This window comes from Pseudomonas sp. LAM2023 (assembly GCF_016620375.1).
GTDB lineage: Bacteria > Pseudomonadota > Gammaproteobacteria > Pseudomonadales > Pseudomonadaceae > Aquipseudomonas > Aquipseudomonas anuradhapurensis.
Genome location: NZ_JAENHV010000009.1, coordinates 167,675 through 225,345 on the forward strand (window position 1 = coordinate 167,675; position 57,671 = coordinate 225,345).

45 protein-coding genes and 1 riboswitch (2 of these 46 running past the window's edge) are annotated in these 57,671 nt (G+C 65.5%); of the genes, 24 read left to right on the forward strand and 21 right to left on the reverse strand.

Annotated features, from left to right (window positions below):
- Positions 1 to 124: the start of a TorF family putative porin gene (locus JKP78_RS00870; protein ID WP_186685704.1), read on the reverse strand. Its footprint begins 596 nt before the window's first position; the window shows 124 of its 720 coding nt (coding positions 1-124); it begins with the start codon at positions 122 to 124; its stop codon lies off the left edge, out of view.
- Between the two features lie 81 nt (positions 125 to 205).
- Entirely contained in the window at positions 206 to 457 is a 252-nt protein-coding gene (locus JKP78_RS00875; protein ID WP_186685706.1) for a hypothetical protein, read from the reverse strand.
- Positions 458 to 586: 129 nt separating this feature from the next.
- Here JKP78_RS00875 and JKP78_RS00880 point away from each other — a divergent pair, with 129 nt between their 5' ends.
- The 3 genes from JKP78_RS00880 to JKP78_RS00890 all read left to right on the forward strand — a co-directional run bounded on the left by JKP78_RS00880 (position 587) and on the right by JKP78_RS00890 (position 3,771).
- Positions 587 to 1,246: a hypothetical protein gene (locus JKP78_RS00880; protein ID WP_200625851.1), complete on the forward strand. Its 660-nt coding sequence runs from the start codon at positions 587 to 589 to the stop codon at positions 1,244 to 1,246.
- A 171-nt stretch (positions 1,247 to 1,417) separates the two neighbouring features.
- Entirely contained in the window at positions 1,418 to 2,881 is a 1,464-nt protein-coding gene (locus JKP78_RS00885; RefSeq protein WP_186685710.1) for a DUF3300 domain-containing protein, read from the forward strand.
- Entirely contained in the window at positions 2,878 to 3,771 is an 894-nt protein-coding gene (locus tag JKP78_RS00890; protein ID WP_170030176.1) for a DUF2950 domain-containing protein, read from the forward strand. Before JKP78_RS00885 ends, JKP78_RS00890 begins: the two co-directional genes overlap by 4 nt.
- A gap of 254 nt (positions 3,772 to 4,025) precedes the next feature.
- On the opposite strand, the gene JKP78_RS00895 is transcribed toward JKP78_RS00890, so the two are convergent.
- Complete coding sequence (locus JKP78_RS00895) at positions 4,026 to 4,880, reverse strand: LysR family transcriptional regulator (protein ID WP_200625852.1); 855 nt, start codon at positions 4,878 to 4,880, stop codon at positions 4,026 to 4,028.
- 93 nt (positions 4,881 to 4,973) lie between these two features.
- Here JKP78_RS00895 and JKP78_RS00900 point away from each other — a divergent pair, with 93 nt between their 5' ends.
- A complete protein-coding gene (locus JKP78_RS00900; protein ID WP_186685712.1) occupies positions 4,974 to 5,429 on the forward strand; it encodes a multidrug/biocide efflux PACE transporter in 456 nt (151 codons plus the stop codon).
- 79 nt (positions 5,430 to 5,508) lie between these two features.
- Here the strand turns inward: JKP78_RS00900 and JKP78_RS00905 are convergent, their stop codons facing one another.
- Positions 5,509 to 6,549 (reverse strand): branched-chain amino acid aminotransferase, encoded by a 1,041-nt coding sequence (locus tag JKP78_RS00905; protein WP_267912363.1) that lies wholly within the window; start codon positions 6,547 to 6,549, stop codon positions 5,509 to 5,511.
- Positions 6,550 to 6,700: 151 nt separating this feature from the next.
- A riboswitch (cobalamin riboswitch) is annotated at positions 6,701 to 6,913 on the forward strand.
- Between the two features lie 100 nt (positions 6,914 to 7,013).
- Here JKP78_RS00905 and cobW point away from each other — a divergent pair.
- The 4 genes from cobW to JKP78_RS00925 all read left to right on the forward strand — a co-directional run bounded on the left by cobW (position 7,014) and on the right by JKP78_RS00925 (position 13,538).
- Entirely contained in the window at positions 7,014 to 8,081 is a 1,068-nt protein-coding gene (gene cobW / locus JKP78_RS00910; RefSeq protein WP_186676679.1) for a cobalamin biosynthesis protein CobW, read from the forward strand.
- 3 nt (positions 8,082 to 8,084) lie between these two features.
- Positions 8,085 to 11,846, forward strand: a complete 3,762-nt coding sequence (gene cobN, locus JKP78_RS00915) for a cobaltochelatase subunit CobN (RefSeq protein ID WP_200625853.1) — start codon at positions 8,085 to 8,087, stop codon at positions 11,844 to 11,846.
- A 1-nt stretch (position 11,847) separates the two neighbouring features.
- The gene (locus tag JKP78_RS00920) at positions 11,848 to 12,870 is read left to right on the forward strand and encodes an ATP-binding protein (protein ID WP_186685717.1); all 1,023 of its coding nucleotides are present in this window, start codon (positions 11,848 to 11,850) and stop codon (positions 12,868 to 12,870) included.
- Between the two features lie 101 nt (positions 12,871 to 12,971).
- Entirely contained in the window at positions 12,972 to 13,538 is a 567-nt protein-coding gene (locus JKP78_RS00925) for a vWA domain-containing protein (RefSeq protein ID WP_186685719.1), read from the forward strand.
- A 108-nt stretch (positions 13,539 to 13,646) separates the two neighbouring features.
- On the opposite strand, the gene JKP78_RS00930 is transcribed toward JKP78_RS00925, so the two are convergent.
- Positions 13,647 to 13,913, reverse strand: coding sequence for a hypothetical protein (locus tag JKP78_RS00930; protein ID WP_186676691.1), 267 nt, complete (start codon positions 13,911 to 13,913; stop codon positions 13,647 to 13,649).
- Positions 13,914 to 14,255: 342 nt separating this feature from the next.
- Between JKP78_RS00930 and JKP78_RS00935 the strand changes: the two genes are divergently transcribed.
- Positions 14,256 to 15,581, forward strand: coding sequence for a sigma-54 dependent transcriptional regulator (locus tag JKP78_RS00935; protein ID WP_200625854.1), 1,326 nt, complete (start codon positions 14,256 to 14,258; stop codon positions 15,579 to 15,581).
- Between the two features lie 52 nt (positions 15,582 to 15,633).
- Here JKP78_RS00935 and JKP78_RS00940 read toward each other — a convergent pair whose 3' ends face one another.
- Complete coding sequence (locus JKP78_RS00940; RefSeq protein ID WP_186685723.1) at positions 15,634 to 17,634, reverse strand: peptidase U32 family protein; 2,001 nt, start codon at positions 17,632 to 17,634, stop codon at positions 15,634 to 15,636.
- 249 nt (positions 17,635 to 17,883) lie between these two features.
- A complete protein-coding gene (locus JKP78_RS00945) occupies positions 17,884 to 18,264 on the reverse strand; it encodes a RidA family protein (RefSeq protein WP_186676698.1) in 381 nt (126 codons plus the stop codon).
- Between the two features lie 137 nt (positions 18,265 to 18,401).
- Between JKP78_RS00945 and JKP78_RS00950 the strand changes: the two genes are divergently transcribed.
- Complete coding sequence (locus JKP78_RS00950; protein ID WP_200625855.1) at positions 18,402 to 19,094, forward strand: tRNA (adenine(22)-N(1))-methyltransferase; 693 nt, start codon at positions 18,402 to 18,404, stop codon at positions 19,092 to 19,094.
- Between the two features lies 1 nt (position 19,095).
- On the opposite strand, the gene JKP78_RS00955 is transcribed toward JKP78_RS00950, so the two are convergent.
- The gene (locus tag JKP78_RS00955; RefSeq protein WP_186676700.1) at positions 19,096 to 19,356 is read right to left on the reverse strand and encodes a DUF2790 domain-containing protein; all 261 of its coding nucleotides are present in this window, start codon (positions 19,354 to 19,356) and stop codon (positions 19,096 to 19,098) included.
- Positions 19,357 to 19,475: 119 nt separating this feature from the next.
- On the opposite strand from JKP78_RS00955, the gene JKP78_RS00960 reads away from it, so the two are divergent.
- The gene (locus JKP78_RS00960; RefSeq protein WP_170030162.1) at positions 19,476 to 20,408 is read left to right on the forward strand and encodes a LysR family transcriptional regulator; all 933 of its coding nucleotides are present in this window, start codon (positions 19,476 to 19,478) and stop codon (positions 20,406 to 20,408) included.
- A gap of 158 nt (positions 20,409 to 20,566) precedes the next feature.
- On the opposite strand, the gene JKP78_RS00965 is transcribed toward JKP78_RS00960, so the two are convergent.
- Entirely contained in the window at positions 20,567 to 21,718 is a 1,152-nt protein-coding gene (locus JKP78_RS00965; RefSeq protein ID WP_186685728.1) for an acyl-CoA dehydrogenase family protein, read from the reverse strand.
- A gap of 16 nt (positions 21,719 to 21,734) precedes the next feature.
- Positions 21,735 to 22,805, reverse strand: coding sequence for an enoyl-CoA hydratase/isomerase family protein (locus JKP78_RS00970; protein WP_200625856.1), 1,071 nt, complete (start codon positions 22,803 to 22,805; stop codon positions 21,735 to 21,737).
- 360 nt (positions 22,806 to 23,165) lie between these two features.
- On the opposite strand from JKP78_RS00970, the gene JKP78_RS00975 reads away from it, so the two are divergent.
- From JKP78_RS00975 to qhpG, 4 genes are read left to right on the forward strand one after another with little or no spacing between them, the layout of a single operon-like run.
- Complete coding sequence (locus tag JKP78_RS00975) at positions 23,166 to 25,076, forward strand: sigma-54-dependent Fis family transcriptional regulator (protein WP_186685732.1); 1,911 nt, start codon at positions 23,166 to 23,168, stop codon at positions 25,074 to 25,076.
- Position 25,077: 1 nt separating this feature from the next.
- Positions 25,078 to 26,811, forward strand: coding sequence for an ABC transporter ATP-binding protein (locus JKP78_RS00980; RefSeq protein WP_200625857.1), 1,734 nt, complete (start codon positions 25,078 to 25,080; stop codon positions 26,809 to 26,811).
- On the forward strand, positions 26,801 to 27,478 hold the full coding sequence (gene qhpE, locus JKP78_RS00985; protein ID WP_200625858.1) for a subtilisin-like serine protease QhpE: 678 nt from the start codon (positions 26,801 to 26,803) through the stop codon (positions 27,476 to 27,478). The genes JKP78_RS00980 and qhpE overlap by 11 nt, the downstream gene beginning before the upstream one ends.
- Positions 27,471 to 28,763 carry a flavin-dependent monooxygenase QhpG gene (qhpG, locus tag JKP78_RS00990; protein WP_200625859.1) on the forward strand — a complete coding sequence of 431 codons (1,293 nt, stop codon included), beginning with the start codon at positions 27,471 to 27,473 and terminating at the stop codon, positions 28,761 to 28,763. Before qhpE ends, qhpG begins: the two co-directional genes overlap by 8 nt.
- A gap of 126 nt (positions 28,764 to 28,889) precedes the next feature.
- On the opposite strand, the gene JKP78_RS00995 is transcribed toward qhpG, so the two are convergent.
- Positions 28,890 to 30,383 carry an aldehyde dehydrogenase family protein gene (locus JKP78_RS00995; RefSeq protein WP_200625860.1) on the reverse strand — a complete coding sequence of 498 codons (1,494 nt, stop codon included), beginning with the start codon at positions 30,381 to 30,383 and terminating at the stop codon, positions 28,890 to 28,892.
- Positions 30,384 to 30,808: 425 nt separating this feature from the next.
- Between JKP78_RS00995 and peaA the strand changes: the two genes are divergently transcribed.
- The 5 genes from peaA (at position 30,809) to JKP78_RS01020 (ending at position 37,145) form a co-directional block, all read left to right on the forward strand.
- Complete coding sequence (gene peaA / locus JKP78_RS01000) at positions 30,809 to 32,374, forward strand: quinohemoprotein amine dehydrogenase subunit alpha (RefSeq protein ID WP_200625861.1); 1,566 nt, start codon at positions 30,809 to 30,811, stop codon at positions 32,372 to 32,374.
- A 49-nt stretch (positions 32,375 to 32,423) separates the two neighbouring features.
- Positions 32,424 to 33,854: a quinohemoprotein amine dehydrogenase maturation protein gene (gene peaB / locus JKP78_RS01005; RefSeq protein ID WP_200625862.1), complete on the forward strand. Its 1,431-nt coding sequence runs from the start codon at positions 32,424 to 32,426 to the stop codon at positions 33,852 to 33,854.
- 1 nt (position 33,855) lies between these two features.
- Positions 33,856 to 34,179 (forward strand): quinohemoprotein amine dehydrogenase subunit gamma, encoded by a 324-nt coding sequence (gene qhpC, locus JKP78_RS01010; protein ID WP_186676745.1) that lies wholly within the window; start codon positions 33,856 to 33,858, stop codon positions 34,177 to 34,179.
- Positions 34,180 to 34,211: 32 nt separating this feature from the next.
- Positions 34,212 to 35,333: a quinohemoprotein amine dehydrogenase subunit beta gene (peaD, locus tag JKP78_RS01015; RefSeq protein WP_186676755.1), complete on the forward strand. Its 1,122-nt coding sequence runs from the start codon at positions 34,212 to 34,214 to the stop codon at positions 35,331 to 35,333.
- Positions 35,334 to 35,471: 138 nt separating this feature from the next.
- Positions 35,472 to 37,145, forward strand: a complete 1,674-nt coding sequence (locus JKP78_RS01020) for a fatty acid CoA ligase family protein (RefSeq protein WP_200625863.1) — start codon at positions 35,472 to 35,474, stop codon at positions 37,143 to 37,145.
- 368 nt (positions 37,146 to 37,513) lie between these two features.
- Here the strand turns inward: JKP78_RS01020 and mobA are convergent, their stop codons facing one another.
- The 3 genes from mobA to JKP78_RS01035 all read right to left on the reverse strand — a co-directional run bounded on the left by mobA (position 37,514) and on the right by JKP78_RS01035 (position 42,466).
- Positions 37,514 to 38,089 carry a molybdenum cofactor guanylyltransferase MobA gene (gene mobA, locus JKP78_RS01025; protein WP_186685746.1) on the reverse strand — a complete coding sequence of 192 codons (576 nt, stop codon included), beginning with the start codon at positions 38,087 to 38,089 and terminating at the stop codon, positions 37,514 to 37,516.
- 61 nt (positions 38,090 to 38,150) lie between these two features.
- Entirely contained in the window at positions 38,151 to 41,279 is a 3,129-nt protein-coding gene (locus JKP78_RS01030) for an efflux RND transporter permease subunit (protein ID WP_200625864.1), read from the reverse strand.
- An 11-nt stretch (positions 41,280 to 41,290) separates the two neighbouring features.
- Positions 41,291 to 42,466, reverse strand: a complete 1,176-nt coding sequence (locus JKP78_RS01035; RefSeq protein WP_186685750.1) for an efflux RND transporter periplasmic adaptor subunit — start codon at positions 42,464 to 42,466, stop codon at positions 41,291 to 41,293.
- 272 nt (positions 42,467 to 42,738) lie between these two features.
- Here JKP78_RS01035 and JKP78_RS01040 point away from each other — a divergent pair, with 272 nt between their 5' ends.
- On the forward strand, positions 42,739 to 43,440 hold the full coding sequence (locus JKP78_RS01040; RefSeq protein ID WP_186685752.1) for a response regulator transcription factor: 702 nt from the start codon (positions 42,739 to 42,741) through the stop codon (positions 43,438 to 43,440).
- Positions 43,441 to 43,446: 6 nt separating this feature from the next.
- A complete protein-coding gene (locus tag JKP78_RS01045) occupies positions 43,447 to 44,745 on the forward strand; it encodes an ATP-binding protein (protein WP_186685754.1) in 1,299 nt (432 codons plus the stop codon).
- 116 nt (positions 44,746 to 44,861) lie between these two features.
- Here the strand turns inward: JKP78_RS01045 and JKP78_RS01050 are convergent, their stop codons facing one another.
- The 4 genes from JKP78_RS01050 to nfrB form a co-directional block, all read right to left on the reverse strand.
- Complete coding sequence (locus JKP78_RS01050; RefSeq protein WP_200625865.1) at positions 44,862 to 45,953, reverse strand: GGDEF domain-containing protein; 1,092 nt, start codon at positions 45,951 to 45,953, stop codon at positions 44,862 to 44,864.
- Between the two features lie 142 nt (positions 45,954 to 46,095).
- Entirely contained in the window at positions 46,096 to 46,935 is an 840-nt protein-coding gene (locus JKP78_RS01055; protein WP_186685757.1) for a DUF4434 family protein, read from the reverse strand.
- On the reverse strand, positions 46,935 to 49,940 hold the full coding sequence (locus JKP78_RS01060) for a phage receptor (RefSeq protein ID WP_200625866.1): 3,006 nt from the start codon (positions 49,938 to 49,940) through the stop codon (positions 46,935 to 46,937). The genes JKP78_RS01055 and JKP78_RS01060 overlap by 1 nt, the downstream gene beginning before the upstream one ends.
- Positions 49,937 to 52,111 (reverse strand): cyclic di-3',5'-guanylate-activated glycosyltransferase NfrB, encoded by a 2,175-nt coding sequence (gene nfrB / locus JKP78_RS01065; protein ID WP_186685759.1) that lies wholly within the window; start codon positions 52,109 to 52,111, stop codon positions 49,937 to 49,939. Before nfrB ends, JKP78_RS01060 begins: the two co-directional genes overlap by 4 nt.
- Positions 52,112 to 52,303: 192 nt before the next feature.
- On the opposite strand from nfrB, the gene JKP78_RS01070 reads away from it, so the two are divergent.
- Positions 52,304 to 52,735: a PACE efflux transporter gene (locus JKP78_RS01070; RefSeq protein WP_170030132.1), complete on the forward strand. Its 432-nt coding sequence runs from the start codon at positions 52,304 to 52,306 to the stop codon at positions 52,733 to 52,735.
- 184 nt (positions 52,736 to 52,919) lie between these two features.
- Positions 52,920 to 54,482, forward strand: a complete 1,563-nt coding sequence (gene ilvA / locus JKP78_RS01075) for a threonine ammonia-lyase, biosynthetic (RefSeq protein WP_186685760.1) — start codon at positions 52,920 to 52,922, stop codon at positions 54,480 to 54,482.
- Between the two features lie 130 nt (positions 54,483 to 54,612).
- On the opposite strand, the gene JKP78_RS01080 is transcribed toward ilvA, so the two are convergent.
- The 3 genes from JKP78_RS01080 to JKP78_RS01090 all read right to left on the reverse strand — a co-directional run.
- Positions 54,613 to 55,797, reverse strand: a complete 1,185-nt coding sequence (locus JKP78_RS01080) for a hypothetical protein (protein WP_200625867.1) — start codon at positions 55,795 to 55,797, stop codon at positions 54,613 to 54,615.
- A gap of 63 nt (positions 55,798 to 55,860) precedes the next feature.
- Positions 55,861 to 56,328 (reverse strand): VOC family protein, encoded by a 468-nt coding sequence (locus JKP78_RS01085; protein ID WP_200625868.1) that lies wholly within the window; start codon positions 56,326 to 56,328, stop codon positions 55,861 to 55,863.
- 111 nt (positions 56,329 to 56,439) lie between these two features.
- On the reverse strand, positions 56,440 to 57,671 hold the 3' portion of the coding sequence (locus JKP78_RS01090; protein ID WP_170030128.1) for an NADP-dependent glyceraldehyde-3-phosphate dehydrogenase. It continues 388 nt past the right edge of the window; only the last 1,232 of its 1,620 coding nucleotides appear in the window; its start codon lies off the right edge, out of view — the gene reads right to left on this strand; its stop codon occupies positions 56,440 to 56,442.

Sequence of the window (57,671 nt, forward strand, 5' to 3'; positions counted from 1 at the left end):
TGCTGCGTGAGGGGCTGGTGCCGAGGGTGAAGTCGAAATCGCCCAGTTCGCGTTTGATCTGTTGGGCCAGCAGCACAGGGCAGAACAGCAGTGCCGCACCCAACAACAGAAGGGGCCTGGTCATGGTCTCCATCCTGGAAGGCTTGTGCTTGAGCGGTAAAGCATACCGGTGCGGGAGGACGGAGGGAACCTCTGGCGGGCCTGTTCAGCCGTTGCGCGAACCGTCGCTGTCGGTGGCTTCGGTCACCACAGGCAGGCTGCCGGCACGCTGGATCACCCGCCGTTGCTGCTCGTAATCGTCCAGCGACAGGCCACGCCGTTGCAGCGCCTCGAGTTGCAGCTGGCGGGTTTCTTCGGCGCTGTAGGGGCGCAGTTCGGGGTGGTTGGCACAGCCGCTGGCGCTGGCGATCGCAACAGTGGCAAGGGTGGCGGACAGCAGGCGGGCCAGGGTGTTCATCGGGTAGCTCCAGGAACGGTGTGGTGAAGGTCAAGTCGATGGAGCCAGGGTATTCGGCCAGGCCATTGGGCAGAAATTGCCGTTCTTGATAGTGACTATCGATGGTTCCTGCAGAACCGGGAGGGCGTGATGGGGCAAGACGAGCAACCGCGCAAATGGGGAGTGCTGGAGCCGATTGACCGTATTACCGAAGTGATCTTCGGGCTGTTGATGGCCATGACCTTCATCGGCTCGCTGAGCGTAGCCACGGCGGGGCGCGAAGATGCCCGGCTGATGCTGATTGCCGCGTTCGGCTGCAACCTGGCCTGGGGCCTGGCCGATGCAGTCATCTACCTGCTGCGCACCTGGACCGAGCGCACCCGCAGCCGTACGCTGCTGGCCCGCATGCAGGCCGGCGAGGGCCGCCAGGCGCGCAGGCTGATTGCCGCTGCGTTGCCGGCGCGCATCAGCCTGGCGTTGGATGAGGACGGGCTTGAAGTGCTGCGCGAGCGTATGCTGCGGGATGCCGCCCGCCCGATACCGGCCCGCCTGGGGCTGGACGATTTCAAGGCCGCCCTGGCCACGTTCCTGCTGGTGGTGGTGGCGACGTTCCCGGTGGTGATCCCGTTCTTGCTGATCGATACCACTGCCACGGCCATCCGCGTATCTCACCTGGTGGCCCTGGCCATGCTGTACCTGGCAGGCTGGCTGCTGGCGCGGTATTCCGGTGGTCGCACCCAGTTGACCGGAGTGGTCCTGGCGGCTGTCGGGGCGGCGTTGATCCTGGCGATCATTGCCCTGGGGGGTTGAGGTGCCTTCTCCAAGGACCTGGATGGGCACTGCATCACCCGCGAAGAGGCCGGTAACGAGCTGCTGCAGCTGGCAACTTTGGTGCATGAAAAGTTTGCGCCTGTGCATCTGGCCAAAAGCATGGCCGTTGCTACCCTTAACCCACGCGGTCCGGCCTCGTGGAGAGAAGCGATGCGCAAGCCATTGTCAATGGTGTTGTCGGTGCTGCTGTATCTGAGCGCAATGCCTGGCCCGGTGTCGGCAGAAGACGTACCCGCCCCGGACCCGGCACCGCAAGCCGAGACGGTGGTGGCCAAGGACCCGGTGTTCAGCCAGGAACAACTGGACCAGATGCTCGCGCCCATTGCCCTGTACCCCGATGCCTTGCTGGCCCAGGTGCTGATGGCCGCCACCTACCCTGGGCAGGTCAGCGAAGCGGTGAGCTGGTCCAAGGCCAACCCCAAGGCCTCTGGTGACGCGGCCGTCAAGCAGGTGGCGAACCAGCCCTGGGACCCCAGCGTACAAGCGTTGGTGGCCTTCCCCCAGGTTTTGGCCACCTTGGGCCAGGACCCGGTGTGGGTGCAGCGGCTGGGCGATGCCTTCCTCGCGCAGCCCGACGATGTCATGGGCGGCGTGCAGCGCCTGCGTCACCAGGCCCAGGCGGCGGGTAACCTGCAGAGCAACCAGTACCAGAACGTGACCGTGCAGGCCGCCCCGGCACCAGCGCCGGCCGCCAGCAGTGGCACAACCCAGGTGGTCGCGGCCAGCAGCCCGCCCACCACCATCGTCATCGAGCCGGCCGACCCGCAAGTGGTGTACGTGCCCAGCTATAACCCAACCACTGCTTATGGCAGCTGGGCCTACCCAGCCTCGCCGCCGCCGTATTACCCGCCGCCGCCCATGTACTACCCCGGTTCCGCGCTGGTTGCCGGCCTGGCCTTTGGTACCGGCGTGGCGATCGTCGCCTCGTTGTGGGGGGACTGCGACTGGGACAACCACGACATCGATATCGACGTCGACCGCTACAACAACATCAATGCCAACAACCGCATCAGCAACACCCAGAACAAATGGCAGCACAACGCCGCCAACCGCGACGGCGTGCCGTACCGCGATGCCCGCAGCCGGCAGCAATATGGTCGCCAGCTCGACGGTGCCAGCCAGCGTACCGCCTTCCGTGGTGATGACGCCCAGCGCGCCCAGGCCCGCGACAAGGCCCGAGCGTCCATGGACCGGGCTGGTATCGAACGGCCGGCCACCAGCAATCGCCAGGCGCGCCAGCAGATGCGCGAGGCGCAAGCAGGCAATACGGTGGGCAACCGCCTGCAAACGCGTGCCAACGACACCAGGGCAGCCGAGCGCCGTCAGGACGCTCGCAGCACTCAGGCGCGCCTGCAGAACAACCAGGTGACCCCGCGCAGGCAGGGTGAAGGCCAGGCGCGGCAACTCGCGCAGAACCGGCCCGGCAGCAGTGCCGGTCGGGCCCGCAACAATGCCTTTGATGGCGTGCGAGCGCCGTCGCGCACCAGCATGCAGGCCAGCCGTGGTCGCACCAGCCAGTCGTTCGCCCAGCGGCCAGGCGCGTCGCGTGCCGCCGGGCACACGATCTTCCGGCCCAGTGCGCCTGTACGCCGCGGGGGAGGTGGCCGTCGATGAACCGTCTATCGATAGCGGCGCTGCTAATCGCAGCGGGTCTGCTTTGGCCAACCGTGGCTGCGGCGCAGGAAGCCTTCGCCACGCCAGAAAAGGCCGTGGACGCCTTCGTTGCGGCGCTGGGCGAGGAGAAACCCGATGAAGCCCGTCTGGCCCAGCTGCTGGGCGATGACTGGCGTATCTACATACCGCGCGGCGGTGTGCAACGCAGTGACGTGGACACGTTCCTGGAGCAGTATCGCGCGCAGCACAGCATCGACAGGTCGGGGGATGGCAAGGCCATCCTCGCGGTGGGCAGTGAACACTGGACGCTGCCCATCCCGCTAACTCAAGGTAGCCAGGGCTGGCGCTTCGACCTCAAGGCCGGCAGTGCCGAAATCCGCGCCCGGCGTATTGGCCGCAACGAGTTGGGGGCCATGCAATCACTATTGGCCTACCACGACGCGCAGATGGACTACGCCACTCAGGACCGTAACGGTGACGGCGCGCTGGAATATGCGCAGAAGATCTTCAGCGAACCTGGCAAGCATGACGGGTTGTACTGGGATGATGACGGCGACGGGCAAGTCAGCCCACTGGGCCCGCTGTTTGGCCAGGACGTGGTCGGCGACGCGTGGTATGGCTACCACTTCCGCATCCTCGACGCACAAGGCCCATCCGCCCCCGGCGGTGCCTACAGCTACCTGATCGGCAAGCACATGAGCCGCGGCTTTGCCATGGTCGCCTGGCCGGCGAAGTACGACGACAGCGGGGTGATGAGCTTCATGATCAGCCATGACGGCGAGGTGTTCGAGAAGGACCTCGGGCCGCAAGGTGACCACCTGGCCAGGCAGATGAAGCGCTTCGACCCGGATGACAGCTGGAAGGTGGTGGAGGTGCCGGCGGAGGATTGAGGGGGCGAGTCCCGTGAGGGTTCAGGGCGCGGTTCGCGATTCCAGGTCCATGTCGACCGGCCAGTTCACCTTCGGGGCCAAACGCAGAGCGAATTCACGCCAAAGCACGTCGTCGTGGTCTCTGGGTTCGCCGGGTGGCGGCAGGGCTGAAGGGCGAGCAACAAGCTTCCTAAAACATCGTAGGAATCTTCGGTTTAGCGCTCTTGTGCGAGCGGGCTGCCCAGCAGCTTCGGCTGGCTGCCGGCGCGATCCGCCTACTGCCTCAACATCTGCCGCACCAGCCACTGCCCAGCAGGCCCCAGCGTCTGCCTGCCTGACCAGACCACATCCATGGCGACACGCCGTGGGTAACCGGCCACCTGCAGCTCCAGCAACCCGTTGCCAAACCGCGCCACCAGCGCCCTGGGCAGTTCGGCCCAGCCGAATCCGCGCACGGCGAACTCCAGCAGGGTGAGGTAGTCCGGCGCCGACCAGGCCTGGCCGCGGCCTTGATGCGGGCTGGGGGCATAGGTCCTGATGTACAGCTGGCGCGTGCTTTCAAGGTGCTGCATTTGCAACGGAGCCCGGTTCGCCAACGGGTGATCGCTGGCCACGTACACACCGAACTCCGCCTGCTCCGGCAAGCGGGCGACGGCCACGTCTGCGGGGTATCCAGGTTGCGCGGCAAGGATGCCGATCTGCGCCAGGCCCTGCTGGATCAGCTCGATGACATCGGCATCTTCGGACGGGCCGCAGCGCAGTTCGGTATGCGGATAACGCTCGGCAAAGCGGGCCATCAGCGCGCCCTGGAAGGTGACGCTGTAACTGTCCGACATCACCACCGACACCAATGCCTCGACCTTTTCCGCCAGCCGTACCGCCAAGGCATCAAGCTGGGCGCTGGCATCGAGAATCGCCTCGACATGGCTCAACACTTGCCGGCCCGCTTGGTTCAAGGTGGGGTGGCGACCGCTGCGGTCGAACAATGGGCAGCCGATATCAGCCTCGAAATTGGCGATGGCGATGCTGATGGTGGACTGGCTTTTACGCAGCTTGCGCGCTGCCGCGGAGAACGAGCCCAGCGATGCGGCTTCGACAAAGGCGAGCAGAGCTTCGGGTGAGTAGCGCATGGTATTGATAAAACCGATGGTAGCTATGTCGCGAGTATCAGTTTTAACAAAGAAAATGGGAAGCACGACTCAAGCAATATGATGGGCTTTGCCATGAAAAACGTTTCCTTCATTGAACGCCTGGTTCATGCCGTTGGTTATGAAGTGTTCGCCGTGCTGCTGTGTGCGCCGCTGTTGTCCTGGATCATGGGCAAGTCGCTGGCAACGACAGGGATGCTGGCGGTGCTGCTGTCGCTGATCGCGATGCTGTGGAACATGGTCTACAACGCGCTGGTCGATCGCCATGTACGGCTTGAGCGGATCCACTGGACGGCCCGCGCACGGTTCGTGCACGGCCTGGGTTTCGAGGCGGGGCTGGTGGTCTGGTGCCTGCCGCTGGCGGCGTGGATGCTGGATATCTCCCTGGTGCAGGCGTTCATGGTGGAGCTGGGCTTCTTCGTGATCATCCTGCCTTACACCGTGCTGTACAACTGGGCGTTCGACAGGGCACGGCACCTGTTCCTGCAGCGCCGTGCTGCACCAGTCACCAGCCCGACACGCACCCTGTAGGCGCGCGCAAGTTCCTTGAATGCCAAAAAACGGGGCATGCCATCGCTGGCATGCCCCGTTTTCATTCCGCCAAGGCGCCTCAGGCGACTTTGACGATCCAGCCTGCCGGTGCTTCGATATCACCGCTCTGGATGCCGGTCAGCTCGTTGTAGAGCTTCTGGGTAACCGGGCCGACCTTTTCCAAGTCATGGAACACGTGCAGCTTGCCGTTGTACTCGATGCCGCCGATCGGGGTAATCACCGCAGCAGTACCGCAGGCGCCGGCTTCGACGAAACGGTCCAGCTTGTTGATTTCGACATCGCCTTCGATCACGGTCAGGCCCAGGCGCGATTGCGCCAGTTCCATCAGCGACAGGCGGGTGATGCCTGGCAGCACCGAGGCCGATTTCGGCGTGACGAACTCGTTGTTGGCGGTGATGCCGAAGAAGTTGGCCGAACCGACTTCCTCGATCTTGGTGTGGGTCAGCGGGTCGAGGTAGATCGCGTCGGCGAAATTGGCCTTCTTCGCTTCGGCACCCGGCTGCAGGCTGGCGGCGTAGTTGCCACCGACCTTGGCCGCGCCCGTGCCTTGCGGGGCCGCGCGGTCGAAGCTGGAAATCTGGAAGTTGTGCGGCTTCATGCCACCCTTGAAGTACGAGCCCACCGGGATGGCGAAGATCGAGAAGATGAACTCGGGGGCGGTGCGCACGCCAATGTTGTCACCGGTGCCGATCACGAACGGGCGCAGGTAGAGGGCGCCTTTGCCATGTGGCGGGACGAACTTCTCGTTGGCCTTGACCACTTGCTTGCACGCCTCGATGAACACATCGGTCGGCACCTGCGGCATCAGCAGGCGGGCGCAGCTGCGTTGCATGCGTGCGGCGTTCTGGTCCGGGCGGAACAGGTTGATCGAACCGTCCTTGCAGCGGTAGGCCTTGAGGCCTTCGAAGCATTGCTGGCCGTAGTGCAGGGCCGTGGAGCCTTCACTGATGTGCAGCACGTTGTCTTCGGTCAGGGTGCCTTTGTCCCACTCGCCATTGCGCCATACGGACAGGTAGCGTTTGTCGGTCTTGATGTAGTCGAAACCCAGCTTGTCCCAATTAATGCTTTCGTTGCTCATGACACCCTCATTGTCTTGCAAGTGCCCAATCACTCGGGCTGCTGTTATATGCGCACCACGCCACCATAATACATCCGCGGCAGATCGGGAACGGCCAGTCACGAAACTCCCAGGCGCTGAACATATCGAGGCAAGCCCCAGCGGCAATGGTTGACCACCCGCCAACCACTGCGTAGCCTTGCCACTTCGAGGTTCTTCGGCCAGGCCGAAGCTAAGACGGGAACGCGGTACAAGCCGCGGCTGCCCCCGCAACTGTAAGCACCGACAACGGATCGACACAGCCACTGCGCCCGCGCGCGGGAAGGCGTCATCCCGCCAGCCTGCCGCATTGGCGAGCAACTGGAACGGTGCGAGCCAGGAGACCTGCCTCGGCACGTTTTCGACTTTCAACCGGGCGGGGTGATCCGGTGGCGAACAAGCCCGGCCGGCCTGGCCTGCGGCTGTCGTCCTGCATGCCCGCGCCAATCTGCCAAGGGCAATGCGACATGAAAACACTGGCCAAGCTCCCCGTCACCATCGTCACCGGCTTCCTCGGCTCGGGCAAGACCACCTTGCTGCGGCACATGCTCGACAACGCCCAGGGCCGCCGCATCGCGGTAATCGTCAACGAGTTCGGCGAACTGGGCATCGACGGTGAAATCCTCAAGCAGTGCAGCATCGGTTGCACCGAGGAAGAAGCCAGCGGTCGGGTCTACGAACTGGCCAACGGCTGCCTGTGCTGCACCGTGCAGGAAGAGTTCTTCCCGGTGATGCGCGAGTTGGTGGCACGCCGTGGCGACTTGGACCATATCCTCATCGAAACCAGCGGCCTGGCGCTGCCCAAACCGCTGGTGCAAGCCTTCCAGTGGCCGGAAATCCGCAATGCTTGCACAGTCGACGCGGTGATCACTGTGGTCGACAGCCCTGCGGTGGCCGCCGGCACCTTCGCCGCCTACCCGGACCAGGTCGATGCCCAGCGCAAGCTCGACCCCAACCTGGACCACGAGTCGCCACTGCACGAACTGTTCGCCGACCAGTTGGCCAGCGCCGACCTGGTGGTGCTGAACAAGGCCGACCTGATCGACGCCGAAGGCCTGGCCAAGGTCCGCACCGAGGTGGCCGAAGAACTGCCTCCGGCGGTCAAGGTTGTCGAGGCCAGCAGCGGCAAGCTGCCGCTGGAGGTGCTGCTGGGTGTGGGCGCCGAGTCCGAGGCGCACATCGATGGCCGCCGTACCCACCATGATTCCCACCATGACGGTGATGACCATGACGATCATGACCACGACGCCTTCGACTCCATCTCCATCGACCTGCCCGAAGCCGACGAAAGCCTGCTGCTCGATGCCCTGACCCAGCTGGTGGTGGAGTTCGGCATCCTGCGCGCCAAAGGCTTCGCTGCCATCCCCGGCAAACCGATGCGCCTGCTGGTGCAAGGCGTGGGTACCCGTTTCGACAAGCACTTCGACCGCGCCTGGCGCGCCGACGAGCCGCGCATCACCCGCCTGGTGCTGATTGGCCAGGACCTCGACGCCGCCCAGCTGGAAGCGCGCCTGCGCCAGGCACTGGGCGCCTGACCCATGCACCTGCTGCGGACCCAGCCCGGCGGCTTCGTGCCGGATGACAGCATTGCCGACCTCGGCCAGACGCCCGCCGAGCTGGTGATTCTCTGCAGCGGCGATTCGCACCTGGCATTGCTCGCCGATACCGCCGAGCAATTGCCCGAGGATTACCCCAGCCTGCGCCTGGCCAACCCGATGCAGGTACAGAACCATGCCTCGGTCGACCTGTACGTCGACCAGGTACTGCGCCATGCGAAGGTCATCCTGGTGTCGCTGCACGGTGGCGTCGGTTACTGGCGCTATGGCGTCGAGCAACTGGTCGAACTGGCCGGCCGTGGCGTGCAACTGATCCTGGTGCCGGGCGACGACCGCCCGGACCCGGAGCTGACCAGCCTGGGCAGTGTCAGCGGCGAGCAGGCCGAGCGCCTCTGGCACTACTTGCGCCAGGGCGGCAAGGCCAATGCCATCAACCTGTTCAACTGCCTGGCCAGCCAGTGGCTGGGCCGCGACTATGCCTGGGACGAGCCGCAGCCTTTGCCGCGCACCGCCGTGTATCACCCGGCCAAGGGCAGCGCCACGCTGGAGGACTGGTACCCGCAGTGGCACCCCGAACAGCCGGTGGCACCGCTGCTGTTCTACCGCTCGCACCTGCAGGCGGCCAATACCGCGTTCATCGACGTGTTCTGCCAACGGCTGCAGGCTGCCGGCCTCAACCCCTTGCCGATCGCCGTGGCCAGCCTCAAGGAAAGCGCATGCCTGGAACAGGTCGAAGCCTGGCTGGACGAGGTTGGCGCCGAGGTGCTGGTCAATACCACAGGCTTTGCCCTGTCCAGCCCCGAACGGCCCAACCTGCGCCCGTTCCGTCGCGACATCCCGGTGCTCCAGGCCATTTGCGCGCAGGACAACCAGCCCGGTTGGGAAGCCAGCGAGCAAGGCCTGGGCGCGCGCGACCTGGCCATGCACATTGCCTTGCCGGAACTGGACGGGCGCATCATCACCCGCCCGGTCAGTTTCAAGGACATGGCCTGGCGCAGCGAGCGCAGCCAGTCCGACGTGGTCTGCTACCGTGCCCACCCCGAACGCATGGATTTCGTCGCCGAGCTGGCCCGCCGCTGGGTCGAGCTGGCGCGTTTGCCCAATGCCCAGAAGCGGGTGGCCCTGGTGTTGGCCAACTACCCGACCCGGGATGGCCGCATCGGCAACGGTGTCGGCCTGGACACGCCAGCGGCTGCGTTGAACATCCTCAAGGCGCTGCGGGCCGAAGGTTACCCGTTGGCCGATTTGCCGGGCAGCGGCACGCAACTGATTCAGCAACTGCTGGGTGGTGTGACCAATGACCTTGACCAGCTGGACCTGCGCCCCTGCGCGCAAAGCCTGAGCCTGGCCGATTACCAGGCTGCCTTCGAGCGCCTGCCAGAGGCCAACCGCCAGGCCGTGCTGGAACGCTGGGGGCCGCCGCAGCAGGACCCGATGTACCGCAGTGGCCGGCTGATGGTGGCCGGCCTGCGCTTCGGCCTGACCTTCGTCGGTATCCAGCCGGCCCGCGGCTACCAGGTGGACCCCAGCGCGGTGTACCACGACCCCGACCTGGTGCCGCCCCACGGCTACCTGGCGTTTCACTTCTGGCTGCGCCATGCCTTTGCCGCCGACGCGGTGATCCACGTGGGCAAGCACGGCAACCTCGAATGGTTGCCCGGCAAGGGCGTCGGCTTGTCAGCGCAATGCTGGCCGGATGCGTTGCTCGGCCCGCTGCCGAACATCTACCCGTTCATCGTCAATGACCCCGGCGAGGGCGCCCAGGCCAAACGGCGCACCCAGGCGGTGATCATCGACCACCTGATGCCGCCGCTGACGCGCGCCGAAACCTACGGCCCGTTGCGCCATCTGGAACAACTGGCGGATGAATTCTATGAAGCGCAACTGCTCGACCCAAGGCGTGCCCGCGAGCTGCAGCGCGACATCCTCGAACTGGTCAAGGCCAACCACATCGACCGCGAATTGCAATTGGAAGGGCAACTGGATGATGCCGCCGTGTGGCTGCCGCGCCTGGACACCTACCTGTGCGACCTGAAGGAATCGCAGATTCGCGATGGCCTGCATGTGTTCGGCCAGTCGCCGCAAGGGCGGCTGCGCGTGGATACCCTGCTGGCGCTGTTACGGGTCGAGCGGGGCGATGGTCGCGGCGGCAATGCCAGCCTGCTGCGCGTGCTGGCCAAGGCGCTGGTGCCGGGTTTCGACCCGCTCGATTGTGACCTCGGCCAGCCGTGGCAGGGCGTGCGACCCGCGCAACTGCTGGCCCTGAGCGACGAACCTTGGCGTACCTGTGGCGACACCCGCGAACGTCTCGAACTGTTGGCCTTGCAGGTAATCGAGCAGGCACTGGATGGCACCGTACAGTTACCGGCAGAGGGCGAATGGCAACCGGTCCATGACGTGGTGCAGGCCCTGCGTGAAACGGTGGCACCCAGCCTGGACGCCTGCGGTAACGCCGAAATCAGCGGCCTGCTGGCCGCGCTGGCAGGGCGTTTCGTGCCTGCCGGCCCCAGTGGTGCACCCAGCCGTGGGCGCCTGGATGTGCTGCCCACCGGTCGTAACTTCTATACCGTGGATGTGCGCAACCTGCCCACCACCACGGCCTGGCGCCTGGGCTTCGCCTCGGCCAACCTGATCCTCGAACGTCACCTGCAGGACCATGGCGACCACTTGCGCCAGCTCGGCCTGTCGGTATGGGGCACGGCGACCATGCGCACAGGTGGCGACGACATCGCCCAGGCCATGGCACTGATGGGGGTACGCCCGGTCTGGGCCAGTGGCAGCCAGCGTGTCGACGATTTCGAGATCCTGCCGTTGAGCCTGCTCGACCGCCCGCGGGTGGACGTGACCTTGCGCGTTTCCGGGTTTTTCCGCGATGCCTTCGGCAACCTCATTCGCCTGTTCGATGCCGCTGTGCAGGCGGTCGCTGCGCTGGACGAGCCGGACGATCTCAACCCTCTGGCTGCCCGGGTGCGCAGCGAGCGTGCCACGCTGCAGGCGCAAGGGCTGGATGCCGAGCAGGCTGCGCGCCAGGCTGGTTGGCGGGTGTTCGGCGCCAAACCCGGGGCCTATGGCGCAGGGGTGCAGAACGCCATCGACGGGCGCCTGTGGCACAGCCGCGACGACCTGGCCGAGGTCTACCTCAACCATGGCGGCTATGCCTACGGCGGCAGCGACGACGGGACACCGGCCCGCGCCCAGTTCGCCCAGCGCCTGGCCAGGGTGCAGGCGGTGTTGCAGAACCAGGACAACCACGAGCACGACCTGCTCGACTCCAACGACTATTACCAGTTCCAGGGTGGCATGCTGGCGGCGTCGGAAACCTTGTCCGCTGCGGCGGTGGCCAGCTACCACGGCGACCACAGCCAGGCCGACCGACCGCGCATCCGTACCCTCAAGGAAGAGCTGAACCGGGTCATCCGCGCCCGTGCACTCAACCCGAAGTGGATCGACGGGGTCAAGCGCCATGGCTACAAGGGCGCGTTCGAGATGGCGGCGACGGTCGACAACCTGTTTGCCTTCGATGCCACCACGCACCTGATCGACGACCATCATTACCAGTCGCTGGCCGATGCCTATGTGCTCGACCCGGCGACCCGCAACTTCATGCGCGAGCACAACCCCGAGGCCTTGCGCGACCTTACCGAGCGCCTGCTGGAGGCCCAGCAACGCGGCCTGTGGCAGGCGCCGGGTGATTACCGCGAAGCCCTCGAGGAGCAACTGCTCGACGGCGAGGAACAGGCTTGAAATGAGTGAACCCGTGCAATTTCCGCTGGCCGCCGTGGTCGCTGCCGACGACCTCAAGCTGGCGCTGTGCCTGACGGCTATCGACCCGAAGATCGGCGGTGTGCTGATCGAGGGGCCGCGTGGCATGGCCAAGAGCACCCTGGCCCGTGGCCTCGCCGACCTGCTGGGGGAGGGGCCGTTCGTCACCCTGCCGCTGGGGGCCAGCGAGGAACGCCTGGTCGGCACTCTCGACCTGGATGCTGCGCTCGGGCAGGGCAAGGCGCAGTTTTCCCCGGGCGTGCTGGCCCAGGCCGATGGCGGCGTGCTGTACGTCGACGAGGTCAACCTGCTGCCCGACACCCTGGTCGACCTGTTGCTCGACGTGGCGGCCAGCGGTACCAACCGGGTCGAGCGTGACGGCATTTCGCACCGGCACAGTGCCCGCTTCGTATTGATCGGCACCATGAACCCGGAGGAAGGCGAACTGCGCCCGCAGCTGCTCGACCGCTTCGGCCTGAACGTGGCCCTGGAAGGCTTGCCCGAGCCGGCAGCGCGTCAACAGATCATTCGTCGCCGCCTGGCGTTCGACAGCGACCCGCAGGCTTTCTGTGCGCAATGGGCCCCGGCCCAGGCGCAATTGCGCGAACGCTGCCAGGCCGCCCGCCACGCCCTGGCCGATATCGCCCTGGACGACCAGGCGCTGGCCTGGATCACCGAGCGCTGCTATGCCGCCGGGGTCGATGGCCTGCGTGCCGACCTGGTCTGGTTGCGGGCTGCGCGCGCGCACTGCGCCTGGCGCGGTGCTGCAGCCATCGAAGAGGCCGATGTCGAGGCGGTGGCCGAGTTCGCCCTGCGCCATCGTCGCCGGGTTACTCCCCAGGCCAACCCGCCTTCGACGCCGTCGCAAGCTGGGCAGCAGCCTGTGCCGCAGGGTGCCGGTAACCCGGGTGAACAGGCCGGGCAGGGCGACTGGGGGGCATTGCCGGCGCAGCCGGTCGCCAGCGGCGCCCGCCGTGAGGTGCCGAACTGGGCAAAAAAGCCCTGAGCATCCCCCAGCCAACTGCCAAGGGGCCGGATGCCAAAGCAGGCGCAGGCAAGCAGCACGGTACCCGCACGGGCCGTGCGCGGCATGCCGCCAGCGGTCGGGTGGCCTGGCTGCCGACCTTGCTCAAGGGCCGGCCACGGCTGCGCCAGGACCTGTGCTGGCAGCTGCGCCAGGCCAGGCCAGCCGAGTTGTGGCTGGTTATCGTCGATGCCTCGGCCTCGACCCGGCGCCACCAGGCGCTGGCGCAGACCAAGGGGCTGCTGGCGACACTGTTCGACCAGGCGTACCGCCAGCGCGCCAGGCTGGCCCTGCTGACTGCCAGCGGGCGCACGCCGCAGTGGCAACGTCACGGCCTGAAGGCTTCGGCCGCCTTGCAGCCGTGGCTGCACGCCTTGGGTGCCGGTGGCGGAACGCCGTTGCTTGCCGCACTGGAACAGGCCCGGCATTGGCTCCAGGCGCGGCAACGCGCCCACCCGCAGGAAGCGTTGCGTTGCCTGGTGTTTACCGATGGCCGCCTGCAGCATTGCAATGGTGTACAGCCGATGCCGTGCACCACGCTGCTGGTGGATATGGAAATGGCGCCGGTGCGCCTGGGGCGCGCGCAGCGTCTGGCGGAACAACTGCAAGCGGATTATCAGCACTTGCAACAGTTCAAGATCCGGGAGTGAAAAGTACCGGCGCGACACAATGTCGCAACAAGCAGCGTTGCCAGAACAGCAACTGAGGAAGTTATACAAGTGCGTGGCAAGCACGCACTTGGTTTTTGCCGGGTTATATTATTTCGGCATCGACCACGGTTGCAGGTCGTAACCTTTTTCGCAGAGTTCCGCGCGCACTTCTTCAATCAGGCTGGCCCACTGGGCCGGGTCGGAATAGATGCTCGACGACACTTGCTTGCTGCCGATGCGGGTGCTGGTCCGGTCGATCACTGCCAGGCTCAGTTCACCAGTACCGTTGGGGGCATCCCAGGCTACGCACTGGAAGGGTTCGAAGGCGTGGTCGGCAATCAGCAGTGCTTCGTTGACACGGAGCGGGGCATTCATGGTTCGGTCTCTCTATGGTCCCAAACATCCAGATGAAGTCCGCGTTGCTTTAAAGTCGCCTCAGTGGTCGCGAAGTGCAGCGCGGGGTTATGTGTACTGATGCTCAATGTCCGGGGGCAAGTCACACAGGGTTGGTAAAAAATTTTTCAGGGCGGTGTTTCATCCCGGCCCTTGCCGCCATGTGATGTCGATAAAGTGCGAAAATTCCCATGGCAGATTGTAAAAAAATGATTCGGCAGACAGACGGTACTGGGCACCGTCAACTTCGTTGCTACTGTTAATCGGGCGCCACAACTTGCTGTTTTATTTCACAAAACCAAAAACTGGCGCCAAGGATCGGTCATGCAACAGCCAGCCGCCCAACGCCGTCTGCTCATCGTCGACCCTTGCGACGACTGCCACCGCTTGTTGCCAGGCCTGCGCAGCGCAGGCTGGGATGTGGACAGCTGCAGGCTCGGCGCCGCGCTGGATCAACCTTGCGATGTGGGCCTGTTACGCTTGCAGGCTAGCCACCTGAGGCATCCGGATGCGGTCAAGGACCTGATCACGCGCAGCAACACCGAATGGATTGCCGTGCTCAGCGCCGAACAGCTGCGCATGCCGGCGGTCGGCGATTTTGTCTGCGAATGGTTTTTCGACTTCCACACCCTGCCATTCGACGTATCCCGGGTGCAGGTCACCCTGGGCCGTGCCTTCGGCATGGCCCGCCTGCGCGGCAGGGGCGTGCGCAAGGCCGAGGAAACCACCCACGAGCTGCTGGGTGAAAGCCGCCCGATCCGCGAGCTGCGCAAGCTGCTGGGCAAGCTGGCACCCACCGAGTCGCCAGTGCTGATCCGTGGTGAAAGCGGCACCGGCAAGGAGCTGGTCGCGCGCACCCTGCATCGCCAGTCGCAGCGCAGCGAGCAACCGTTCATCGCCATCAACTGCGGGGCGATACCCGAACACCTGATCCAGTCGGAATTGTTCGGCCACGAAAAAGGGGCGTTCACCGGTGCCCACCAGCGCAAGACCGGGCGCATCGAAGCCGCCCACGGCGGCACGCTGTTCCTCGACGAAATTGGCGACCTGCCGCTGGAGCTGCAGGCCAACCTGCTGCGCTTTCTGCAGGAAAAGCATATCGAGCGCGTGGGCGGCAGCCAGCCGATCCCGGTGGATGTGCGGGTGCTGGCGGCTACCCATGTGGACCTGGAAAAGGCCATCGCACAAGGGCGCTTCCGTGAGGACCTTTACTACCGCCTCAACGTCCTGCAGGTTGTCACCGCGCCACTGCGTGACCGGCATGGTGACTTGGCTATGCTGGCCAGCCATTTTGCCCAGTTCTACAGCCTGGAAACCGGGCGTCGCCCGCGGTCGTTCAGCGACCACGCCCTGGCGGCCATGGGCCGGCATGACTGGCCGGGTAACGTGCGCGAGCTGGCCAACCGGGTACGCCGCGGGCTGGTCCTTGCCGAAGGCCGGCAAATCGAAGCGCAGGACCTGGGGCTGGATACGCTCGAGCCGGCACAACCGCCACTGGGCACGCTGGAGGAGTACAAGCACCGGGCCGAGCGCCAGGCGCTATGCGACGTGCTCAACCGGCACAGTGACAACCTGAGCGTGGCGGCCAAGGTGCTGGGTATTTCGCGACCGACATTCTATCGGTTGCTGCACAAGCACCAGATACGCTGAGGGCGGGTTCGCCCGGTCCTTGCAGGATCGTGCGAACCCGCTGGCGCTACGCTCAATGCGGCCCGCGTGGAATGGTCTTGAGCAAGTCTTCCGGGCTGATGTGCCCGACCACCTGGGCCACCGCGCTGCCTGGGGTCGGCAGGTCGATGATGTGGCTCTTCATCTTGCCGATCACATGCATTTCGCACGGCTTGCAGTCGAACTTCAGGGTCAGTACTTCGTCGCCCTGAATCAGCTGCATCGGCGCCACCTTGGTACGCACGCCGGTCACGCCTTTGGCCTGCTTGGGGCACAGGTTGAAGGAGAAACGCAGGCAGTGCTTGGTGATCATCACCGGCACTTCGCCATGCTCTTCATGGGCCTCGTAGGCTGCGTCGATCAGTTGCACCCCGTGGCGGTGGTAGAAGTCACGGGCCTTCTGGTTGTACACGTTGGCCAGGAACGACAAATGCGACTCGGGGTATACCGGCGGTGGCGTGGTCTCGGCCTTGCGCCCACCACGCGGGTGCGCCTGCACACGTGCCGCGGTCAACGCCTCGATGGCTTCGCGGCGCAGGGCCTTGAGCTGCGAGTTGGGGATGAAGAACGCCTGCGGGGCATCCAGTTCGATGCTGTCGGCGTGGTACATCGTAGTACCCAGCTGGCCGAGCAGGTCGTGCAACTGCTCCAGCGCCTGCTGCGGCTTGTTGGCCGGGCCGAACGGGCCGTCCAGCGCCACCTGCGCGTTCACACCTTCTTCGCTGGTGACGGTCAGCGCCAGGCGCTGCTCGCGCAATACCGCGTGCCAGTGCACGCCGACCCGGCGTTCGGCCGAGGTGCGTTGCAGGGCCTGCTGCCAGTTGTGGTCGAGGTTGCGCGACAGCGGGTGGTTGGGCCGCAGCTTGTGCAGGCCTTCGGGCATTTCGTTGGGCTCGACGCGGTAACGGTAGCGCTTCTCGCCGTCTTCCTCGAACGCGCTGCGCAGCTCGGCGATGTTGGCGCGGAAACCCACCACTTCGCGCTTGACCAGCACGTTGAGGCCGTCGCCATTGGTCAGCGGCACTTCGGTGACTACCTGCAGGTCGCGCTTGCCGACCTTCTCCACCACACCTACCGGCAGGCCGGTGAAGGTTGGCGAGTCGAAGGCACCGATGTCGACCTTGCGCTCGGTGACGAAGTAGTCGGTGCTGCCACGGTGGAAGGTCTTGTCCGGGTCGGGCACGAAGAAATGCTCGGTGCGGCCGCTGGAGGCGCGGGCCAGCTCCGGGCGGTCTTCGAGGATGGCGTCGAGTTCCTTGCGGTAGTGGGCAGTGATGTTCTTCACATAGCCCATGTCCTTGTAGCGGCCTTCGATCTTGAACGAGCGTACGCCGGCATCGACCAGGTCGCGCAGGTTGGCGGTCTGGTTGTTGTCCTTCATCGACAGCAGGTGCTTCTCGAAGGCCACCACGCGGCCCTGGTCATCCTTCAGGGTGTAGGGCAGGCGGCAGGCCTGGGAGCAATCGCCACGGTTGGCGCTGCGGCCGGTCTGCGCGTGGGAGATGTTGCACTGGCCGGAGAAGGCCACGCACAACGCGCCGTGGATGAAGAACTCGATGGCGGCGTCGGTCTCGGCGGCAATGGCGCGGATCTGCTGCAGGTTCAGCTCGCGGGCCAGCACCAGCTGGGAGAAGCCGGCCTGGTCGAGGAACTTGGCCCGCTCCAGGGTGCGGATGTCGGTCTGCGTACTGGCGTGCAGCTCGATCGGCGGGATGTCCAGTTCCATCACGCCCAGGTCCTGCACGATCAAGGCATCGACGCCGGCGTCGTACAACTGGTGGATCAGCGTGCGGGCGGGTTCCAGTTCGTTGTCGTGGAGGATGGTGTTGATGGTGGTGAAAACGCGTGCGTGGTAGCGATGGGCGAACTCGACCAGTTCGGCGATATCGCTGACTTCGTTGCAGGCGTTATGGCGCGCGCCGAAGCTCGGGCCGCCGATATAGATGGCGTCAGCGCCGTGCAGGATCGCTTCGCGGGCGATGGCAACGTCACGGGCAGGGCTGAGCAGTTCCAGGTGATTCTTTGGAAGGGACATGTCGTTATAGGTTCGGGCTGTCACGGTTTAGGCGGGCATTGTAGCGGCGAAAGCGGACGGCGACATCATTGCGCTGCCCAGAGGTGCAGGTCGGTAGCGGATACAGTCCTGTGCAGGAGCGGCCTTGCGTCGCGAAAGGGCTGCGCAGCGCCCCCAGGCCATCAGCTGCGCCGCCGATATCGCCGGGGCCGCGTTGCGGCCCATCGCGACGCCAGGCCGCTCCTGCACGGATTTTGCGTTACGGACCGCTCAGCGCTTGGCGGCCATCGCGGTCACTTCCACGCGCATGCCTTCGACCGCCAGCGCGGCCACGCCCACGGCGGCGCGTACTGGCCAGGGCTTGCTGAAGTAGCGCTGGTACACCTCGTTGAATGCCGCGCGGTCGGCCATGTCGGTCAGGTAGATGGTCAGGTGCAGCACGCGGTCCATGCCGCTGCCGGCTTTTTCCAGCGCCACCTTCAGCGCCTGCAGGGTGCACTCGCTTTGCTCGACGATGCCACCCAGCTCCAGGCTGCCATCGGCGTGGGTCGGGATCTGGGTGGTGACCAGCACGCCATTGTATTCGGCGACGTCAGATGAGATCGACTCGGCGTCCGGGTCCGGGGTGTAGATGATGTCTGCATTTGCCATGGTGTATCGTGCCTTGCAACGGAAGGAAAGCGGCAAGCCTACGCGAGCGCGCTGGCCCGGTCGAGGGCGCCCCGGTGTTTGAAATGCCTGGCGTTCGCCGTCACAATCGCGCCCCATTGCAAAGCCAGGGGTTTACCGTGAACGAACATACATTGTCCAGGCGCCTGGAGCGCGTGGCCGCCTATGTGCCACAAGACGCGCGCCTGGCCGACATCGGCTCGGACCACGGCTACCTGCCGGTGGCCCTGATGTTGCGTGGCGTGCTGGCGGCAGCGGTTGCCGGCGAGGTGGCACAGGCACCGTTCGCCTCGGCCCAGCGCAACGTGCGCAGGAACGGCCTGGACGGCCGGGTCAGCGTGCGCCTGGCCGATGGCCTGGCAGCGATCGAGCCGCAGGACCGCATCTCGGTGGTGAGCATCTGTGGCATGGGCGGCGACACCATGTGTGACATTCTCCAAGCCGGCAAGCAGCGCCTGGCTGGCGTCACCCGCCTGGTGCTCCAGCCCAATGGCGGTGAGCGCGAGCTGCGCCAATGGCTGATGGACAATGGCTTGCGCATCGTCCACGAGGAACTGCTGCGGGAGAACCGCTTCGACTACGAGATCATCGTCGCCGAGCCAGGTGCGGCGGCGTACACCGCTGAACAGCTGTATTTCGGCCCGCTGCTGTTGCAGGAGAAAAGCGAGGCGTTCCTGGTCAAGTGGCGGCGCATGCTGCGGCAGAAGCAGCAGACCCTGGCCAACTTCGAGCGGGCTCGCGATGCGGTGCCTCAAGCGAAGCTCGACCACTTCAGGCAACAGCTGGGCTGGATCAACACAGTCCTGGCCTGAGTCATTGCTGCGAGCAGTTGCCCATCTCCCGGTAGTCGATTTCACGCTGCTGGCCCTGGTGGTCGACATACACCATGTGCGCGGTGCCGACCTGGCAGTCGGCGGCGTTGCTGGCCGGGGTGATGGAAATGACCTTGGCCACGTCCAGCGGCATGCCGTATTCGTAGTGGGTACTGGCGGGCTGGCTGCTGGCGGTGTCGGCGAGAGCGCCGAACGAGGCGAGGCTGGCGGCTATGGCAAGGACAGTGATCGAGCGTTTCATGGCAGGCTCCTTTCAGTGGATGACTCATGATCCATTCATTGGTCATCCACAATAAATGGGCTGATCCGTGATAGATTCCTGCCTATAGCGCAAGAATAATGTGATCAAGGAGCCCATTCATGGACATGCTGCATGCCATGCGTACCTTCGCCCGGGTCGTGGAATGCGGCAGCTTCGCTGCGGCTGCCAACGCCCTGGACATTTCCGCGGCGCAGGTATCGCGCATTGTTGCCGAGCTGGAAAACCAGCTGCAGACCCGCCTGCTGCACCGTACGACGCGGCGTTTACGCATGAGCGAGGCCGGCGAGCGATTTCTTGAGCGCTCGCGGCAGATCCTGTTGCTGACCGAAGAAGCGGTGGGCGAAGCCCGTGGTGCGCACCTGACCCCGCGTGGCCACCTGCGTCTGCATTGCCCGCACGGCCTGGGGCTGTTGCTGATGCCGCTGGTGGCCGGCTACAACGCGCTGTGCCCGGAGGTGGTGATCGAGCTGACCCTGTCGCAGCGCAACCCCGACCCACTGGCCGAAGGGCATGACGTGGTGATTACCGTAGACGGGGCCCTGCCGGACTCGCAGTTGATCGCCGTGCCGCTGGGCAACATCTTCAGCATTCCGTGTGCGGCGCCCAGCTATCTGCAGGCCCACGGCGTACCCGAGCGCCCGGAAGACCTGCACCAGCACCGCTGCCTGCGCATGGCCTACCCGATGTACGAAGGGGACTGGGTATTCCCGCAAGGGGTGGACCAGTGCGTGATCGCGCCGAGCGACAGTTTCTCCACCAACGTTGCCGACGCCATGCTGGTGGCCAGCGAGTTGGGCATGGGCATTGGCCTGCTGCCGTTCTATACCGCCAGCCAGGCGATCGAACAGGGGCGCTTGTGCCGCTTGCTGGCCCCGTACCGGCTGCGGGAGAACGCGCTGTACGCGGTATACCCGTCACGCCATTACCTGGATGCCAAGGTACGGACCTGGATCGACTACCTCAAGGAGCAGTTGCCGGCGTTGTTCGAGGGCCATGCCAGCGTGGTGGATGATGCGCGCTATTGGCGATAGCCGAGTGGGGGGCGGTTAACGCTGGCCTGTGTAGGAGCGGCCTTGTGTCGCGACAGGGCCGCATGGCGGCCCCAGCAATGTGTGCATCAAAGCTGACATCCTGGGGCGGCGTTGCGGCCCTGTCGCGACACGAGGCCGCTCAGGGTGCGTGCAAGGCTTTAAATCGGGTAGTGCTTCAACTCGCGGGCAATCAGCATCCGCTGGATCTCGCTCGAGCCTTCATAGATCTGCGTGATCCGCGCATCGCGGTAGTAGCGCTCCACCGGGTAGTCCTCCAGGTAGCCATACCCTCCATGCACCTGGATCGCCATCGAGCACACCCGCTCGGCCATTTCCGAAGCGAACAGCTTGGCCTGTGACGCTTCCGACAGGCACGGCTTGCCGGCGCTGCGCAGGCGCGCGGCATGCAGGATGAGCAGGCGCGCGGCATTCACCTGTACCTGCATGTCGGCCAGCAGGTTGGCGATGCTCTGGTGCTCGTTGATCGGCTTGCCGAACTGCACGCGGTCACGTGAGTACAGCAGCGCGGCTTCGAAGGCGGCGCGGGCAATGCCCAAGGCTTGCGCGGCAATGCCGATGCGGCCGCCTTCGAGGTTGGACAGGGCGATGGCCAGGCCCTTGCCACGTTCACCGAGGATATTGGCAGCGGGGATGCGGCAGTTGTCGAAGGTCACGGCGCAGGTATCGGAGGCGCGGATGCCCATCTTGTGCTCGCTGCGGTCGACCTTGAAGCCCGGTTTGTCGGTGGGCACCAGGAATGCCGACAGGCCCTTCTTGCCCAGCTCAGGGTCGGTCACCGCGAAGACGATCGCCAAGCCGGCGCGGCGGGCGTTGCTCACGAACTGCTTGGCACCGTTGATTACCCACTGGCCGTCCACCAGCTCGGCGCGAGTGCGCAGGTTGTGCGCTTCGGAGCCGGCCTGCGGTTCGGTCAGGCAGAAGCAGCCGATCACTTCGCCACTGGCCAGGCGCGGCAACCACTGCTGTTGCTGCTCGGCAGTGCCGTAGGCCAGCAGCGGGCCACAGCCCACCGAATTGTGGATGCTCATCATCGCCCCGGTGGCGCCACAGCCGGCGGCGATCTCTTCGACGGCCAGGGCGTAGGCGACATAGTCGGTGTAGCTGCCGCCGAATTGTTCCGGCACGACCATGCCCAGCAGGCCCAGTTCGCCCATCTTGCGCACCACGCCATCGTCGATCCAGCCGGCCTTTTCCCAGGCCTGGGCATGCGGGGCGATCTCGCCGCGGGAGAAGTCCCGGGCCATGTCGCGGATCATGATCTGTTCTTCGCTCAGTTCCAGGTCTTGCATCTGTGTACTCCCCGGCTCACAGGCCTTCGAAGAATTGTTCGACGCGCTGGCGCTGCAACGCGGTCAGGGTCGGTGGGTTCCAGCGTGGCTGCTTGTCCTTGTCGATGATCAGCGCACGCACACCCTCGATGATGTCGCCGTGCTGGAACCACTGGCGGTCCAGGTGCAGCTCCATGGCAAAGCAGTCCTCCAGGCCCAGGTGGCGGCCGCGGCGCAGCATCTCCAGGGTAACCGCCATGGCCAGCGGCGAGCGGCTTTCCAGCTGCTCGGCGGTGGCCACGGCCCAGGCGTGGCTGTCGCCAATGCTGACTGCGCGCAGTTGCTCGACGATCGCCGGCACATCGGGCAGGGCGAAGAAGTGGTCGATGACCGGGCGCAGCTTTTCCAGCGGGGCATCGTCGAGCACCTGGGTGCCGAGCCTGGCCAGCAGGTTCTGCAAGTCCTTGAGCGGGTGGTCGCCAAAGCGCAACTGGTCGAGGCCGTGGTCGAGGGCGGCGAGCTTGTCGCTGGCCAGGTACCAGTCGGCCAGGCCGCAGTACAGCGCATCGGCTGCCTGGATCTGCGCGCCGCTGACGCCCAGATAGGTGCCCAGCTCGCCAGGGATGCGCGACAGGAAGTAGCTGCCGCCGACATCCGGGAAGTAACCGATGCCCACTTCGGGCATGCCCAGGCGGCTGCGCTCGGTGACCACGCGCAGGTCGCAGCCCTGGGCCAGGCCCATGCCGCCGCCCAAGGTGAAGCCGTCCATCAGCACCAGCACCGGCTTGCGGTAATGGTGGATGACCAGGTCGAGCGCATATTCCTCGACGAAGAACGTCTCGTGCAGCGTTTCGCCCGCTTTGAAGCTGTCATGCAGCGAACGGATGTCGCCACCGGCGCAGAAGCCTTTGGGCCCCTCGCCACGCAGTACCACGGCCTGCACCTGCGGGTCGTTGGCCCACAGGTCGAAGTGCCGGCGCAGGCTGCGCACCATGTCCAGGGTCAGGGCATTGAGGCCGGCAGGGCGGTTCAGGGTCAGGTGGCCGATGTGGTTGCGGACTTCGGCCAGCACAGGGGCGGTGGCTGAGGTAGTAGCGTGCGCAGTCATTGCGTTCTCCCTGCTTTGTTATTGATTTTCCAAGTGAAGTCTGGAATTCGCTGGAGGATCGCAGAATCCTGTCATGCGAATTTGCCGTGCACAATCGACATATCTGCAGGGGGATTCTGCATTTTTGCCTTGGCCGACGCTACCGCCACTCTAGCAAGGTTTCGGCTGGCCCTCGAACTGGGCGCGGCCCTAGGGCCAGGTAGTACCGCATGAACATTGCCAGATGTCAGGCGGCCCGGGTCTTGCCCCAAGCCATGCACCACGCAGCTGCCAGATGACGCCCAGCGTTTTCTCGCGCACACTGCGGAAAATTCCCAAGCCCGTTCCCCGCCACCCTGTGGGGCACAGCCGGAGAAGAAAATGGCGCGACAACTCATAACAAACGCCCACGATCCGTTGCACGAATCCCGCCAGGCCCGTTTGAAGCTGGCCAGCGAAGGCGAGCTGCCGCTGGGCATGCTGCGCGACGAGATAGACGCCTCCTGGCGCCGCAGCCTGGGCCATGGCCTGGACTGCCTGCAGGGCGAGCAGGTTGGTCTGGGCCTGCAGAAAGGCCATGACTTGCGCATGCTGCTGGAGCGCAACCGCCTGCTGGTCGACGCCGTCACTCCGGAACTGGACTATCTGGTCGCGCGCCAGGGCAAGGCCGGTATCGTCATCCTCGGCGATGCCCAGGCCAATGTGCTGACCATCGAAGGGCAGAAGCACGTGCTGCAGCGCGAAGGCCTGCGCGACCTGCACCCGGGCAGTTGCTGGAGCGAGTCGCTGCGCGGCACCAATGCCATCGGCACGGCGGTGGTGGAAGGCCGGCCAACGCTGATCAACTGCGGCGAACATTACCTGGACCGCCTCAGCCCGTTCTCCTGCACCTCCGTGCCGCTGCGCGACCCGCAAGGCGAAGTGATCGGTGTGCTCGACATCACCCGCGAAGGCGTGATGGCGCAGCCCCAGGACAGCTTGTCGACGCTGATGCTGGCAGCCGGCAACATCGAAAGCCGGCTGTTCGGCTTGTGCCACCCGGAGCAGTGGGTGCTGGCTTTCCACAGCCGCCCGCAGTACCTCAACAGCGCCTGGCATGGGCTGCTGGCACTGAGCCTGGATGGCGAAGTACTGGCCGCCAACGACAGTGCCTGCCAGTTGTTGCAAGTGCTGCGCCATGAATTGATCGGGCGGCGCAGCAGCGACCTGTTGGGCGAACGTGCACCGGCCTTCATCGCCCGCCTGTGGCAGGGCGGGGTGAGCAGTGTGCAAACGGCCAAGGGCGAGTTTCATTTCCGCGCCCTGCAGTTGCCGCGCCATGCCCGGGTCAATGGCAGCACACCGGCCGGCAAGCCGGCGCCGAGCAAGCAGTCGCCGGCACTGGATGCCCTGGCCGGTGGTGACCCACGCCTGGCACGCAACCTGCGCATGGCCGGCCAGGGCTTGGGCAGTGGCCTGCCGGTGCTGCTGCTGGGTGAGACCGGCACCGGCAAGGAAGTGGTCGCCCGGGCCTTGCACCAGGCCAGCGCGCGGGCCGACAAGCCGTTCGTGGCGGTCAACTGCGCGGCCATTCCCGAAGGGCTGATCGAGTCCGAGCTGTTTGGCTACCGCGAGGGCGCGTTTACCGGTTCGCGCCGGGGTGGCATGGTCGGGCGGCTGATGCAGGCTCATGGCGGCACGCTGTTCCTCGACGAGATCGGCGACATGCCGCTGGCCCTGCAGGCGCGCCTGCTGCGCGTGTTGCAGGAGCGGCGGGTGGCGCCGCTGGGGGCGGGTGACGAGCAGGACATTGACGTGGCGCTGATCTGCGCCACTCACCGCGACCTCAAGCGCCTGGTACAGGAGCAGCGTTTCCGCGAGGACCTGTACTACCGGGTCAACGGCGTGTCGCTGCGCCTGCCGGCGCTGCGCGAGCGCGATGACCTGGCCGCGATCATCCAGGGATTGCTGGACAAGTCCGAGGCGCGCGGGGTCACGCTCGACCCGGCGCTGAGCGCGTTGCTCGCAGGGTTCGACTGGCCGGGCAACATCCGCCAGCTGGAAATGGTCGTGCGCACGGCACTGGCCATGCGCGAGGACGGCGAGCAAGTGCTGACCCTGGACCACCTCACCGATTGCCTGCTGGACGAACTGGCCAGCGCCACGCCAGCCTCCGGCAGCCTCAAGGACAACGAACTGGAAATGATCCGCGGCGCCCTGGCGCGCCACCAGGGCAACGTGTCCGCCGCCGCCGAGGCGCTTGGTATCAGCCGGGCCACGTTGTACCGCAAGCTCAAACAGCTGCGGGGCTGACATGGGCAGCCTGTTCGCCCGGCTGGTAGAGTCCAGCAACCCGGTCCTCATGCGCCAGGCGTTGGCCTGGTTGTACAGTTTCGTGCGCCCGCATCGGCGCGCCATCGGCTTGTTGCTGGGCTTGTCGCTGGGCGCCTCGCTGCTGGCCCTGGCGCAACCCTGGCTGGTCAAGACACTGATCGACGAGGGCTTGCTGGCCAAGGACTACCAGACGCTGTGGCACATGGCGGCGATCATGATCGCTGCCGGCCTGCTGGGCACTGTGCTGGCCGGGGTCAACCGCTACCTGCACACGCGTTTGTCGGGGCGCATCCTGTTTGCCCTGCGCGATGACCTTTATCGGCACCTGCAGCAATTGTCGCCGACGTTCTATGGTCGGCGACGTATCGGCGACCTGCTGTCGCGGCTGGATGGTGACGTGGCGGAGATCCAGCGCTTTGCCGTGGATTCACTGTTCTCGGCGGTGTCCGCGGTGATTGGCCTGGCGGGCGCGTTGGCGTTGATGCTGATGCTGTCGTGGCAGTTGTCGCTGCTGCTGGCGCTGCTGGTGCCGATCGAAGTGCTGTGGCTGCGCTGGATGCGGCGCAAGGTCGAGCATGAAGTGCGCAACCTGCGCGAACGTTCGGCAGATGTGTCGGCGTTCCTGGTGGAAACGTTGCCGGCGATGAAGTTCATCCAGGCGGCCGGCCAGCAAGAGCGCGAGGCCGGGCGCCTGGACCAGCTGGGCCAGGGCTACATGCGTCAGTTGCTCAAGGTACAGGTTACCGAGTTCTTCACCCAGGCCATCCCCGGTACGCTGACCTCCTGGTGTCGCGCCTGCGCGTTCCTGGTCGGCGGCTGGTGGGTGATCCAGGGCACCTGGCAGCTAGGTGCGCTGATCGCTTTTTCCACCTACATGGGCATGGCGGTCGGCCCGGTGCAAAGCCTGCTGGGCCTGTACGTGGCGGTGCAGCGCATGGCCGTGAGCCTGGGGCGGGTAATGGAACTCAAGCAGCAGGCCGTAACCGTGCGCTCGCCGGCCAACCCTCAGCCGATACCCGCTGGCCCGGGCGAACTGCGCCTGGAGGCGCTGAGCTTCGCCCATGAAGGGCGCCAGGGCATGGTGCTGAACAACGTGCATCTGTGCGTACCCGGTGGCCTGAAAGTGGCCATCAGCGGTGCTTCGGGGGGCGGCAAGTCGACCCTGATCGACCTGTTGCAGCGCTTCTACGACCCGGATGCCGGGCGCATTCTGCTCGACGGCACCGACCTGCGCGAGCTGGACCTGGTCGCATTGCGCCGGTGCATCGCGGTGGTCAGTCAGGACATCGTGCTGTTCCGTGGCACCCTGGCGCAGAACCTGGCCTACGGCATGCCCGAAGCCACCCGCGCAGAGCTTGAGCGGGTCGTGCACCTGGCACGGCTGGACAGCCTGGTCGAAAGCTTGCCACAGGGCCTGGACGGCCTGCTCGGTGAGCGTGGCCAGCAATTGTCCGGCGGCCAGAAGCAACGCATCGCCATCGCCCGCGCGGTGCTGCAGGCCCCGGCGATCCTGGTGCTGGACGAGGCCACCTCGGCGGTGGACGAAGCGACCGAGCGTGACGTGATCGCGGCCATCGACCAGTTGTTTGCCGGCCGTACGCGGATCCTGATCAGCCACCGTGCATCGACCCTGGCCGATGCCGACCTGCACCTGCAACTGCACGATGGCCAACTGCAGGTGTTGCCGCGGGAGATGCTCACCCATGGGCACTGATCTGTGCGTGGGCATCATCGACAGCGGCTGCTCGCCGGAACAGGTCCGCGCGCTGCGGGGGGCGCGACGTTTCTGGCTGGAGGATGGCCAGTTGCGCGAAGGTGAGACACTACCCGACCTGCTCGGGCACGGGGGTGCGGTACTGGACGCCTTGCAGCGTGAGGCCGGGTCGGTGCCGGTGCTGGTGGCCCAGGTGTTCACTGACCAGGCCAGTACCAGTGCGTTGCAGGTCGCGGCCGCGCTGCTGTGGCTGGTAGAGGCGGGGGCCAGGTTGGTCAACCTCAGCCTTGGCCTGCAGCAGGATCGGCCCGTGCTGCACCAGGCGTGTGCCGAAGCCGTGGCCGCCGGCGTGCTGCTGTGTGCCTCCAGCCCGGCACAAGGCGGACCGGTGTATCCGGCGAGCTACCCAGGGGTGATTCGAGTCACTGGTGACGCCCGCTGCGCGCCGGGCCAATGGTCGTGGCTTGGCACCCGGCAGGCAGACTTCGGCGGCTATGTGGGGGCGGGTGGCAGGGCCGGCGCGAGCCTGGGGTGCGCGGCCATGAGCGGGCGGATCGCCGCGCTGTTGCGTGAGGCGCCCGGCATGGGCCGCCCGCAGGTGCATGACTGGTTGCGCCAGCATGCGGCGTTCGTCGGCCCCGAGCGACGAGGGGGCGGGCATGGCTGAACCGCGCATTGTGGTGCTGGGCGCAGGCCCGGCGGGCGCGGCCACGGCCATTGGCTTGCGGCGCCTGGGCTACCCGGTCACGGTGGTGTCCGAGTGGCGGCGCTTCGCGGCGGTCGAAGGGGTTTCACAGCGGGTGCTGGAGGGGCTGCGTCACGCGGGCCTTGGCGCTGCCCTGGGCCAGGCGGCGCTGCCGGCCACGCGACGGGTGCAATGGAACGGCCGGCAACTGCAACTGAACCAGGAATTCCTGCTCGACCGGCAACGGTTTGACCGGGCGCTGCGCGACGATCTTCAACAGGCGGGCGTAAGCGTGGTCGAGGGGCGCGTGCGCGACGTCTCGCACGCCGGCGCTCATCAGGTGCGTATGGACGACGGGCAGGTATTGCTGGCCGATTTTTTGGTCGAGGCCCGTGGCCGTCAGGCGCCATTGACGGCTGACCGCCTGCGCGGGCCGGAGACAGTCAGCCTGCTCAATGTCTGGCAGGGCAGCCCAGGTACGCCAGCATCGGCGGTGGAGAGCGTGGCGGATGGCTGGGCGTGGATGGCGCGACTGGAAGATGGCCGCTGCTACTGGCAGGTCACCCTGGACGCCGCCGGTCTGCCGGGCAAGGCCGGGTTGGCAGCGTACTGTGCAGCGCGGCGGGCGCACAGCGCTCTGGTCGCAGAGCTGTTCGACGCCCACGCATTGGCGCCGGCGCAGGTGCATGCGCGCAGTAGTACGGCAATTCTGGCCGGCGAATGCGTCGGGCCGGACTGGATACGGGTGGGCGATGCCGCAATGGCCGTTGACCCGTTGTCGGGCAACGGCATATTCCAGTCGCTGTCTTCGGCGTTGCAGGCGCCGGTGGTGATCAATACGTTGCTGTGCCGGCCCGAGCGGGCTGCATTGGCGCGGCAATTTCACCAGCAGCGGGTCGAACAGCTGTTCTTGCGCTTTGCCAGGATCGGGCGGGATTTCTATGGCCAGGAACAGACTCGGATGGGGCAGCCGTTCTGGGACCGACGCCAGGCATGGCCGGATGGGCAAGCGTTGCATGTGGCGGCAGACTGGCAGGCGCTCAGGGTTGAGCGGCGGCCGGTGTTGCGCGATGGCTGGGTGGACGAGGCCGAGGTGGTGGTGACGGCGGATCAGCCGCTGGGGGTGTGGCATTTGCAGGGGCTGGAGTTGGCGCCAGTCGTGCGGGCGTTGCAGGCTGGCCGGCCACTCGAGGCAGTCTTGACCGGTCGGCCGGTAGGGCAGCAGATGACGTTGCGGCGTTGGCTGGCCGAGCAGGGCTATCGCTGAAAATCCGGGGCCGTGTTGCGGCTCGATCACCGTCAAGCCAGCCCCACCGGGGCAGCACAGGCTGCGAGAGCAGTGGTTTACCTGTGGAGCTGGCTTGCTGGCGCCAGGGCCAGACCAGGGGCGTCGTCAGAGCTTGATCAGCACCGATTTCAGCTCGGTGTAATGCTCGATGGCCGCCGCGCCCATCTCGCGGCCGACACCGGACATCTTGTAGCCGCCAAACGGCAGGGCCGGGTCCAGCGCGCTGTGGCAGTTGACCCACACCGACCCCGACTTGATGCGTGGGATCATCCGGTGCACGGCGGCCAGGTCGTTCGACCAGATGCTCGCGCCCAGCCCATAGGGGTTGTCATTGGCCAGGCCGAGCACTTCGTCGATGTCGTCGAACGGCATCGCCACCAGCACTGGCCCGAAGATTTCTTCCTGAACCAGGCGGTGGCGCTGGCCGACGTCGACGATCACCGTCGGCTTGACGAAGTAGCCTGGCCCGAAGCCTTCGCCGCCACAGGCGATGGTCGCTCCCAGTTCACGGCCAAGCTCGATGTAGCCGGTGACCCGGTCCTGCTGCTTGGCCGAGATCAACGGCCCCATCTGCACCGCCGGGTCCAGTCCGTTGCCGAGTTTCATGCCGTTGGCGATGCCGGCGATGTCGGCCACCACGTTGTCGAAGTGCTTGCGGTGTACATACAGCCGGGAGCCTGCGCAGCACACCTGGCCCTGGTTGAAGAAGATCGCCGTGGCGGCGCCGGCAGCCGCCTCCTGCAGGTTGGCATCGGGCATGACAATGGTCGGCGACTTGCCGCCGAGTTCCAGGGTGACACGGGTCATGTTGTCCATGGCCGCCTTGCCGATCAGCTTGCCAACCTCGGTGGAGCCGGTGAAGGTCAGCTTGTCCACGCCGGGGTGGCGGCTGAGCGCGGCGCCGGCGTTCAGGCCGGTGCCGGTGACCACGTTGAACACGCCGGCCGGGTAGCCGGCTTCGTCCACCAGTTCGGCCAGCTTGAGCACGCTCAGCGGTGTTTCGTCCGCGGGCTTGAGCACGACGGTGCAACCGCTAGCCAGGGCCGGGCCGAGCTTCCAGCAGGCCAGCAGCAACGGGAAGTTCCAGGCGACGATGGCACCGACCACGCCTACCGCTTCGCGGCGGACGAACGCGTGGAACTGGTCGTTGGGCAGCAACGGCAGCGAGGGTTCGACAGTGCTACCCTCGATCTTGGTGGTCCAGCCTGCCATGTAGCGCAGAAAATCGATGGCCAGCTGCACGTCCATCACCTGGGCCACGGCGGCGCTCTTGCCGTTGTTCAGGCATTCCAGTTCGGCCAGCTGGCGGGCGTCGCGCTCCATCAGATCGGCCAGGCGCCACAGCAGGTTCTGCCGTTCGCGTGGGCGCAGGCGGCTCCACGGCGAGTCGTCGAAAGCCTGGCGCGCGGCGCGCACGGCCCGATCGACATCTTCGGCGTCGGCGGCGGGCACTTCACCCAGTACCTCACCAGTGGCGGGGTTGCGGAACGACAGGGTGCGACCGCTGGCGGCATCCTGCCAGTCGGCGCCGATGCGCATCTTCAGCTTGCGTTCGAGAAAGGCGCGGGTGGCGGGCAGGATGGGCAGTTCGGAAAGCATTGGGCTGTGCCTCTTGTCATTGGGTGTGACAGGCAGAGGCGCAATGGCCGTGCCAAGCTGGGCAAGTGCCGATAAAGCATTGAAGGCGTTGGGTTTTGTCTGCGAGCAAGGCTGGGATTGCAAGGTGGCGCTGTTGCACATTGAGACGCTGTGAGACGGTGTTGCAACAGTGGCCTCCCTAACCAGTCCTTGCCGGCGAGTGGCCTGCGTAGCGGTCCTGTCTCAACCTGACACACGCTGTCGCGAAATGGCACGCTGCAGTTGGCCATCGCTGCTGGCATCAAGCGCCCGAAAACCGACTAACAGGTTGAAAGAAAACACTTTTACAACATCTGGCACAGTTCCTGTATCGCAACCGTCACATGCACACCTGCTGTTCCAAAGCGTGCGAAAACGATAAGAACAACAACCGTGGAGGTCTGACCTTGAAGACGACTCGACTCCGGCGGCATGCGGGCAAACTGGCGCTGGTCGCCGCCGCGCTGCTGAGCACCCAGGCCATGGCGGCCGAGCAGGGCCCGAGCCTGTTGCAGAACAAGTGCATGGGGTGCCATATCCCCGAAGGCAACGACACCTACAGCCGTATCAGCCATCAGCGTAAAACACCGGAAGGCTGGCTGATGAGCATCGCCCGCATGCAGGTGATGCACGGCCTGCAGATCAGCGACGACGACCGCCGCACCCTGGTCAAATACCTCGCCGACAAGCAGGGCCTGGCGCCCAGCGAGACCGATGGTGTGCGTTACGCCATGGAGCGCCGGCTGAATACCGTCGAGCAGTTCGATACCCAACTCAGCGAAACCTGTGGCCGTTGCCACTCGGGTGCCCGTGTCGCCTTGCAGCGGCGCCCGGCCAAGGAATGGGAACACCTGGTCAACTTCCACCTCGGCCAATGGCCATCCCTCGAATACCAGGCCCAGGCGCGTGACCGCGACTGGCTGCCGATCGCCCTGCAGCAGGTGGTGCCCGACCTGGCCAAGCGCTACCCGCTGGAAAGCGCGGCGTGGGCCGAATGGCAGAAGGCCAGGCCCAAGGCCGATGCGCTGCCGGGCCAGTGGGCGTTCAGCGGCCACATGCTGGCCAAGGGCGATGTGCGCGGGGTGATGAGCGTCACGCCTGACCAGGGCGACACCTTCAAGGTCGAGGTCAAAGGCGCTTATGCCGACGGCACGCCGTTCAATGGCAGCGGTTCGGCGATCCTCTACAACGGCTATGAGTGGCGTGGCAACGTCAAGGTCGGCGACGCCAACCTGCGCCAGGTGTTCGCCGCGCTGGATGGCGAAATGAAAGGCCGCATGTTCGAGGCCGAGCACGACGAGCGTGGCCTGGACTTCACCGCAGTGAAGGAGGGCAAGGCGCGCCTGCTGGCGGTACAACCGGCATTCATCAAGGCCGGTGGCGAAAGCGAGATCACCCTGGTCGGCAGCGGCCTGGCCGGCAAACCGGAGCTGGGCGCTGGCGTGGAAGTGACCGAAGTGCTGGAGCAGACCCCGACCCTGGTACGGGTGAAGGCCCGCGCCGCAGCCGATGCCAAGCCAGGCCAGCGCGAAGTCGCCTTGGGGGCGCTCAAGGGCGTCAACCTGGCGGTGTACGACAAAGTCGATGAAGTGAAAGTGGTGCCGGCGTTCTCCATCGCCCGTATCGGCGAAAACGGCGCCTCGGTGCCCAAGGTGCAGGGCCGCTTCGAGGCCGAAGCCTGGGGCAAGGACGCCAACGGCCAGCCACTGCGCATCGGCTACTTGCCGGCCAGCTGGAAGGTCGAGCCGTTCAACGAGCGAGCGGTCGAGGACGAAGACGTCAAGTTCGCCGGGCAAATGCAGGCCGATGGCGTGTTCGTGCCCGGCGGCGCCGGCCCCAACCCGGCGCGCAAGATGATGACCAACAACGCCGGCAACCTGAAGGTCATCGCCACCCTGGCCGACGGTGGCCAGACCGGCGAAGGGCACATGATCGTCACCGTACAGCGCTGGAACAACCCGCCGCTGCCGTAACGGCAGGGGGCTTACGGTTTTCCAACGGATCGATTATCGGGAGGTCGCCATGGGCGCACTACTGAACCTGGTCGAACGCAACCTGCATGAAGTGCAGGTCGATGCCGACCGCATGCTGTTCCATATCCCCAGCAGTTCGCTGTTCACCGCCGATGCGGTGACCGCCGGCATCATCGACACCCTGCGCCAGCAAGGCTGCTCGGCCGAAGAGCTGATGCAGCGCCTTGGCCAGCAGTTTGCCGGCGGCGATATCCAGGACACCCTGCGCGAGCTGATCGCGCTGGAGCTGGTCAGCGACGGCTCGCCGCTGACCCCGGAAATCGCCCTCAGGCAGGTCGAGCGCACTGCGCTGAACACTGTAGTGCTCAACGTCAACACCGGCTGCAACCTCAGTTGCACCTACTGCTACAAGGAAGATCTGGACAAGCCGTCCGCAGGCAGGAAGATGAGTACCGCCACCGCCGAGGCTTCGGTGGAGATGCTGCTCAAGGAGTCGCCCGACGAGCAGCGCTACAGCGTGGTGTTCTTCGGTGGCGAGCCGCTGTCCAACCGGCCACTGATCGAGCACATGGTCGCCTACTGCGAGCGGCGCTTCGCCGAGGCGGGCAAGCAGGCGGAGTTCATCATGACCACCAATGCCACCTTGCTCACCGAAGAGATCGTCGACTGGCTCGACGCCCACCGCTTCGGCCTGTCGGTCAGCATCGATGGCCCCAAGACCGTTCACGACCGCAACCGCATCACCGTGGGCGGGCAGGGCACCTATGACGTGGTGCGGCGCAAGGTCGACATGCTGCTGTCGCGCTACCACAGCCGCCCGGTGGGCGCGCGGGTCACGCTGACCCGTGGCATCACCGACGTCGAGACCATCTGGAACCACCTGTTCAACGAACTGGGCTTCGCTGAAGTCGGCTTTGCCCCGGTCACCTCCGGCGACATGGCCAACTTCAACCTCACCGGCGAAGAGCTGGTGCAGGTGTTCGCCAACATGAAGGCGCTGGGCCGGCGTTACCTTGAGGCTGCGCTGGAGCACCGCAACATCGGCTTCTCCAACCTGCACCAGCTGATTACCGACATCCACGAAGGCCACAAGAAGGCCCTGCCGTGCGGCGCCGGGCTGAAGATGCTGGCCGTGGACCACGAAGGTGAGCTGAACCTGTGCCATCGCTTCACCGGTTCCAGCCTGCCGACCTTCGGCAATGTGCACCAGGGGGTGAAGCAGGCGCAGCTCAACGACTTCCTGTCGCAGCGCCTGGACCGCAGCAACACCGGCTGCGACAGCTGTCGCATCCGCAACCTGTGCTCCGGCGGCTGCTACCACGAAAGCTATGCCCGCTATGGCGACCCGCAGCACCCGACCTACCACTATTGCGAACTGATGCGCGACTGGGTCGACTTCGGCATCGAAGTCTACAGCCGCATCATGGCCGCCAACCCGGCCTTCATCGATCGCTACATCACTCCGCGGAAGGCGCACTGACATGAAGCACTTGAAGCCCCTGAACAACAAGGCGCGCATCCTCGAACAGGCCGCCGCCGAAGACCGCGTCGAAGAAGTCATGGCCATGAGTGCGGTGGCGGGCTGCACCGCCACCACCGACCCGGGCTGGGAAGTGGACGCCTTTGGTGGCGTGAGCTCGCTGTGCCAGCCGATGGAGGCCGACCTGTATGGCTGCTCCGACCCTTGCTGGTGGCCGGCCCAGGTGCCGGACATGATGAGCACCTACCAGGACTGGAACGCCCAGGCGAGCAACTCGGCGCAAGACTGGCGCAACCTCGGCACCGTGTTCCCGAAAGACAAGTGACCGGCCCAACAAGAATGACAAGGGGAAACCGCATGAAAGCTGGACGCTGCGCGTCACTCGCGCTCACCATCGCCGCCACGGCCTGTGCCGGGCTGGTACAGGCCGCCGACACCGGGCCGGCGCTGAAGGCTGGCCACGAATACATGATCGTGACCAACTACCCGAACAACTTGCACGTGGTCGATGTGGCCAGCGACACGGTGTACAAGAGCTGCGTGATGCCCGACAAGTTCGGCCCAGGCACCGCGATGATGGCGCCGGACAACCGCACCGCCTACGTGCTCAACAACCACTACGGTGACATCTACGGCATCGACCTGGACACCTGCAGGAACACCTTCCACGCCAACCTGTCCAGTGTGCCGGGAGAGGTGGGGCGGTCGATGTACTCGTTCGCCATCAGCCCGGACGGCAAGGAAGTCTATGCCACGGTCAACCCGACCCAGCGACTGAACGACCACTACGTGGTGAAGCCACCGCGGCTGGAAGTGTTCAGCACCGCCGATGGCCTGGAGGCCAAGCCGGTGCGCACCTTCCCGATGCCGCGCCAGGTGTACCTGATGCGTGCGGCGGACGATGGCAGCCTGTACGTCGCCGGGCCGGACATCTACAAGATGGATGTGAAGACCGGCAAGTACACGGTGGCCTTGCCGCTGCGCAACTGGAACCGCAAAGGCTACAGCGCCCCGGACGTGCTGTACTTCTGGCCGCACCAGAGCCCGCGCCATGAGTTCTCGATGCTGTACACCATTGCCAGGTTCAAGGATGACAAGCAGGACCCGGCCACTGCCGAGCTGCTGTATGGCTACCTGAGCGTCGACCTGAAGACCGGCAGGACCCACACCCAGGAATTCGCCGACCTGACCGAGCTGTACTTCACCGGGCTGCGTTCGCCAAAAGACCCGAACCAGATCTACGGCGTACTCAACCGCCTGGCCAAGTACGACCTCAAGCAGCGCAAGCTGATCAAGGCGGCTAATCTGGAGCACACCTATTACTGCGTCACGTTCGACAAGAAGGGCGACAAACTGTACCTGGGCGGCACCTTCAACGACCTGGCGGTGTTCAACCCGGATACGCTGGAGAAAGTGAAGAACATCAAGTTGCCGGGTGGTGACATGTCGACCACGACGCCGCAGGTGTTCATTCGTTAAACCGGTGTTGCTTTCTTCGCGGGCAAGCCCGCTCCCACAGGTAAGGCGCAAGTTCTGAAACCTGTGGTGATCCTGTGGGAGCGGGCTTACCCGCGAAGAGGCCAGTACAAACACTATAAAAACAACAAGAGAACACCCATGCCCCAGCCAAGCTACTCCCAGGGTAACCAGGACAAAGCCCTGCTCAGCCAATGCATCGGCGATGCCTTCGACGCCACCGTCGCCCGCTTCCCCGATCGCGAAGCCTTGGTAGTCCGCCACCAGGCCCTGCGCTACACCTGGCGCCAACTGGCCGCTGCAGTTGACCAGCACGCCCGCGCCCTGATGGCCTTGGGCGTGCAACCCGGCGACCGCCTGGGCATCTGGGCACCCAACTGCGCCGAATGGTGCATCACCCAGTTCGCCAGTGCCAAGGTTGGCGCGATCCTGGTCAACATCAACCCGGCCTACCGCTCCAGCGAACTGGACTACGCCCTTGGCCAGTCCGGCTGCCGCTGGGTGATCTGCGCCGACGCTTTCAAGACCTCCGATTACCACGCCATGCTGCTGGGCCTGGTACCGGGTCTGGCCAGCGACCAGCCGGGCGCCCTGATCTGCGATCGCTTCCCCGAGTTGCGCGGTGTTGTCAGCCTGGCTGCCGCGCCACCGCCGGGCTTTCTCGCCTGGCACGAGCTGCAGGCGCGTGCCACGGCTGTCAGCCGTGAAGCCTTGGCCGAGCGCCAGGCACAGCTGCGCTGCGACGACCCGATCAATATCCAGTACACCTCGGGCACCACCGGTTTCCCGAAAGGCGCCACCCTGAGCCACAGCAACATCCTCAACAACGGCTACATGGTCGGTGAAAGCCTCGGCCTGACCGAGCATGACCGGCTGGTGGTGCCGGTGCCGCTGTACCACTGCTTTGGCATGGTCATGGCCAACCTTGGCTGCATGACCCACGGCAGTACCCTGATCTACCCCAGCGACGCGTTCGACCCGCTGGCCACGCTACGTGCGGTCGCCGAAGAGCGGGCCACTGCGCTGTATGGCGTGCCGACCATGTTCATCGCCGAACTGGATCACCCGCAGCGTGGCGAATTCGACCTGTCCAGCCTGCGCACCGGGATCATGGCGGGCGCCACCTGTCCTATCGAGGTGATGCGCCGGGTGATCGGCGAGATGCACATGGCCGAGGTGCAGATTGCCTATGGCATGACCGAGACCAGCCCGGTATCGCTGCAGACTGGTGCCAGCGACGACCTGGAACGTCGCGTGACCAGTGTGGGGCGCACCCAGCCGCGGTTGGAGAACAAAGTGATCGATGGCGCCGGCGCCACCGTGCCGCGCGGCGAGATCGGTGAGCTGTGTACGCGCGGTTACAGTGTGATGCTGGGCTATTGGAACAACCCCGAGGCCACCGCCGAAAGCCTTGACCAGGACGGCTGGATGCACACCGGCGACCTGGCGGTAATGGACGAGCAGGGCTATGTGCGTATTGTCGGGCGCAGCAAGGACATGATCATTCGCGGCGGCGAAAACATCTATCCGCGCGAGCTGGAGGAGTTCTTCTTCACCCACCCGGCGGTGGCCGATGTGCAGGTGATTGGCGTGCCCTGCAGCAAGTACGGCGAAGAGATCGTGGCCTGGGTGCGGCTGCACCCGGGGCATACGGCCAGTGTGGAGGAACTGCGCGATTGGGCGAAGGCGCGGATAGCGCACTTCAAGGTGCCCCGGTACTTCCGCTTTGTCGATGAATTCCCGATGACGGTGACCGGCAAGGTGCAGAAGTTCCGCATGCGCGAGATCAGTGTCGAAGAGCTGGCTGCCGGGTAAATCACCAGCTGAAGGGGAATGGGGCCTCTGTAGCGGCCTTGTGTCGCGAAAGGGCTGCAAAGCAGCCCCGGCAATTCATGCATCGCTGCTGAAATCCCGGGGCCGCTTTGCGGCCCTTTCGCGACACAAGGCCGCTCCTACAAGGACCGCGCAGGCCTGATGGTCAGGCAACAACCAGATGCCGGTGACCGGCAAGGTGCATGCGCGAGATCAGTGTCGAGGAGCTGTCTGCCGGATGATGTGTCGCCTGCACTGGCCTCTTCGCGGGTAAACCCGCTCCCACAGGTTCTCCACTGGCCTTGAGGCCTGTGCAGTACCTGTGGGAGCGGGCGTGCCCGCGAAGAGGCCGGCACAGGCAGTAGATGATCTCAGCCTTGCAACAGCTCCGGGCTGTTGAAGTTGCTCAACCTGCGATCATCGTCACTACATTCCAGCCCTTGCACCGCTTCACGCAGCAAGGCCTTCTGCAAACTCCGTTCACCCGCTGCCCAGGCCTGCTCCAGCACCGGCAACAGCCGACGTGGCAACACGCTGAACATTGGCTGCCAGTAGCCACCCTGGCGCACCATGGCCGCACTGTCACGGGGCACCGCCAGCCGCAGCAGGTCCTCGATCAACCCCCGGTCAACCAGCGGCGCATCACAGGCCAGCAGCACCACCCATTCATGCCGCGCCACCTTGAGCCCGGCAATCACCCCCGCCAACGGCCCGGGGTAGTCCGCCTCGGCATCGCCCACCAACTGGTCGGCATACGCCCGGTAGGCCTGCTGGTTACGGTTGCAGGAAATCACCAGGTCATCGCTGAGCGGGCGTACCACGCGCTGCACATGCGCCACCAGCGGTTCGCCCTGCCAGTCGATCAGGCCCTTGTCGCGGCCGCCCATGCGCTGGCCGCGGCCGCCGGCAAGAATGAGGATCGAGCAGGGTGGCAGTGCATCAGGCATGAAAAAGGGTTCCGGGCAGTCATTGCCGGGAACCCTCCCATGTCACGCGCTGCTTGTCCAGTCAGCGCTCGCTGGCCATGCTCGGTATGTCGCTATCACGCGCTTGGCGGCGCCCGGCCAGGCGCATCACCACGACGAAGAACACCGGCACGAACACCACCGCCAGGGTGGCGCTCAGCATGCCGCCGATCACCCCGGTGCCGATCGCCTGCTGGCTGGCCGAGCTGGCGCCGCTGGCGATGGCCAGGGGGACCACGCCAAGAATGAACGCCAGCGAGGTCATCACGATCGGGCGCAGGCGCAGGCGTGCGGCTTGCACGGCGGCGTCAACGGCATCGACGCCCTGGTCGACCAGGCTCTTGGCGAACTCGATGATGAGAATGGCGTTCTTCGCCGACAAACCGATCAGGGTGATCAGGCCAACCTTGAAGAACACGTCGTTGGGCATACCGCGCAGGGTCACGGCCAGCACCGCGCCGAGTACCCCAAGCGGCACCACCAGCAGCACTGCGGTCGGGATCGACCAGCTTTCGTACAGTGCCGCCAGGCACAGGAACACCACCAGCAACGACAGCGCCATCAACATCGGCGCCTGGCTGCCGGACAGCCGTTCCTGCAGCGACAGGCCGGTCCATTCCAGGCCGGAACCGGCCGGCAGCTGGGCCACCAGGCGCTCGATCTCGGCCATGGCTTCGCCCGAGCTGTAGCCGGCCGCCGGCTCGCCGGAAATCGACACTGCCGGGTAGCCGTTGTAACGCGTCAGCTGCACCGGGCCGCTGACCCATCTGGCCTGGACGAATGCACCCAACGGCACCATCTTGCCGCTGTCGTTGCGCACGTGGATCCTCAGCAGGTCCTCGACCTGGCTGCGCTGGTCGCCTTCGGCCTGCACCACCACCCGCTGCATGCGGCCCTGGTTGGGGAAGTCGTTGACGTAACTGGAGCCCACGGCCACGTCCAGGACCGTGCCGATATCGGCGAACGATACGCCCAGGGCGTTGGCCTGGCGGCGGTCGATTTCCAGCTGGATCTGCGGGCTTTCCGCCAGCGACGCTTCGCGCACGTTGGCCAGGACCTTGCTCTTGCCCGCATTGGCCAGCAGCTCGTCGCGGGCGGCCATCAGTGCGGCGTGGCCCATGCCGCCGCGGTCCTGCAGGCGGAACTCGAAGCCGGTCGACTCACCGAGGCCGTCGATCGGTGGCGGCAGCACGGAGAACGCCACGGCGTCCTTGAGCTGGGCGAAGGCCAGGGTGGCACGGTCGGCGATCGACTGGGCGCTGTCATCGCCACCGCGCTCGGACCAGTCCTTGAGCGTGGTGAAGGCCAGCGCCGCGTTCTGCCCGCTACCCGAGAAGCTGAAGCCGAGAATCAGCGTGGTGTTGCCCACGCCTGGCTCCTCGGCGTTGTGCGCCTCGATCTGGGCCGCCACCTGTTCGGTGCGCATGCGGCTGGCGCCTGGTGGCAGCTGGATGTCGGTGATGGTGTAGCCCTGGTCTTCGGTAGGCAGGAACGCCGTCGGCAACTGGCTGAAGCCATAGCCCAGCACGGCCAGCAGCACCGCGTACACCAGCAGGTAGCGGCCACTGCGCCTGAGCGCCTGCATCACCCAGCGCTGGTAGCCGTTGCTCATGCCCTCGAAACGGCGGTTGAACCAGCCGAAGAAACCTTTGCGCTCATGCTGCTCGCCTTTGGCCACCGGCTTGAGCAGGGTGGCGCACAGTGCCGGGGTGAGGCTGAGGGCAAGAAATGCCGAGAACAGGATCGACACCGCCATCGACAGCGCGAACTGCTGGTAGATCACGCCCACCGAGCCTGGCATGAAGGCCATGGGCAGGAACACTGCGACCAGCACCAGGGTGATGCCGACTATCGCGCCGCTGATCTGGCCCATGGCCTTGCGCGTGGCCGCTTTCGGCGGCAGGCCTTCCTCGGCCATGATCCGCTCGACGTTCTCCACCACCACGATGGCATCGTCGACCAGGATGCCGATGGCCAGCACCATGCCGAACAGGGTCAGTACGTTGACCGAGAAGCCCATGGCCAGCATGACGGCAAAGGTGCCCATCAGCGCCACCGGCACCACCAGGGTGGGGATCAGGGTGTAGCGCAGGTTCTGCAGGAACAGGAACATCACCGCGAACACCAGCAGCATGGCCTCGAACAGGGTGTTGATCACCTGCTCGATCGACACCTTGACGAACGGTGAGGTGTCGTAGGGGATGTCGTACTTCACGCCTGCGGGGAAGTAGCGCGCCAGGTCGTGCATCTTTGCCCGCACCAACGTGGCGGTTTCCATGGCGTTGGCCCCCGGCGCCAGCTGCACGCTGAAGGCGGTGGCCGGCTTGCCGTTGAGGCGGGTGCCGTACTGGTACTCCTGGGCGCCGATCTCGACCCGGGCGACATCACCGATGGTAACGCTGGAGCCGTCCGGGTTGGCGCGCAGGACAATGGCGGCGAATTCCTCGGGGGTGCTCAACTGGCCCTTGACCACCACGTTGGCGGTGATTTCCTGGGTGCTGCGGCCGGGCAGGTCGCCGATGCTGCCAGGCGCAACCTGGATGTTCTGCGCCGCGACCGCCGCAGCCACGTCGTTGGGCGTGAGGTTGAAGCCGATCAGCTTGCGCGGGTCGATCCAGATGCGCATGGCGCGCTCCGAGCCGTACAGCTGGGCCTTGCCGACGCCCTTGAGGCGGCGGATCTCATCCATCACGTTGCGCGCAAGAATATCCGACAGCGCGGTTTCGTCGAGCTTGCCGTCCTCGGAGGTGAGCGTGGCCAGCAGCAGGAAACCGGTGGATACCTTCTCCACCTGCAGCCCTTGCTGGGTGACCGGGCGCGGCAGGCGCGACTCGACCACTTTCAAGCGGTTCTGCACGTCGACCTGGGCCAGGTCCGGGTTGGTGCCCGGGGCGAAGGTGGCGGTGATGGTGGCGCTGCCCAGGCTGCTCTGCGACTCGAAGTACAGCAGGTTGTCGGCGCCGTTGAGCTCCTGCTCGATCAGGCTGACCACGCTTTCGTCCATGGTCGCCGCCGAGGCGCCCGGGTACACGGCGTAGATCTCCACTTGCGGCGGTGCCACATTGGGGTACTGGGCCACCGGCAGCTGCGGGATGGCCAGCGCGCCGGCGAGCAGGATGAACAGTGCGACCACCCAGGCGAATACCGGGCGGTCGATGAAGAATTGCGGCATGAATCAGGCCCTCACTGGCCAGTGTGCTGTGCGATGGGCGGCGCCCCGGATGCATTGTCGACCTGCACCTGGTCACCGGCCTTGACGTGTTGCAGGCCCTCGACCACCACCCGCTCGCCGGGCGCCAGGCCTTCGCTGACGATCCAGCGGTCGCCCTGGGCGCTGCCCAGGACCACCTGGCGATCGCTGACCCGGGCCTGTGGGTCGACCACCAGTACCTTGGGCACGCCAGCACTGTCGCGCAGGATGGCGCGTTGCGGCACGCTCAGGCCTTTGGGCTGCACGGCCTGCTCCAGGCGCACGCGTACGTAGCTGCCGGGCAGCAGGTCGAGGTCCGGGTTGGGGAACTCGCTGCGCAGGGTGATCTGGTTGGTGCTGGGGTCGACGCTGATATCGGAGAACAGCAGCTTGCCCGGCAACGGATAGGCGCTGCCATCGTCCTGGATCAGCGTGGCACGGGCCTGACCGTCACCGACCTGCTGCAGCTCACCCGCTCGCAGGGCCCGGCGCAAGGCGTTGAGTTCACGCGTCGACTGGGTGACATCGGCGTGGATCGGGTCCAACTGCTGGATGGTCGCCAGCGGCGTAGTCTCGTTCTGCCCGACCAGCGCGCCTTCGGTGACCAGGGCGCGACCGATACGGCCGGATATCGGTGCGGTCACGGTGGCGTAGCCCAGGTTCAGGCGGGCACGCTCCAGGGCGGCCCTGGCTTCGGCGACGGCGGCATCGGCCTGCAGGAACGCCGCCCTGGCGTTGTCGTATTCCTGGCGGCTGACGGCCTTGTCGTCGACCAGCTCACGGTAGCGCTGCTCTTGCAGGCGTGCCTGGTACAGCGTGGCCTCGGCCTTGGCCAGGGTGGCGCGGGCGCTGTCATGGTCGGCCTTGAACGGCGCCGGGTCGATCAGGAACAGCACATCGCCTTGCTTGACGTCGCTGCCTTCGCGGTACACCCGCTTGAGCACCACGCCAGCCACCCGGGCGCGGACTTCGGCGGTGCGCGGCGCCAGGATGCGACCGCTGAGTTCGCTGCTGATGGCCAGAGGTTGCAGTTGCAGGGTTTCCACCCGCACTTGCGGGGTGGGGGCCTGTACTTCCTGTTCGGCGCTGTCGTCGCAGCCGGCCAGGGACAGGCTCAGGAACGCCAGAAGCGCCAACGGGCGCAAGCGTGGGGGGAGGGTAGTAGACATACGGATCTTCCGATGATGACCGCCCATATGCTAAGGCAGGCGCTGCTTGGATGGCTGTTAATACCTGTAGGACGAGTGTGAAAAAGTGTGAAGAACAATCCTCTGGACCTGTAGGGTTCTATATTCTGCGTGTCCCTGTACCGGCCTCTTCGCGGGTAAACCCGCTCCCACAGGGACTGCACAGGTTCCAGTTGCTGTGCGGTCCCTGTGGGAGCGGGTTTACCCGCGAAGAGGCCGGCAAGGCCTACCACAACCCAGACTTCCAAGCGCCTATGCCAAATATTTTCCTGGTCGAAGATGACAGCGCCCTGTCCGAACTGATCGCCAGCTACCTGCAACGCAACGACTTCCATGTCCAGGTGATCGCCCGTGGCGATCAGGTGCTTGACGAGTACCGCCGGCAAAAGCCCGACCTGGTCATCCTCGACCTGATGCTGCCGGGCATCGATGGGCTGCAGCTGTGCCGCCTGTTGCGCCAGGAATCACAGAGCCTGCCGATCTTGATGCTGACCGCTCGCGATGACAGCCATGACCAGGTCCTGGGCCTGGAAATGGGCGCCGACGACTATGTGACCAAACCCTGCGAGCCGCGCGTGCTGCTGGCCCGCGTGCGCACCCTGCTGCGCCGCAGCAGTGTGCATGAACCGCGCCTGGACAACGAGCTGATCCAGATCGGCGGCCTGCGCATCGACCTGGCCGAGCGCACAGTGAGCTGGCGCGGCGAGCAGGTGGAGCTGTCCAGTGGTGAATACAACCTGCTGGTGGTGCTGGCGCGCAATGCCGGCGAGGTGCTGAACCGCGACCGCATCCTGCAGCAGCTGCGCGGCATCGAGTTCAACGGCACCGACCGTTCGGTGGACGTGGCCATTTCCAAGCTGCGACGCAAGTTCGACGACAACGCTGGCGAGGCGCGCAAGATCAAGACCGTATGGGGCAAGGGCTACCTGTTCAGCCGCGTCGAGTGGGAGTGCTGATCGGCCATGCTCAAGATCCTGGTGCGTCTGTACCTGGTCATCATCGTCGCCTATGCCGGCGCGCTGCTGTTCATCCCTGACACCATCGTCGGGCTGTTCCAGGAGCGCTTCATGGCCTACAACCTGGACCAGGCCAAGGGCGTGCAGGCGCTGATCGTGCGCCAGTTCCGCCAGGCCCCGCGCGAGCAGTGGCCGGCAGTGGAACAGGAGCTGGCCAGGGATTTCGCGCCGTTGCAATTGCAGCTGCTGCGCATGGACCAGGCCGGCTTGAGCGAGGCCGAGCAGGCGCGCCTGGAGCATGGCCTGCATGTGGTGCGCATCGCCGAGTGGGGCTACTACGAAACGGTGCTGGCACCGCTGGACAAGGAATGGCTGGTGCGCCTGCACTCACCCCCCGACCCGCTGGACATCAACGTGCTGTCGTGGGGGGTGACCGTACTGATCGGTGCGGTCATGCTCGGCTGCCTGCTGCTGTGGGTATGGCCGCACTGGCGCGACCTGGAGCGTTTGAAAGAAACCGCCCGGCGCCTGGGCCAGGGGCAGATGGCCGAGCGCACGCACATCTCGCCGCATTCCAACATCGGTGAGCTGGCCAGGGTGTTCGACACCATGGCTGGCGACCTGGAGCGCCACGTCAACCAGCAGCGCGAGCTGCTCAATGCGGTGTCGCACGAGTTGCGCACACCGCTGACCCGGCTGGATTTCGGCCTGGTGCTGCTGTTCGACGAAGTCCCTCCGGCCAGCCGCAAGCGCCTGCTGGAGCTGGTGGGGCACGTGCGCGAGCTGGACGAGCTGGTGCTGGAGTTGCTGTCCTACAGCCGTCTGTACAACGCCGACCAGGCCCGCGAGCGGGTCGAGGTGTCGTTGCTGGAGCTGGTCGACAGCGTACTCGGCGGCTTTGCCGAGGAACTCGATGGCCGCGGCATCAAGTGGGAAGTGCGCGCCGAAGGTGATTTGCCACGTTTTGTCCTGGACCCCAGGTTGACGGCGCGCGCGGTGCAGAACCTGGTGCGCAATGCAATGCGTTATTGCGACGAGAGCTTGTTGCTGCGTTTGCGCCGGGAAGAGGATGGTACCTGCCTCGTGACGGTGGAAGATGACGGGATTGGCATACCGGTGGAAGAGCGCGAGCGGATCTTCCAGCCGTTCTACCGGCTGGACCGCAGCCGTGACCGCAATACCGGTGGCTTTGGCCTGGGCCTGGCGATCAGCCGACGGGCGATCGAAGGGCAGGGCGGGACCTTGACCGTGGCACAGTCGGCGCTGGGCGGGGCGCAGTTCCGGATTCGCCTGCCTGCCGGGTGAGGTGTCGCCTGTGCCGGCCGCTTCGCAGGTAAACTCGCTGCCGCAGGTATTGCGCTGAACCCGAGCGCGATGCAGATGCAGCAGGAGCGGGTTTACCCGCGAAAGGGCCGAGCCTGCTAATCACTGTCTGCCAGCGTGCCTGACCACAGCACAAAGCGGTCCTTGCCACTGTGCTTGGCTTCATACAGCGCCCGGTCGGCGCGCACCAGCGCCGTGGTCAGGCTGTCTCCCGGGGCTACCCGGGCCAGGCCGATGCTGACGGTCACCGGGTGCTCGGCAATGTCCTCGCGCACCCGTTGGCACAAACCCGCCACCCGCTGCTCGACGCCTTGCTGGTCCAGCCCCTGGAAAAACACCGCGAACTCCTCACCGCCCAGCCGGGCAAATTCGAAACCGGCCATGCTCGCCTTGATATGCATGGCCACGCGCTTGAGCACTTCATCACCCACGTCATGGCCAAAGCGGTCATTCACCCGTTTGAAGTTGTCGATGTCGATCATCGCCAGGTACTGCCCGGCGTTGGCCAAGCGCAGTTGGTCACCCGCCTGGGTCATGAACGAGCGGCGGTTGGGGATTTCGGTCAGGGTGTCGACATAGGCCTGCTCCAGCAGCACCTTGGACAGATAGAAGTTATGCAGCTTGGCCTTGCGCATCTGCACGTAGCTGTAGATGACCAGGCCACTGAGGAACGCGGCATAGCTCAGCAGCATGGCGCCTTCGAGCTCGTCCGCGTCGATACGCGTGTGATAGAACGGGTTGAGCACCACCCAGGTGATGGCCATGGCGCAGAAGAACGACCAGCGTCGAACCGGTAGCACCGACACGGCATACAGCACGGTGGACACCCCGAGGACCAGCCACACCGGGCGCTGGGCCACCGGGATGCCTTCGATCACTAGGCGCATGCCCAGGGTGATCACCGCGACGAACAGCAGGTTGAGCACGTCGAAGTGATGGCTGCGGCGGGTGAACCGCAGCACCAGGGTGAGGCAGCCGAGCAGGGCGAGGAACACGCACGACAGCCAGGTGAAGCCCTGGCCGCCGAGGAAGCTGACGATCAGGTCGAAGACCAGCCAGATCAAGATACTGACGCAGAACACCAGCAGGCAGAACGGGCGCATGGACTCGAATTCGTGCTGGCGGAACTCGGCGCGCAGGGCGGCTGGGGCGACCTGCTTGCGTACGTGCGCTTCGATGGTCTTGAACATCGGTGGGCTCCTGTGGGTACTGCCAGGCCAGGCCCGGCCTAGTCGCGGGTAAGGCCGCTTCTACAGGTCCGCCACAGTGTCCCAACACCTGTGCAGTCCCTGTGCGAGCGGGTTTACCCCCGAACAGGCCGGGCCTGGCGACTCAATTGTTGGGCAGAACACCCCGGGCCCAAGGCCGGTAACGCAAGTCGAACACGGCCTCGGCATGGCAACCGCCGCCCAGCTGCGGTTCAGCGGGCTCGGCGCGGAACGGCTGCCCTGGCGCGCTTACCTGGCGGAACGCCTCGCGCACCACGCCCACCCGGCACGGCAAGGCCTGCTCATAGTTCTGGCGTACCAGCGCGGGCAAGCGCCCGGTGCCAGTGCCGTCCTGCCACCACACGGTCACGCCCAGGCCGGCCAGCTGATCCAGCCAGGCGCCATTGACCCGCGGCGCCAGTTTGCCCGCGCTGAAGGCACTGATGTGCAAGGGCTTGTCGAGCTGGCGGTTGAAGGCCTGCAACTGGCTGAACAGCGCAGCGCGCCGCTCGGCTTGACGAAAATGCAGGTCGTCCAGTTCCATCGGCAGGTACCAGCCATCCACCGGCAATTGCCAGGTCTGGCGCAGTTGCTGGTAGTGGCTGAGCGAGCGCCCCAACTGCGCCTGCCAGTACCTGGTGAGGCCATCACCATCGAGTTGGTCAAGGCGCTGGTAATAGGCCGGGTCCATGTACAACCCCAGCACCAGCTGCAAGCCTTCGGCGCGGGCGCTGCGCAGGCTGTTGGCCAGCCAGCCATTCGCGCCGCCAAAATCGCTGTCGCCGTAGGCGCTCCATTGCACGATCAAGGTCTTGCCGCCCTGCGCGGCGGTGGCATGCCACAGCTGTTGCCATTGGCCAGGGGTGATGCTGGCGTCGCGGTTGAGCGGTTGGTAGAACAGGCGCTGGTCGGCGCTGGCCGGCAACCACAGGGCGAGCAGGCACAGGGCAAGGAGCGTACGCATCAGAAGGTCATCTCCGCACCGACCAGCACGCCATTGGCGCGCTCGTAGAGGTTGCCGCCCAGCGATTGCTGGTACTCGGCACGCACTTTCAGCGAACCGCGGTAGGCGTTGTAGCGGTCATCATCGAACCACCATTGCCAGCGCACACCGACCCCGGCCCGGGCGTCCTGGCGCCAGTCGTTGCTCGGGTCCTGGCTGGAGAACTCGACAAAGCCATACGGCATGAGGGTCTGCGGCGAACTGCCCGGCAGCTTCCAGGCGTGGCCCTGCTGGTAGCGCGACAGCCAGGCGTGGTCACCGGCACGGGTCCACCAGGCGGCGTCGAGGTAGAGGAAGCGCTCGTTCCAGTCGTCCTCATCGACCCGCCAGTCGTTGCGCCAGGCGCCCTGGTCGAGGAACGAGGCGGTGGCGCGCAACAGCAGGTCATTGCTCGATTCGGCGTGGTGGCGCAGGTCGCCCCAGTTGCCGCCGACCTTGGCCGGGCTCAGCAGCTGCCCCAGGCTGAGGCCGCGGTAGTGCGCCTCGTCGACCTGGCGCTGGTGGTACAGCTCGGCATACAGGTTGAGGTTGGCCTGGCCGAGCGGCTTGTAGCGCAGGCCGACGCCGGTGCCCATGCTTTGTGCGTAGTCGGTACGGCTTTGCCCGCCGAACAGCACCCGGCCATACACCGACAGGGTGCTGCCATTGCGGCTGGGCTCTTCACCCAGGGCATGGTCCCACATCGCCAACTGCACGTTCTGCGATTGTGCGTGGCGCGAAGTGCCACTGCGCTGGCCATTGTCGAGGAACCTGTCGTTGGTCGAGGTACCGGCCGGCGACCAGGTGCTGGCCAGGGTGATGGTGTCGCGCCGCGACAGGCTCTCATGGGCCCGCCGCTGGCGGTACTTGCGGGCCTCCAGGCTGCCGTACTCGTCATCGCCGTCGACCAGGTTCTGCTCGACATCGAGCACCCGGCGCAGCTCGCGACGTGCCGCGGCGCTGTCTTCGGCCTCGTCGTAGCGCAAGGCCAGCGTCTCGCCCAGGCGGTAATCCTCGGGAAAGTCGTGGGTGGCACGTTCCAGCAAGGGGATCGACTGGCGGCGCTGGTTTTTGTCTGCCGAGCCGGCCAGGCGCATGCCGTAGTCGGCGCGGTAGCGCGGCTGGTCGGGGGCCAGGCGTACGGCTTCGGCCAGCCAGGCGCTGCTTTGCGCGGGGTCGCCGGCCAGTTGCGCGGTACTGGCGGCGGCGTAGTAATGGTCGGCTCGCGGCGCATGCGCCAAGGCCTGGCGTTGCAAGGCCAGCGCGCTTTGGTAATCGCCTTGCTGCTCGGCGATGGCCGCACCCAGCGCCCAGTCGTCGGCGCTATGCTGCCCGGCGGCCTCCCAATAGCGGCGGGCCGCCTGCGGGTCGCCGGCGTTCAGCGCGCCACGGGCAGCGGTGAGGCGCGCGTTCTCGGTCCAGGTACTGTCTGGCAGGCTGCGCCAGATGGCCAGGGCGGCCTCGGAGTCGCCGGCAGCCTCGAGGGCATAGGCCAGCGGCAGACGGCTACCACGGTCGCCCAGGCGCTCGGCGGCCTGATAGTAGACGACTGCTTCACCGGGCTGGTCGGGCATGGCGCAGCGACCCAGCGCGCGGTACTGGCCGGGTTCGCTGGGGGCGGCCGGTATGGCCTGGCGCACGGCATCGCAGTGGCCGGCCTCGGCCAGGCGGCCGAGCAGCTGGGCGCGGGTATTGGCGTCGACCCGGGGGACCAGGCCGAGCATGCGGCGACGGTCCAGCGGCCCGTCGTTGCGTGCATACAGGTTGCCCAGGCGCTGCAGCAGCGACGGGGCCAGGCGCCCCTGGTGGCGGTCGTAGGCTTGCTCCAGCAGTTGCCGGGCGTGATCAGTGCGGCCCTGTTGGGTCAGCAGGAAGGTGGCTTGCTCCAGCGCCGCCAGGTCACCGCTTTGCCGGTAGCGGTTTTCCCATTCGGCGGCAGTGCGTGGTTGCGCAGGCTGTGGCGGGTCACCGTACAGACGCTGCCTGAGCACGGCGTAAGCCTTGGGATCGGTGCTGGCCGTGCAACCCTTGAATTGCTCGCGGGCCAGCGCCGGGTCGCGGCGTGACAGCCAGTCGACGGTTTCCAGGCAGGGGCGTTGCAGTTCGTTGCTCAGGCGCTGCACCAGCGCGGCATCCTCGCCTTCGCGGGCCAGTTCCCACAGCTGCTGGCGCTGCACCGGCTGGTTCAGTTGCTCGGTCGGCAGCGCCTGCAGCCAGCGCTGGGCCTGCTGGTTGTGGCCGACGGCGATGGCTCGGTTGGCCATGGCCAGGCGGGCCTGGTCGGCGGCTGCGGCGGATGGGGCGCTGGGCAGCAGTGCGTTCAAGCCGTTTTCGTCCACCTGCTGGATATAGGCATTGGCCAGGCGCTGCCAGTCCTGGGCCGGCAACTGGCGCTTATCGGCGAGCGGCTGCAGCTGTTCGATGGTTTCCTTCCAGTTGTGCAGCTGTTCGGCAAAGTTGGCCCGGGCCAGGCGCAGGACTTGGCCATCCTCTCGTGGCGGCAGATGATTGAGCCACTCCAGGGCCTTGGCGGCGCCACCGGACTTGGCCAGGCTCAGGCTGTAGGCCTGCCACAGGCGCACGCGCTGGGTGCCATCGCTGCTGGCCAGCCAGCGTTCCACCTGGCTGGCCGGGGGCGGATCCTGCTCGATCCAGGCCAGACGCAGTTCGAGCAGGGCGTTGGCCTGCGCCGGGTCGTCCCCCAGTTGTTCGGCCAGCGCTTCGGCTTCCTGGTAGCGGCGTTGGTGGGCCAGGGCTTGCACCAGCAATGCGCGGGCTTCGTCATTGTTCGGTACCCGCTCGAGGACGTGCCGGGTCAGGCGCTCGACCTCGGCCCAGTTGTCCTTCTTCGCCTCTCGGTAGCTACGTTCCATGAACGGGTAGCTGGTGAACCGCTGGAAGTCGGTCATCGGTGTCGACGCTGCGGCGGGCAGGGCGGCGGAACACAGCAACAGGCCAGTGAAAGTGAGGGAAAAGCGCGGCTTCATGCCACCTCCCGGGTCAGGTCAAAGGCGGCCTGCTGTTCGCTGGCCTGTTCGATCAGGGCTTCTTGCAGCACCTGCTCGGTGATGATGCCGCGGGTGATCAGGTATTCGCCCAGGCTCTGGTGGTCGGGGTTGTAGTCGATCAGCGCCTGGTTGAACAGGGTCACCGGCACCATGCCGCGCACCTGCAGCAGGGCACCGAGCATTACCTGGTGATGGCTGACCCGTTCCAGCAGCGCTTCATCGTCCTGACAGCGTTCCAGAACGGCCAGCATGTCGCGGGTTTCCGGCTTCTGCCAGGGGCTAGGGTAGTGATAACGCAGGCCCAGGGTCACCCGGCCCTGGGGGGCCAGGCGTGCACTCACCGGGCGTTTCAACTGCCGGCTTATCACCCCCAGCGACACCTGGCTGACCGGGCTTTCGCTGGCCAGGATCAGCGTGTCACCGTCTTCGGCTACCGGTAGCACGCCGTAGTGCGTGGCCAGCTTGCGTGGCAGCTTGGCGATCAGCCGCGGGTCGAGCTTGAACGGGTTCAGCGGTGCCCAGGGCAGGTCGAGTTGTTCGGCCAGGGTAGCCACCAGCTGTTCGCTGTTCAGCCAGCCGCGCAGCAGCAGTTCACGGCCCAGGCGTCGGCGTACCGGGCTGATGATCGCCTGTTGCAACTGCTCGTCGCTGATCAGGCCCTTGGCGATCAGGCGCTGGCCCAGCGGGGTGCGGGCCGGGGCGGCGATGGCGGGGAATTCGTGAGTGGTCTTGTCCCAGGCCACGCGCCGCGAGTCGCCCATTTCCATCACCTGGCGCAAGGCGCGCAAGTTGGCGAAGAAGTTGACGAAGTTGCTCCACATCATCCGTGGTGCCGACAGCAGACCCTCGCCGATACCATAGAAGCGGGTGACGAACCAGGCGCGCTGGAACAGGCGGTTGACCAGCAGCAGGCCGTTCAGCCAGAGCAACGTGGCCAGCAGCGGGCTGTCATCGAGGATCGACATGAAGCGCCACGACTCCGGTGCAATGACCGTGACCAGCCACATGGCCAGCAACACCAGCAGCAACAGGTTGACCAGGAAGCTCAGCAGGTAGGCGAACAAGCCGCGGCGGTCACGCCAGAGGAAGTAGTTGAGCGCGCCCTTGCGGCTCCAGCCAAGGTTGCTGGTGCCCTGGAACACGATGCCGACGATCCAGCGTGACTTCTGCCGGATGGCGTGTTGCCAGTCGCGCGGGAAGTGCTCGCGCACGCAGATCACCTGCGAGAATTCGCGGCTCATGCCCGGGCGCCACTCCTGCTTCAGGGTCAGGCTCGGGTCGGTGATGGAGTAGCGGGCGAAGATGCACTTCATGCCCTTTTGCTTCAGGCGAAAACCGATGTCGTAGTCTTCGGTCAGGCTCTGCACGTCGAAGGCGATGCCGTCGCCGTCCTCGAGCAGCGCAGCGATGGCGCGGCGGCTGAAACAGGTACCCACGCCAGCACTGGGCACCTGGCCGGTCAGGGCTTCGCGCACGATCACGTCCTTGCCGTGGTTTTCGGCAAACTCGTCGACATAATGGCCGGCGGTGAAGCCTTTCCATTCCGGTGCATAGGGGTACACCGGAATCTGGATCATGTCCTTGTTCGGCAGCAGGTAGTTGAACAGGCGCAACTCCATGGGGGAAATCACGTCTTCGGCGTCATGCAGGATGAAACCGGCGAATTCGATGCCGGCGTCCTGCTGGAAGCGCAGCAGGGCGTCGATGATGTTGTTCAGGCAGTCGGCCTTGCTGGTGGGGCCGGGGCGCGCGCAGACTACCTTGTGCACGTTGGGGTAGTGCAGGCACACCGCGTCGACATCGGCCTGGGTTTGCGGGTCGTTGGGGTAGGTGCCGACGAAGATCTGGTAATTTTCATAGTCGATGGTCGAGGCGGCAAGGCGCGCCATTTCTCCCACCACGCCCACTTCGTTCCAGGCCGGGACCATGATCGCCAGGGGCTTTTCCGGTACCTCGAACAAGCGTTTTTCGTCGGCTCTTTCGTACTTGTCATAGATACGAAAACGCCGGACCAGCTTGCGGCACCAGTAGCACAGGTCGATGAACAGGTCGTCCAGGCCCAGCAGGAACATCAGCGAGGCCAGCACGATCGCGAAGATCTTCAGGCCGAACAGCACATAGGTAAGGAAATCGATGAATGCCAGGCTCATGTGCCGGCCACCAGTAGTAAGGCGTAAGCCATTGTCTTTATCCTCGTTCGATTCCTTGGACGAAGTAGTACGACATGTCGGCGTCTGTCCTCGATAGATACAAGCAGCCGGATGCAGTGTTGTCCAAATTCCAGGCTTTTTCTTGCAAGCCACTTCTAGTAGTTTACAGGTCGTTCATCCAGGGAGCAGAACATGCAAGGCAAGGCACGCAAGATCGTCCAGGCCATACTCTACGAAGCCATCGCCGTCGCCTGTGTGGCGCCCGCGCTGGAACTGGCGTTCGGCGCAGGTATGGCGCAGTCGACCGTGTTGTCGGTGCTGATGTCGGGCATCGCGATGAGCTGGAACATGGCCTACAACTGGGTATTCGAACGCTGGGAAGCGCGTCAGCGGCGGCGCGAGCGTACTTTCCTGCGCCGTCTGTTGCATGCCCTGGGCTTCGAAGGCGGGTTGGTGCTGATCCTGCTGCCGCTGGTGGCCTATTGGCTGGATGTCAGCCTGTGGGCGGCGCTGCTGACCAACCTGGCGTTGTTCGTGTTCTTCTTCGTTTATGCGTTTGTCTTCCAGTGGGGCTTCGACAAGGTGTTCGATGTGCCGCTTTCGGCGCAGCACGCCAAGTGTTGACTTCATGCCGCAGGACCGGCTAAGTTCTTGGGCATGAAAACCTTCCCGCACGCGCACGCCATTATTATTACCGCCATTATCAGCTTGGCGGGCTAGCGCGTACGTGCACCGAACCCGCCCTGGAGGCGGGTTTCTTCTCTCTGACTCCTGGGCAACGTGAATAAAAGCCAAGGAGTTGCAATCGATGACCAGCCTCAATGTCAGCCCTCGTACCCCGACCTCCACGCAGCAACTGCTGTCGGAACAGGTGCGCCGTATTCTCTCTGCGCCCGTGTACGACCTGGCCATCGAGACACCCTTGCAAGGCGCCCCGGCGCTATCGGCAAGCCTTGGCAACCAGGTGTTGCTCAAGCGCGAAGACCTGCAACCGACCTTCTCGTTCAAGATCCGTGGTGCCTACACGCGTCTGTCACGCCTGAGCAGCCTGCAGCGCGAGCGCGGGGTCATCACCGCGTCGGCAGGCAACCATGCCCAGGGCGTGGCCCTGGCAGCCTCGCACCTGGGCATGAAAGCCACCATTGTCATGCCTACCACGACACCGTCGCTGAAAGTGGAGGGTGTGCGTTCGCGCGGTGGCCATGTCGTGTTGCACGGTGAAAGCTTCCCTCATGCCCTGGCCCACGCGCTGAAACTGGCCGATAGCGAAGGCGCTACCTTCGTGCCGCCGTTCGATGACCCGGATGTGATTGCCGGGCAAGGTACCGTGGCCATGGAAATCCTCCGCCAGCGCCCGGGTGCGCTGGACGCCATCTTCGTGCCGGTGGGCGGTGGCGGGCTGATCGCGGGGATTGCTGCCTATGTGAAGTACCTGCGCCCGGAGGTGAAAGTGATCGGCGTCGAACCAGAAGACTCCAACTGCCTGCAGGCGGCCATGGCCGCTGGCGAACGGGTGATCCTGCCACAGGTCGGCACCTTCGCCGACGGGGTGGCGGTGGCACAGGTGGGTGCCCATTGCTTCGAACTGTGCCGGCATTTCGTCGACGAGGTACTGACCGTGAGCAGCGATGAGTTGTGCGCGGCGATCAAGGATATCTACGATGACACCCGTTCCATCACCGAACCGTCCGGCGCCCTGGCTGTGGCCGGGATCAAGAAGTACGTGGCGCGCGAAGGCGTGCAGGGTCACACCCTGGTGGCCATCGACTCCGGGGCCAACGTCAACTTCGACCGCCTGCGCCATGTGGCCGAGCGTGCTGAACTGGGCGAGCAGCGCGAGGCGATCATCGCCGTTACCATCCCGGAACAGCCGGGTAGCTTTCGCGCCTTCTGCCAGGCGCTGGGCAAGCGGCAGATCACCGAATTCAACTACCGCTACTACCCGGGCAAGGAGGCGCGCTTGTTCGTGGGGGTACAGACACACCCGCTGCACGACCCGCGCGAGCGCTTGCTGGCCAGCCTGCGTGAGCAGGGCTACAGCGTACTCGACCTGACCGACAACGAACTGGCCAAGTTGCATGTGCGTCATACGGTGGGTGGCCACGCCGCGCCAGGTGCTGCCGAGCGGGTGCTGCGCTTCGAGTTTGCGGAACGACCGGGGGCGTTGCTGGGCTTCCTGGAGCGATTGGGCAAGCGCTGGAACATCAGCCTGTTCCATTACCGCAACCATGGTGCGGCAGAGGCACGGGTGTTCGCTGCACTGGAAGTGCCGGGGGATGAGCTGGCGAGTTTGCCGCTGGCGCTGGATGAGATGGGGTACCGCTATTGGGACGAGACCGACAACCCGGCGTACAAGCTGTTTCTTGGCTGAGCCGTTTGTTTGGTAACGGGGTGCATGCCGTTTGATTTGTAGCGCCTGGCAGATCGAGCGCCGCGCGGGCGGCGCTCGATCTCGCAGGCGCTACAAAGGCTCCGGCGAGCCCCCCAAGCGCCAATGGCCCTCAGCGCTCACGCATGAAGAACCCCGCAACGTACTTGCGGAAGGTTTCCGGGCTCTTGAAGTCGGCGTAGCGCTTGAAGTTCTCGGTATCCGGCTCGGGCCCGATCGGCTGCTCTAGCAGCGATACCGACAGCACCCGGTCCTGGTCCGAGGTCAGCACCAGTTCATCCATCACCTCGCCGCCGATCACCGGGCGGCGCATCTGCACTTTCACGCCCTTGCTGGCCATCCAGTCGATCAGCGACACCAGCGCCTTGAGCGGTTCGCGTTCCTCATCGCGATAGACCGGAAACAGGTGCGCCCGCGACAGCACCGGTACGCTGGCCACATGGATCAGCTCGTAGAACTGGCTGCCAGCGCTGGTCGGCGAGTACAGGGCCAGGGCCAGCAACGGCCCGCTGGTGCGGCTGCCGCCCCAGTACAGATGATGCCCCTGGAAGTCGAAGCCGTCTGCATTGCCGTGGTTGAACAGCTTGCGCGCTTTGACCTGGTCCACGCAGTCCAGCAGCAGGCCGTGGCGGCGGTGGTTGCCGAATACCGTGGCTTCGCACAGGCGGGACTTGAGCATCATCATGTGCTTCATGTCCAGGCGGGTTTCCAGGTAGTTGCTGGCCGGCACCCGCTCCAGCAGCGGGTAGCGGCTGGCCACGCTGCGCAATTCGGCAAACTGCGCGGTCAGGTCCTTTTTCAGGTGAGTGGCATACAGGTTGAGGCCGCTGGTTTCGACCCAGGTCAGCAACAGCGCCAATAGACGCTGCTGTTCACGCCGCTCGTGGCTGTCGCCGCCGGCACCCGGAGGGTTGCCACTGCGGAAGTCGCCGATCAGGCGCAAGGGGGTGTCCGGAGGCAGCCAGGCCGCAGGCGGCGCGGGCTGGCTCTCGCGCTCGGCGGCTTCCCGCTCGTCCTTGGTGAACGGGCAGCCGGGCGCGTGCTCGGCTGTGCCCGGGTTGTTCTTCAGAAACAGCGTGCCGGTGCTGCCGTTGAGGGTGACATTGAGCACCGGCAAGGCATCGCTACGGCAGTCGCAGGCCAGCCACTGGTTGGCGCTGCGCACCTTCATCAGCAGCTGGTTGGCTTGCAGCAGGCGCGGGCCGGCGAGGGTGCCGCTGGCAAAGCCGACCAGCAGCTCCTCTTCCGCAGGGGTCAGGCTGCGCACCTGTGCGGCGGTTTTGTCGATGATTCGCATGACGCGGCTCCAGGCTACGAGCGCCAAGCTTCAGGCAAAGTCGCGCCGCTTTCAACCTGCTGCTCAGTTGCCGCCGAACAGCTTCGCGGCACGGGCGCGAATTTCCTCGGGGGTCAGGTCCTCCTTGTGGGTGGACACGAACCAGATATTGCCGAACGGGTCTTTCAGGGTGCCGCTGCGGTCGCCGTAGAACTGGTCCGTCACTGCGTTCAGCTGGGTGGCGCCGGCCGCCAGGGCCTGGGCGTAGACTTTGTCGCTGTCCTCGACATACAGGTGCAGGCCGACGCCTGCGCCGCCGAGCTTCTGGCTGGCGGTCAGGCCGCCTTCCATGTCGCAGGGGTCACCAAGCATCAGTGACGAGTCACCGATCTTCAGTTCGGCATGGCCAACGCGGCCACCCGGGGCGTCGAGGCGGAACATCTCGACGGCACCGAAGGCCTTCTTGTAGAACTCGATGGCCTTGGCGGCATCGTTGATGGCCAGGTACGGGGTGATACTGTGCTGGCCTTCCGGAATGGGTCTGGCTGCCATGTTCGACTCTCCTTTTTGAATGGGCGCCGGCGGGCGCCCTGTTGCTTAGAGTCGTTTGCACGGATGGAAGATCGACCGTATTGATAGATCGTTTGTCTATAATCGCGCTGGTCAGAAGATGTAGTCGGTAGTCAGGAAGCTCGACTGCCGGTTGCGGATGATCTCGCTGATAAGCGCCTTGTTGGCTGCCTGGAAGCGTGTTGCCACCAGCGTCCGGATCGAGAACACGCGCAGGGCGTCATGCACCGACAGGGTGCCTTCGGCGCTGTTCTTGCGGCCATTGAACGGGTAGGTGTCCGGGCCGCGCTGGCATTGCGCGTTGATGTTGATCCGGCCGACCTGGTTGGCGAAGGTGTCGACCAGGCTGCCGATGGTTGCCGGGTCGTTGCCGAACAGGCTCAGTTGCTGGCCGTAATCGGAGTCCAGCACGTAATCGATCACCGTCTGCAGATCGCGGTAAGGCACCACCGGCACCAGTGGGCCGAACTGTTCCTCGTGGTACACGCGCATGTCGGGCTGCACCGGGTACAGCACGGCCGGGTAGAAGAACGAGCCGCGGCTGTGCCCGCCACCTTCGTTGACTACCCGTGCGCCCTTGGCCTTGGCATCGGCCACCAGGCCGTCGAGGTAATCGACCTTGCCCGGCTCCGGCAGTGGCGTCAGCGCTACACCAGGCTCCCAGGGCATGCCGGGCTTCAGTGCGGCCAGCTTGCGCTGGAACTTGTCGAGGAAGGCGTCCACCACGTCCTCGTGGACGAATAGGATCTTCAACGCCGTGCAGCGCTGGCCATTGAACGACAGCGCGCCGGTGACGGCTTCCTCGACGGCGTTGTCGAGGTCCACCTGGGGCAGGACGATGCCCGGGTTCTTGGCATCCAGGCCCAGCGCGGCGCGCAGGCGGTGCGGGCGCGGGTGCAGTTTTTTCAGGTCACTGGCGGCCTTGTGCGTGCCGATGAAGGCGAACACATCGATCTTGCCACTGGCCATCAGCGCGCTCACCGTTTCCCGGCCGCGGCCATAGATGACGTTGATCACGCCTGGCGGGAAGCTGTCGCGGAACGCTTCGAGCAGTGGCCGAATCAACAGGACGCCGAACTTGGCCGGTTTGAACACCACGGTGTTGCCCATGATCAGGGCCGGGATCAACGTGGTGAAGGTTTCGTTGAGCGGGTAGTTGTAAGGCCCCATGCACAGCGCTACACCCAGCGGTGCCCGGCGGATCTGGCCCAGCGTGCCCTGTTCCAGCTCGAAGCGACTGGAGCGGCGATCGAGGTCCTTGAGGGCATTGATGGTGTCGACGATATAGTCGCAGGTACGGTCGAATTCCTTTTCCGAGTCCTTGA

Excerpts from the sequence above, each read along its gene's own strand:
- JKP78_RS00875 (WP_186685706.1), bottom strand. The coding sequence starts at position 457 with ATGAACACCCTGGCCCGCCTGCTGTCCGCCACCCTTGCCACTGTTGCG.
- JKP78_RS00880 (WP_200625851.1), top strand. The coding sequence starts at position 587 with ATGGGGCAAGACGAGCAACCGCGCAAATGGGGAGTGCTGGAGCCGATT.
- JKP78_RS00885 (WP_186685710.1), top strand. The coding sequence starts at position 1,418 with ATGCGCAAGCCATTGTCAATGGTGTTGTCGGTGCTGCTGTATCTGAGC.
- JKP78_RS00890 (WP_170030176.1), top strand. The coding sequence starts at position 2,878 with ATGAACCGTCTATCGATAGCGGCGCTGCTAATCGCAGCGGGTCTGCTT.
- JKP78_RS00895 (WP_200625852.1), bottom strand. The coding sequence starts at position 4,880 with ATGCGCTACTCACCCGAAGCTCTGCTCGCCTTTGTCGAAGCCGCATCG.
- JKP78_RS00900 (WP_186685712.1), top strand. The coding sequence starts at position 4,974 with ATGAAAAACGTTTCCTTCATTGAACGCCTGGTTCATGCCGTTGGTTAT.
- cobW (WP_186676679.1), top strand. The coding sequence starts at position 7,014 with ATGAAAACACTGGCCAAGCTCCCCGTCACCATCGTCACCGGCTTCCTC.
- cobN (WP_200625853.1), top strand. The coding sequence starts at position 8,085 with ATGCACCTGCTGCGGACCCAGCCCGGCGGCTTCGTGCCGGATGACAGC.
- JKP78_RS00920 (WP_186685717.1), top strand. The coding sequence starts at position 11,848 with ATGAGTGAACCCGTGCAATTTCCGCTGGCCGCCGTGGTCGCTGCCGAC.
- JKP78_RS00930 (WP_186676691.1), bottom strand. The coding sequence starts at position 13,913 with ATGAATGCCCCGCTCCGTGTCAACGAAGCACTGCTGATTGCCGACCAC.
- JKP78_RS00935 (WP_200625854.1), top strand. The coding sequence starts at position 14,256 with ATGCAACAGCCAGCCGCCCAACGCCGTCTGCTCATCGTCGACCCTTGC.
- JKP78_RS00940 (WP_186685723.1), bottom strand. The coding sequence starts at position 17,634 with ATGTCCCTTCCAAAGAATCACCTGGAACTGCTCAGCCCTGCCCGTGAC.
- JKP78_RS00945 (WP_186676698.1), bottom strand. The coding sequence starts at position 18,264 with ATGGCAAATGCAGACATCATCTACACCCCGGACCCGGACGCCGAGTCG.
- JKP78_RS00955 (WP_186676700.1), bottom strand. The coding sequence starts at position 19,356 with ATGAAACGCTCGATCACTGTCCTTGCCATAGCCGCCAGCCTCGCCTCG.
- JKP78_RS00960 (WP_170030162.1), top strand. The coding sequence starts at position 19,476 with ATGGACATGCTGCATGCCATGCGTACCTTCGCCCGGGTCGTGGAATGC.
- JKP78_RS00965 (WP_186685728.1), bottom strand. The coding sequence starts at position 21,718 with ATGCAAGACCTGGAACTGAGCGAAGAACAGATCATGATCCGCGACATG.
- JKP78_RS00970 (WP_200625856.1), bottom strand. The coding sequence starts at position 22,805 with ATGACTGCGCACGCTACTACCTCAGCCACCGCCCCTGTGCTGGCCGAA.
- JKP78_RS00975 (WP_186685732.1), top strand. The coding sequence starts at position 23,166 with ATGGCGCGACAACTCATAACAAACGCCCACGATCCGTTGCACGAATCC.
- JKP78_RS00980 (WP_200625857.1), top strand. The coding sequence starts at position 25,078 with ATGGGCAGCCTGTTCGCCCGGCTGGTAGAGTCCAGCAACCCGGTCCTC.
- qhpE (WP_200625858.1), top strand. The coding sequence starts at position 26,801 with ATGGGCACTGATCTGTGCGTGGGCATCATCGACAGCGGCTGCTCGCCG.
- qhpG (WP_200625859.1), top strand. The coding sequence starts at position 27,471 with ATGGCTGAACCGCGCATTGTGGTGCTGGGCGCAGGCCCGGCGGGCGCG.
- JKP78_RS00995 (WP_200625860.1), bottom strand. The coding sequence starts at position 30,383 with ATGCTTTCCGAACTGCCCATCCTGCCCGCCACCCGCGCCTTTCTCGAA.
- peaB (WP_200625862.1), top strand. The coding sequence starts at position 32,424 with ATGGGCGCACTACTGAACCTGGTCGAACGCAACCTGCATGAAGTGCAG.
- qhpC (WP_186676745.1), top strand. The coding sequence starts at position 33,856 with ATGAAGCACTTGAAGCCCCTGAACAACAAGGCGCGCATCCTCGAACAG.
- peaD (WP_186676755.1), top strand. The coding sequence starts at position 34,212 with ATGAAAGCTGGACGCTGCGCGTCACTCGCGCTCACCATCGCCGCCACG.
- JKP78_RS01020 (WP_200625863.1), top strand. The coding sequence starts at position 35,472 with ATGCCCCAGCCAAGCTACTCCCAGGGTAACCAGGACAAAGCCCTGCTC.
- mobA (WP_186685746.1), bottom strand. The coding sequence starts at position 38,089 with ATGCCTGATGCACTGCCACCCTGCTCGATCCTCATTCTTGCCGGCGGC.
- JKP78_RS01030 (WP_200625864.1), bottom strand. The coding sequence starts at position 41,279 with ATGCCGCAATTCTTCATCGACCGCCCGGTATTCGCCTGGGTGGTCGCA.
- JKP78_RS01035 (WP_186685750.1), bottom strand. The coding sequence starts at position 42,466 with ATGTCTACTACCCTCCCCCCACGCTTGCGCCCGTTGGCGCTTCTGGCG.
- JKP78_RS01040 (WP_186685752.1), top strand. The coding sequence starts at position 42,739 with ATGCCAAATATTTTCCTGGTCGAAGATGACAGCGCCCTGTCCGAACTG.
- JKP78_RS01045 (WP_186685754.1), top strand. The coding sequence starts at position 43,447 with ATGCTCAAGATCCTGGTGCGTCTGTACCTGGTCATCATCGTCGCCTAT.
- JKP78_RS01050 (WP_200625865.1), bottom strand. The coding sequence starts at position 45,953 with ATGTTCAAGACCATCGAAGCGCACGTACGCAAGCAGGTCGCCCCAGCC.
- JKP78_RS01055 (WP_186685757.1), bottom strand. The coding sequence starts at position 46,935 with ATGCGTACGCTCCTTGCCCTGTGCCTGCTCGCCCTGTGGTTGCCGGCC.
- JKP78_RS01060 (WP_200625866.1), bottom strand. The coding sequence starts at position 49,940 with ATGAAGCCGCGCTTTTCCCTCACTTTCACTGGCCTGTTGCTGTGTTCC.
- nfrB (WP_186685759.1), bottom strand. The coding sequence starts at position 52,111 with ATGAGCCTGGCATTCATCGATTTCCTTACCTATGTGCTGTTCGGCCTG.
- JKP78_RS01070 (WP_170030132.1), top strand. The coding sequence starts at position 52,304 with ATGCAAGGCAAGGCACGCAAGATCGTCCAGGCCATACTCTACGAAGCC.
- ilvA (WP_186685760.1), top strand. The coding sequence starts at position 52,920 with ATGACCAGCCTCAATGTCAGCCCTCGTACCCCGACCTCCACGCAGCAA.
- JKP78_RS01080 (WP_200625867.1), bottom strand. The coding sequence starts at position 55,797 with ATGCGAATCATCGACAAAACCGCCGCACAGGTGCGCAGCCTGACCCCT.
- JKP78_RS01085 (WP_200625868.1), bottom strand. The coding sequence starts at position 56,328 with ATGGCAGCCAGACCCATTCCGGAAGGCCAGCACAGTATCACCCCGTAC.